The organism is Vibrio sp. PNB23_22_6, from assembly GCF_052877535.1.
The window spans coordinates 1-57,671 of the sequence record NZ_JBNFXP010000022.1; the positions used below are offsets into that span (position 1 = coordinate 1).

A 57,671-nucleotide genomic window follows, 5' to 3' on the forward strand; every position below is an offset into this window, starting at 1 on the left:
TGGAGCGACACACGAGGTTCGAACTCGTGACCTCAACCTTGGCAAGGTTGCGCTCTACCAACTGAGCTAGTGTCGCATCAACAACGTTTACGCTGTTCAGGGCTGCGAATTATAAGAGCATTTTTTTGTGATGCAAGTCCTTCGTTCAAAAAATCTTTATTTTTTTATCAAACGATGAAAAAGCAAGCAAAAGCTCCATGTATTACAACAAATTGGATCGCAGCCTTAACAGTTAGATCTTAAAAATCGTCTCACGATAGTATTTAAGTTCCGCAATCGACTCGCGAATATCATCCAAGGCCAAATGCGTGCCTTGTTTCGAAAAACCATTTAGCACTTCAGGTTGCCAACGACGAGTCAATTCTTTTAGCGTACTTACATCAAGGTAGCGATAGTGGAAGTACTCTTCTAACTCAGGCATATGCTTATACAAAAAACGGCGATCTTGGCCGATGCTGTTGCCACAAATTGGGGATACTCCTTTTGGTACCCACCTTTCAAGAAATTCGATCGTTTGTGCTACCGCATCGTGCTCCGAAATTTCACTATTTCGAACTCGCTCAACCAAACCACTTGCCGTGTGTGTATTCGTACACCACTCATCCATTTTTGCCAGTTCATCTTCTGGCTGATGTATTGCAAGTACTGGACCTTCAGCCAAAATATTCAGCTCACTATCAGTAACGATAGAAGCAATTTCGATGATTTTGTGCGTCTCAGGATCAAGCCCGGTCATCTCTAAATCAACCCAAATTAAGTTTTGATCGCTAAAGGACATGGTTACGCCGCCTATTTGTTTATCGATAAAAGAGGTACTATACCTGAAAATACTTGAAACACGATACTCACAAGCTTGAGCCGAGATCGGACTCAATCGTTCGAGTTAACACACATTAAGTACAAAATTGTGGCAAAAAAGAAAAAGTTAACCAAAGGTCAGGTGCGACGCGTACGCAGCAACCAACAGAAACGCTTAAAGAAGCAAGAAGACTCAATCCAATGGGATGAGAACATGTTAGGCGCGAGCAAGCAGGGCTTAGTGATCACTCGCTTCGGCCAGCACGCTGACGTTGAAGACCTTGATACAGGTGAAGTTCAACGCTGTAACCTCCGCCGTGGCATCGAGTCCCTAGTATCGGGAGACCGCGTACTGTGGCGCGAGGGTCTTGAATCTATGGCTGGTATTTCCGGTGTGGTAGAGGCCGTTGAGCCACGCACATCTGTACTGACTCGCCCTGACTACTACGACGGCTTGAAACCCGTTGCGGCGAACATAGATCAAATGGTCATCGTTTCCTCAGTTCTACCTGAGCTGTCATTAAACATCATTGACCGCTATTTAGTCGCATCAGAAACACTGAACATTGCACCGCTGTTGGTCCTAAACAAAATTGACCTACTCGAAGCTGAAGATCGTGCGATGTATGAAGAGTGGCTTGCTGAATACCAACGCATTGGCTACAAGGTTCTTTTTGTTAGTAAGCAAAGCGGTGAAGGTATTGCAGAACTAGAAGCGCTACTTCGTGGCCGAATCAACATTTTTGTGGGTCAGTCCGGTGTCGGTAAATCAAGCCTTGTAAACGCACTCATGCCAGGACTTGAGCAAGAGGTAGAAGAAGGTGAAATCTCTGAAAACTCAGGTTTAGGTCAGCACACGACCACTGCGGCACGTCTATACCATATACCAAGTGGTGGCGATTTGATTGACTCACCTGGAGTTCGTGAGTTTGGTCTTTGGCACTTAGAAGCGGAAGAAGTGACTAAAGCCTTTGTGGAGTTCCGTCCATATCTGGGAGGTTGTAAGTTCCGAGACTGTAAGCACAATGATGATCCAGGCTGTATATTGCGAGAAGCAGTAGAAAAAGGTGAAGTCAGTGAAGTACGCTTTGATAATTACCACCGCATTCTAGAAAGCATGAGTGAAAATAAAGCAAATCGTCAGTACTCTCGTAACAAGAAAGCCGATCTGTAACTGTGTTAGCGCTGCAACTGTGTAAGAATTCGTCACCGAATACTGACAAGCAGATAGAATTTAAGTAACATCACGCGCCCTAAAACGAGAATCTAACAGAAGTATCGGAATTAAAAATGGACAAGATTAAAGTTGGACTGCAGTACTGGATCCCACAGCATGGCCTCACTCGTCTAGTGGGCAAACTAGCTTCAGCCAAGGCTGGCGGTCTAACAACAGCAATCATTCGCTGGTTTATCAAACAATATAATGTGAACATGGATGAGGCGAAGCACTCCGACCCTAAGCACTTCAGAACCTTCAATGAGTTCTTTGTACGTGAACTAAAAGACGGTGTGCGTCCAATCTCGGAAGACGAAGCAGTGATCACTCACCCTGCAGATGCTTGCGTAAGCCAATTTGGCCCAATTGAAGACGGCCAGCTAATCCAAGCTAAAGGTCATCACTTCTCTGCGCAAGAATTGCTTGGCGGTGATAAGAAGCTCGCAGAAGAGTTTCAAGACGGCTCCTTCGCGACGCTATACCTATCTCCTCGTGATTACCACCGCGTGCACATGCCATGTGATGGCACATTACGTCAGATGATTTACGTCCCAGGAGACCTGTTCTCGGTTAACCCGCTAACGGCAGAAAACGTTCCAAACTTATTTGCACGTAACGAGCGCGTAGTATGTATCTTCGATACCGAATTTGGCCCAATGGCGCAAGTACTGGTTGGTGCTACTATCGTAGGCAGTATAGAGCAAGTATGGGCTGGTACTATCACGCCACCACGCGGTAACACTATCTACAGATGGGATTACCCGGCAGAAGGCGACAAAGCCGTTATCTTGAAGAAAGGTGAGGAAATGGGCCGCTTCAAGCTTGGCTCAACGGTTATCAACCTGTTCGTAAAAGATGCCATCATATTCGATGAGAGTATGGAAAACGGCAAGCCAACAGTGATGGGAACCCCTTACGCTCATAAGCAGTAAGCTTACTGCCAACATTGATTTAAAAGCCTCCACTCGCGGGGGCTTTTTTATTGACGAAAAGCAAAACTCTGTTCGAAATTTCGCCTTTCTTATCTAAACTCATACCCATCTCTAAGTCCCTAAAAACACAATCGTTTAATCTAACATCAGAAATGAATTGTGTAAGGGGCAATCGATGCCGAAGATGAGTGCGGGCACACTGGGCAAATTACTGGTGTGCTTATTAGTTCCACTGGGCGTCTTGATGATGCCGAACGATATGATTCCAATTGACGATCTCACCTTAATCCAACATCGTCTTCTGGCTATATTTCTTCTTGCTGCACTGCTGTGGGTACTTGAGCCCGTCCCCGTTTTCGCTACTTCGATTCTGATTATCGCACTTGAATTGATCATGATATCGGACAAAGGTTTACACCTATTTCGTAACCCACCAGCGGGGCACGATTTAGGTGAGTTGATTGCTTATACAGACATCTTCTCTGCTTTTTCCTCCCCTATCATCATTCTCTTCATGGGCGGCTTTGCTCTTGCGATTGCCGCTTCTAAATACGAACTCGACAACAATCTCGCCCGCGTTCTACTCAAACCGTTTGGTACTCAGCCAAAGTTCATCATGTTGGGTTTAATGCTGATCACCGCGGTGTTCTCCATGTTTATGTCGAATACGGCAACTACGGTCATGATGTTGGCGCTCCTTGGCCCTATTGTAGCGTCAGCACCAAAAGGTGACTTAGGCATTAAAGCCCTCGTATTGTGTATTCCAATTGCTGCTAATACGGGGGGGATCGCAACCCCAATAGGTACGCCGCCTAACGCAATTGCCCTGCAGTACTTAACGGAAGAAAACAGCATCGACTTCCTATCTTGGATGATGATGGGTTTACCGTTCGTAATGGTACAGTTGACTATCGCTTGGTTCTTGCTGCAAAAGTTCTTTCCTTCTAATGAGCCAGAAATGAAACTTCGTTTGAATGGTAAATTTGAAAAGAGTTGGCGCGCGATTGTGGTTTACATCACCTTCGCGATGACGATCCTGCTGTGGATGACAACCAAGGTACACGGCATGAACACGTATGTGGTGGCGATCATTCCGCTCGCGGTTTTTACTCTAACGGGCATCATGGGCAAAGAAGAACTCAAGCTCATTAACTGGGATGTGCTATGGCTGGTTGCCGGGGGTATCGCGATTGGTATTGCGCTGGATAAAACCGGTTTAGCGGAAGCCCTTGCTCATGCGATTGATTACGAGTCCCTTTCTCCATTTTCGGTCGTGGTTGCCCTATCGGTTGTGTGTTGGTTAATGGCGAACTTTATGTCCAATACCGCAACCGCGAACTTATTGATGCCTATCGCAGCAGCCATTGGTGCTTCGATGCCTAGTCTTGTCGCTATTGGAGGTTTGCAAGGGTTACTCGTTGTCGTCGCGTTCTCCGCATCACTAGGGATGATCTTACCAGTCTCTACCCCACCAAACTCTCTGGCTTACTCAACTGGATTAATCGAAAGTAAAGACATGGCCAAGGTCGGCTTAATTATCGGCTTAATTGGTTTGTTTATTGTTTACGGTGCCGTTCTCATACTATTCTAGATGGCGGATCACTGAGGTGTGGACAAGCACCTCAGTGGTTCTCCAACGAAATTCTTTACCATCTGATCTATAAACTAATTCTCTCCAGATTCTGCTCCCATATTCATTCAACAAATTTTTGAGCGTTATTGGCACTAATCACCTCAAGTATATCGAATGAGTGTCGATATATAACTTACAGCCTTTCATGTCAGTATTCGTACTTGAATCGTCTCATACCACTTGGAGTCACTGATAGTGACATTAAACTTCTTGTCTGTTTTATGAAGATAGGACAATGAGAAACACAATAAAATTAAAAATACAGATTGCGATTGCGATCATTATCGCCATTGTTAGTGGTGTTCAAGCTTGGGTGTCAATAAGTCAACTGCATGAAGAAACGTCCTCAACGCTCAACCGCGAAATTCAAAACATTTCTTACTCCACAGGTCATTACATCAGTGACTGGCTTGCGATTCGCAGCGACATGATGCTCGCCAGCGAAAACCGGATCGCAAACACTGACGATGCGGATAGAGAAATGCTATTAACTAAACGAGCAGGTAAATTCCTCTCGGTATATGCGGGGTTCTCTGATGGCACTATCATCTATGGCGACAAGAGCGAATCTTGGCCATCCAATTATGATCCTCGCACTCGCCCTTGGTACCAAGATGCGATGTCGCAATCTAACCTGATCATCACTGAGCCTTATCAAGATTTTGATGGCAGTGTTGTTGTGAGTTTTGCAAAAGCCTTTAACCAAGGGAAACAAGGTGTACTGGCTGCCGATCTAACCGTTACCGATATCATCAATGAAGTGTTGAATATTAAAATGGATAACGATGGATTTGCATTTCTCGTCGATGGAAACAACAACCTTGTTGCGTACAAAGATGAAAATTTGAGCCAAAAACCACTGACAGACCTCAACTCTGCATTGACTCACAGTACAATGATGGATCTGGCGGATGATGCGAAGCTAGATACCATTCCATGGCCAAATCAAGGCGATAAGTTGATCTACGTTGCAAAAGTACCTAATACCGACTGGTCTTTAGGTATCGTGCAAGACAAACAAATGGCATTTGCCTCGGTTTCCGAACAAATGAGTTTTACCGCGATGGTTTCTATCGTGATGTACTTGATTATCGCGACGATCAGCACTTACACCATCACGCGTTTACTCAGCCCTCTTCAAACGTTATCTGAAGCTATTTCCGAACTGTCTCAAGGTGAGGGGGATTTAACTCAACGCATTAAAATTGAACGTATGGATGAAATTGGTGAACTGGCAACGCACGTGAATCAATTTTTAGCGCAAATGCAAGCCATGCTAAAAGACATTGTAGAAAACAGCGAGCAGCTTTCAGAGCAAGCAAACCAAACAAACGAGTTATCCGCAACGGCGGTTGGGCGCGTTGAACATCAACAAAATGATGTCAACCAAATTGCGACAGCAATTCACGAAATGTCAGCTACAGCGGCAGAAGTTGCGAGCCACGCAGAACTGACGGCAAGTGCTTCACAACACTCTGCATCGGCATGTATTGAAGGACAGAATGTCATTCAGAAGAACCGTGAAGCGATCGTGGTACTGGCAGAGCAAGTGAGTGATGCTGCGAACGTCATTTCTGAACTCGAAGCCAATACGCAAAGCATCAACAAAATCTTGTCGACTATTCAAGGTATCGCAGAGCAAACAAACTTACTCGCACTCAACGCCGCGATTGAAGCCGCGCGAGCTGGTGAGCAAGGTCGTGGTTTTGCCGTAGTAGCAGATGAAGTCCGTGAACTTAGCCAACGCACGCATGGTTCAACAGAAGAAATTCGCACCATGATTGAAACGTTGCAAAACAACACTAAACTGGCGGTGCATAGCATGCAAAGCAGCACCAGTTTGGCAGATACCAGCGTTGATTATGCTCAGCAGGCGCACGATAGTCTAACGAGCATCACCAACACAATCACGGAAATCAATGACATGGCGATGCAAATTGCAAGTGCAGCGGAAGAGCAACGTGCAGTGAGCGAAGACATTAGCCGCAATACACAAGGTATCAAAGACGATGCTGACGCCATTGCCGAGCAATCACTCAAGAGCAGCGAAAGCGCACGTCAGATGTACGATACCGCTAACACCATGCGTGAGAACATCAGTCGCTTTAAAGTCTAAAGCCATATCCTGAAAGCAGCTCAACGGGCTGCTTTTTTATTGGGACTGATAGGCGCTTTTAGAACTTTGTAAATTCATGCATATTAGAGTATCTCCCAGCTCTACAAGGATGTCTCGCAATCATGGGTTATGAATGGCTGGCGCTGTGCGCTGCTTTCCTATGGGCTATCTCTAGCTTAATTTCTGTTATTCCTGCTCAGCATCTCGGTGCGTTTGCTTATAGCCGTTGGCGTATGGGCTGTACGGTGGTGATTCTCTCTAGCATGGCTTGGATAACGGGTGGCTGGCTAAGTGTCTCGGCAGAACACATTACGCCAATGATGACGTCCGGTTTGATTGGTATTTTTATTGGCGATACGGCGCTTTTCGCTTGTTTGAATCGCATGGGACCGCGCCAAGCCGGCTTACTGTTCTCTTGCCATGCAGTGTTCTCTGCCATCTTAGGTTACTTCCTGTTTAGCGAAAGCATGACAGCCATGGAGCTGATTGGTGCAGCCTTAGTCTTCAGCGGTGTAGTGATGGCGATTTTCTACGGTCGACGCGGGCAAGCCAGCAATGCGCTGGAAGCAATCAAAGGTAATGTTTGGATCGGCATCGGGCTGGGTTTAACCGCCGCCATGTGTCAGGCGCTAGGTGGCATCATCGCCAAACCTGTCATGCAAACCAGTGTCGACCCTGTAGCCGCCTCTACTATTCGTATGTTGAGTGCTTTCATCGCACACTGTGCACTCTGGTTAATTGGCGCAAAAATAGCGCGCGCAACGCAAACCATCACATGGAAAGTCTTTGCCATTACAGCATTAAACGGCTTTCTGGCCATGGCGATTGGTATGACGTTGATTCTGTACGCGCTGCGTGAGGGTAATGTGGGCATGGTGGCCCTGCTTTCTTCAACAACGCCTATCATGTTGCTGCCGCTGCTGTGGGTTTATACCAAGAAACGCCCAAATCGATTTGCTTGGTTAGGTGCCGTCTTGGCAGTTATTGGTACTGGCATCTTGGTTCAATAGCATCCCAACACAAACCATCAAAAAACAAAATCACAGAGACAAAAAAGCCCGAGTCAAACTCGGGCTTTTATCATTCTGAATGCTCAGTTAATTACTTAACTAGCACTTCACCAGACATTTCTGCCGGGATGTCTAGACCCGCGAGAGAAAGCATGGTTGGAGCAAGGTCAGACAGTTTACCGCCTTCTTTGAACTCAACCGCTTTGTCACCTACGTAGATTAGAGGTACTGGTAGGTTAGTGTGAGCAGTGTGGATGCCGCCAGTTTCAGGGTCGATCATCATTTCTGCGTTACCGTGGTCCGCCGTAATCAGTAGTTGACCGCCAACTTCTTTGATCGCTTCAACCACTTTACCAACGCTTTCGTCTAGTGCTTCGATAGCTTGCTCAGCCGCTTCGTAAACGCCAGTGTGACCAACCATATCTGCGTTCGGGTAGTTACAGATGATAGTATCGAACTTACCAGACTTGATAGCCGCAACCATCTTCTCTGTTAGCTCTGGAGAGCTCATTTCTGGCTGCATGTCGTAAGTTGCTACTTTTGGAGAAGCAACAAGTTGACGCTCTTCACCTTCGAATTCGTTCTCAATACCACCGTTGAAGAAGAACGTTACGTGCGCGTATTTCTCTGTTTCAGAGATACGTAGCTGAGTTTGACCTTGCTTAGATAGCCACTCACCGTACGTGTTTTCTAGAGACGTTGGTGGGAATGCAATAGCTAGAGGGATGTCAGCCGCGTATTGAGTCAGCATCACGAAGTTGATTGCTGGGAATACAGCGCGCTCGAAGCCGTCAAATGCAGGTACGAATGCACGTGTGATTTGACGTGCACGGTCAGCACGGTAGTTCATGAAGATAACTGCATCGCCATCTTGCATGATTGCGTCTTCTTGACCTTCGACTTTGATTGCCGTTGCTTTAACGAACTCGTCATTTTCACCGCGAGCGTAAGCCGCTTCTAGACCCGCAACTGCCGTATCGAAAGTGAACTCAGCTTTCGCTTGAGTTAGAAGATCGTAAGCCACTTGAACGCGATCCCAGTTGTTGTCACGATCCATTGCGTAGTAACGGCCCACTAGAGAAGCAACGCGACCTTTACCTAGTTTCGCAAATAGGTCTTGGAAACGTTGTAGTGAATTTTCTGCACTACGTGGTGGTGTGTCACGACCGTCTAGGAAGCAGTGTAGGTAGATTTTCTCAGCGCCACGAGCGGCAGCCATTTCAACTGCTGCGTAGATGTGATCTTCGTGAGAGTGAACACCACCTGGAGACATAAGACCCATGATGTGTACTGCTTTCTCAGTTTTTACAGCAGAGTCGATGGCTTCAACTAGCGCAGCTGTCTCAGCGAACTCACCGTCAGAGATAGACTTAGTGATACGAGTTAGATCTTGGTATACAACACGACCTGCACCGATGTTGGTGTGACCAACTTCTGAGTTACCCATTTGGCCATCAGGCAGACCAACGTCCATACCTGACGCAGAGATTAGAGTGTGTGGATTGTTCGCAATCAGTGCATCCATTACTGGTGTTTTAGCATTGGCAATTGCGTTACTTGCTGTGTCTTCACGGTAACCGTAACCGTCAAGGATAACTAGAGCCAGTGGCTTCTTAGCAGACATAGTGATGACCTCATCAAATTTAAGTAACTTTCGGTGTAGAGCTTCGCTGCTCTATCTAACCTTGAAACAAAACTAGCGTAATTTTACTACACTTCTTAACCAAAACTGTAGGTTAAGATCAAATAATGTTTGCGATTTATTGTTGCTATCTTACAAGTTAGCAAGTAACCCGACTTGGTCAGCAAACGTGTTCCACAAGCATAGTCACTTTCAAGACGTTTTGTGCGGCCACCGAAATACTTTGGTGAAAAACGTTTTCTTGTGACCCAATAGTGCGCTTTTTCGACCAGAAGTGAAGTCATTTACGCCGATTAAATCGATAGGAGGAAGTGATAATAAACTAGCATAAATAGTAAGCTAGAGCGAGTTCCACTAGAAGCGCGTAGATCTCAATTATTCGTTAGAAAATTTTAACCCTCTCGCCTAAGACGATTAACCCCGCTATACTCCTGCTTTATTTTTCCGCCAACAGTGTAAGAGCTCAAGACATGCAAGAGTACATTGAATTTTTCCAACAAAACATGATTCTATCTTTGGTTTGGGTAGGTCTTCTTGTCGCATTCATCATGAACATCGTGAAATCGGCGACGTCAGCATACAAAGAAATCAACGTGAACCAATTGACCCACCTTATCAACCGTGAAAACGGCGTTGTAGTGGATATCCGCTCTAAAGATGAGTTCAAACAAGGTCATATCACCGACGCACTTCACATTTTGCCGTCAGACATCAAAGCAGGTAACGTTGGTAGCCTTGAAAATCGTAAATCAGACCCAATCATTGTGGTATGCAAAACGGGGCAAACCGCTCAAGAAAGTGCAAACCTACTAGCGAAAGCAGGCTTCGAAAACGTAAACCTACTGAAAAATGGTTTGATTGCATGGAACGAAGCGAACCTACCTCTAGTACGTGGTAAGAAATAAGGTTGCGGTAAAACAATTTGCCAGCCTCGTTGATATAAACTGAGCAAATAGAAAGCAGTTGAAGCGCCAAGGTGTGACGCTTTGCACGTAATACGCACTTCATCTAGTCAATAAAGATTTGCTCAGTTAGTCTCAGGACAAACCAGTTTTCTGGGTTTAGATAGCTCTAGGCCCAACAAATATTTATTAAGGATTTTAAAAATGGCTGAAGCAGCACCACAAGACGCACAACAGAACTTTGCAATTCAACGCATCTTCCTAAAAGACGTTTCTTTCGAAGCGCCTAACTCTCCAGTAATCTTCCAAAAAGAGTGGAACCCAGACGTTAAACTAGACCTAGACACTCAAAGCCGTGAGCTTGGTGAAGGCGTTTACGAAGTAATTTTACGTCTAACGGTTACTGTTAAGAACGAAGAAGACACCGCATTCCTATGTGAAGTTCAACAAGGTGGTATCTTCACTGCTGAGAAAATGGAAGCGGGTCAACTGGCACACTGCCTAGGCGCATTCTGCCCTAACATCCTATTCCCATACGCTCGTGAGACCATCTCAAGCCTAGTGGTTAAAGGAACGTTCCCTCAACTGAACCTAGCGCCAGTAAACTTCGATGCGCTATTCATGAACTACCTACAACAGCAAGCTCAACAAGGTGAAGCTAAAGCTGAAGCGTAATTCACGCTTTGTAAGTGACGTGCACTCCAAATGAATGAGTTCACGTCCTATACCTGAAGAAAATGCACAAAGCGTCCAACTAGCGATGCAATGTGCATTTTTTATTTCTGAAAGATCCTAGTTCCTAGCCCCTAGAGATCGTAAAATCTGGCGATTATGAACTAGATTCTACTAGTAGAAAGATAATTAGGCGGTAGCATGACACAAGCAAATACCAACAATGCTTACGGTAAAGACATCGCAATGACGGTGATTGGTGCGGGATCATACGGTACTTCTTTAGCAATTTCCCTTGCTCGCAACGGCGCGAACATCATCCTTTGGGGCCATGAGCCAGAGCACATGGCACGCCTTGAAGCAGACCGTGCTAACTATGAATTCCTACCTGGAATCGATTTCCCAGAGAGCTTGATTATTGAATCGGATTTAGAAAAGGCCGTTCAAGCAAGCCGTGACTTGTTAGTTGTCGTTCCGAGCCATGTCTTTGGCATCGTTTTAAATAGCTGCAAACCTTTCTTGCGCGAAGACTCTCGTATCTGTTGGGCAACCAAAGGCCTTGAGCCTGAAACGGGTCGCCTGCTAAAAGAAGTGGCGTTCGACATTATCGGTGAAAGCTATTCGCTTGCTGTACTATCAGGCCCAACGTTTGCAAAAGAGCTGGCGATGGGCATGCCAACGGCTATCTCGGTAGCTTCTCCAGATGCGGATTTTGTTGCTGATCTGCAAGAAAAGATTCACTGCAGCAAAACCTTCCGCGTCTATGCCAATAATGACTTCATCGGCATGCAACTTGGTGGTGCGGTGAAAAACGTTATCGCGATTGGCGCTGGCATGTCAGATGGCATCGGCTTTGGTGCCAACGCACGTACGGCACTGATTACTCGAGGTCTGGCAGAAATGAGCCGCCTTGGTGCCGCACTTGGTGCACAACCTGAAACCTTTATGGGCATGGCTGGCTTGGGTGATCTTGTTCTAACCTGTACTGATAACCAATCTCGTAACCGCCGCTTCGGTTTAGCGTTAGGCCAAGGCAAAGACGTCGATAAAGCACAAGAAGAAATCGGTCAGGTGGTTGAAGGCTACCGCAACACTAAGGAAGTTTGGATGCTATCCCAGCGCATGGGCGTTGAGATGCCAATTGTTGACCAAATATATCAAGTTCTGTATCAAGGAAAGGATGCACGCCTGGCAGCGCAAGATTTACTTGCTCGTGACAAAAAAGCCGAAGGAAAGTAGCACGCTACACGCCTTTGCACCTCATCTGAGAAGAATAGAAGTTGTCGGGTCACGAAAGAACCACTCAGGATATTGAGAATGAAGCACTGCGAAAAACAAAAAGTCTGGGACAAAATTGTTTCAGAAGCCCGTGAGATGTCAGAGCAGGAGCCGATGCTGGCGAGCTTTTATCATGCGACCATCATCAAGCATGAAAGTTTGTGCGCTGCACTGAGCTACATTCTGGCCAACAAATTGAACACTGCATCCATGCCCGCAATGGCAGTGCGTGAAGTCGTTGAGGAAGCCTTTGCCGCTGATCCAACAATTACGGACAGTGCCGCTTGTGACATTTGTGCCACGGTTAATCGCGACCCAGCGGTGTCAATGTGCTCAATGCCGTTATTGTACCTAAAGGGCTACCATGCCTTGCAAGGCTACCGAGTGGCTAACTGGTTGTGGAAGCAAGGCCGTCACGCGCTTGCGACTTACCTACAAAACCAGATTTCTGTTGCATGTCAGGTCGATATTCACCCTGCAGCGCATATTGGTAGTGGTATCATGCTAGATCATGCGACCGGCATCGTGATTGGTGAAACGGCCGTTGTCGAAAACGACGTATCGATTCTGCAAGATGTCACACTTGGTGGTACCGGTAAAGAATGCGGAGACCGCCACCCGAAAATTCGTGAAGGCGTAATGATCGGCGCAGGAGCAAAGATTCTTGGCAACATCGAAGTAGGCGAAGGCGCAAAAATTGGCTCTTGCTCCGTGGTATTGCAAGCAGTGCCGCCGCACACAACCGTGGCTGGTGTGCCTGCAAAAGTCGTTGGTCGTCCGAAAACGGACAAACCTTCTCTCGATATGGATCAAGGCTTTAATGGCAAATCGCAAAGCTTTATCCACGGGGATGGTATTTAATCGTCATCTGATCCTTTGGCAATAATGTGGTAGGTAACCCTCAAGTGCGAAAACAAAATCACCCAGTGCTACGCTCGGCTATGTTATTAACTTGTGCTTTATCTGCCACATATCCCCTCACCTCTTCGGCTGCCAGTCAGCAAGAGCTCAAAGGCGTATCTAGCGAAATCAATCGCCAGAAAAAATCGCTGACTTCTCAAGAAAAACAACTTAACGATCTGCAAAAATCGCTGAAAAACCAAGAACTCGGTATCTCTAAATTAGAGCACGAGATCAAGCAGACCAAAACTGACTTGGCGCAAGCGGATCAATACATCAATAAGTTGGAAGAGAAGATTGCTCTGCAAGAAGCTCAGCGTCAGACGCAAGAAGAAGAGCTGAAGCAGTTGCTGCAAACCTACTATGTGACCGAGCGAGCCAAGGCCAATGGACACCTTCTTAATGAAGGCGTAGAGGAAGACCGCATCAGCCAATACTTCCAGCACCTTGCTAAATCGCGTGCAAAAGTGATCGAAGCGATCACCCAAACTACCCAAGAGTTGGCGCACAACAAGAATCAACTTGAGCTCGAAAAAGCACAAATTGAAACCTTGCTCAAACAGCAATCGGAAAAGCGTTCATCTTTGGCAAGTACACAGTCGCAACGTAAAGGGACGCTGAACAAGATTCAAAAGAGCATCAAAGATGACAAGCGTTACCTAGCCGAATTACAACGCAACGAAACCCGTCTAAAAGCTGAGATTGCCAAAGCCGCGAAACGTAATGCTGTACCTATGGACGGTATCGCGAAACAACGCGGCAAACTGCCATGGCCACTGAAAGGCCACGTGCTGCATAACTTCGGCACCAAACAAACCGGTCAAGTTAACTGGAAAGGTATGGTATTGTCCGCCAGCTACGGCCAACAAGTTAAAGCGGTTTACCCGGGCACCGTGGTATTTGCCGAATACTTACGTGGCTATGGCTTAGTAGTACTGATCGACCACGGTAAAGGCGACATGACACTTTACGGCTACAACCAAGCCTTGACCAAGAAAGAAGGCGATAAGGTAACCGCAGGTGAAGTTATTGCCCTAGCGGGGGATACCGGTGGTCAAGACCGCGCCTCACTCTACTTCGAGATTCGCCGTAACAGCGAAGCGCAAAACCCAAAGTCTTGGTTAAAGCGTTTATAGCTGCCGTTTATAATTGCAGCTCTAAGCAGCGCCATTACATAACATAACAAAAAAACAAAGGAGCCATTCGGCTCCTTTGTCGTATTCATATTCTGGAAAATGTTATGCGTAGTAGGCCTCGACCGCATCAATAAAGGCGCTCACATTGTCTTTGCTTAACGCATTGATGCCCGCGGCGGCTTCTCGACCGCCACCAGTTGGGAATTGCCCGCACACAGCCACTGCGCCTTGCTTGTTATTCAGCGGGGCACGAAGAGAAACCGTGTAAGTGCCATCGGCATTTTCAGTTAACACCGCATGCGCAGAGTCTGGATTTTGGTTTGCAAGCCAGTTGCCATAAACACCACTGATTCGGCGTGATGCCGCATTGTTTGGCAGTTCAAACAGCTTGAGCTTAGCACTTTCATGAGTTGCAGGAACGGCTAGTGTCGCATCCATGTCTTGCTGATAAGCCGATTGCAATTGGTAGTAAGGTGAGGCTTTATCTGCAATCGCATCGAATGGTGAAACGTATTGCTTTAACGCTTGGTACAAATCAGCGGGGTGGAAATGAAGGTCATCGACTTTAGCACCGTAGCCGTTGTAGTTAATCAATGTACCAAGTTCTTTTAACTGCGCTTTTTGCTCTTCACTGAGTCCCGCTTTATCTGCCAGCGCATCTGCTTTAGCAATCAAGTTATCGCCATAAGCAGCAGTGATCGCCCAAGTGTGGAAACGCCCTTCCAGCAACTGATCGACAATCAAAGCGGTACACATGTTGGCATCAAGGTCGATGTGCGCGTCTAAATTACCGTGTTGAGGAATCTCACCCGCTTTATGATGATCAGCGTAAAACACATGCACGCCTTGAGCCAAAGCTTGCTCTAAACCTACCATGTTCTTTTCCATTGAAATGTCCAACACCACCAACTCATCGCCTACTTTCACTTCAACCTTTTCCAACAGCTTGATATCGCGCTTTACGCCAGTGATCAACACCGCATCAAGAGGGTCGGCGAAACGCCATTGTAGGAGAGCAATAATACCGTCCGCATCACCATTAAAAATGTCGTAATTCATTGTGCGATAGATCCTTTATCGAAAAGTCACGCCCAAACTGATGACGCTGAATAGACATCATTGTTCGTAGTGTGCGCTGCAAGTCAACTCAAGGGGGACTCAGAAATGAGAACAGCGCTCAAAATATCGAGAGCAAGTCCGGGCTCTTTTTTACGTTCAACAAGGAGGGAAGACGCATTAACAATGGAGAGTACTTAGCGCTTCTTCAAGCAGCAGTAACTGCTCCATGCCTTGCTCTGTGGCTACTGGTTTCACAACATTTAGCATTTGTAGCATGCCTTGCTTCACCATTTGCTCGGTAATTTCAGTCTTTGGTGACATCGCCGATTGGTAAGCCAACCAACTGCAAGCAATCAAATGCAGCGAGCATACCAATGACTTTAGCTGTTGTTGATCGACATTCAGCAAGTTCAGTGATACAAACTCTTGCATAATCGCAATCAAATTCGCTTGCAGTTTTTCTTGAACATCAATGTATTGATCATGGAGCCTATCATCTCGCGATAGGATTTCTGGCAAATTCGCGTAGAAAAAGCGGTATTTCCACATCAAAGTGAAGATCGAGTCGAGGTAACTTTTCAGCATGGCCAGACTCTCCTGCGAGCCCTGAATTGGCGTGAATCTCTCTAACAACTCTGCAGAGTATAGCCCAAAGATCTCTCGTACAATTTCTTGCTTATTGCGGAAATGGTAATACAAATTGCCAGGGCTGATTTCAATATAATCAGCAATATGGTTAGTGGTGATGTTGCGCTCACCGTGTTGATTGAACAACTCCAGTGCCGCATAGACGATCTTGTCACGCGTTTTCATTGTTATCGTATTCCCTCTTGATTATCGAATCGAGTATAGCGACTTCACCAATCTAGGTCGATAGAGGCTCCCAATACGGTAACATAGCAGACCAGTGAGAATGCCGCTGGCGTTAGCAATTAAGTCATACCAAGAGGGTTGTCTGCCTACATACCCCTGTAGGATTTCAATCACACCGCTAAATAGTAATATGCCCATCGCAATGGCCCAACGCAGACGCCACTGTGATACACAAAAACAGCCTAAGAAAGCAAAACCACTGTAGGCCATGGCATGCTGCACCTTATCTAAGTAAGCAATATTGCCCCAATCTTGCAAATCGCCAGAGCTCAAGGACAAGTAAGCGATCAATGAGCCAAAACTCAATAGAATAATACGGGCTGCGGCCAGGTTCATGGTAGTTCCTATGCGATTGGGAATGGAAAAGCGGTGACTTGGTCAATATGGTCACACCCGAGAGCAAGCATAATCAGACGATCCACACCAAGCGCCACACCGGCACAATCGGGTAATCCCGCTTCTAATGCACCAATCAGGTGGTAATCGATCGGCTGTGGTTTTAACCCCATTTCAAGACGTTTGGCATTGTCTTGTTCAAAACGCGCCAGTTGCTCTTTTGGGTTATCCAATTCATGAAAGCCATTCGCCAACTCAATCCCTTTAAAGTAGACCTCAAAACGATCGGCAACACGATGATCTTGTAGATTGATTTTTGCCAGCGCCGCCTGTGATGCCGGGAAGTCATAAACAAAAGCCGGCACTTGTTGACCAATCTTAGCTTCGACACCAATACTAAACAGCAGTTGCAACAAAGTATCGCGATCTTCTTCAGGTTCTGCAATGTCACTCAGCCCCAGCTTAGCTGCAACCGCTTTTAGCTCTTGCATCGAGCCTTCTAATGGGCACACACCCAGTACATCAATAAAGGCTTGTTGGTAAGTCATGCGCTCTGCTGCGCCACACTTCAGTACCCGTTGCAGAAGATCGTTTATCTCGTCCATCAATTTATGGTGGTCAAAACCAATGCGGTACCACTCTAGCATGGTGAACTCAGGGTTATGGTAACGGCCATTCTCTTCGTTACGAAAAGCTTTGTTGATTTGGTAGATACAGCCACTGCCCGCTGCGAGCAAACGCTTCATATGGAACTCTGGACTGGTCATAAAGAACAGTTTACTACCATCCGCATAGCCGGGCCCAACAAACTCGGTCTGAAAGGTATGCAAATGAATGTCGGTCACGGTCGCATGGCTCATGGCTGGCGTGTCGACTTCCATCACCTCTCGCTCGGCAAAAAATTGACGAATAGCCATAATCAACGCCGCACGTTGACGGAGTTGCTCTATAGAAGCGGTAGGTTGCCAGGTCGTTTGCATTACAAGATTCTTAAATATTGGGGAATAGAGGAAAGTAGCAATTTTTGCATGTTTTTCCTAGTCCAGAGAAGAGGGATTACGCTTGTTCTCATCCCTGAAAAAACCAAATAACAGGCAATTTATTCTGAAGCCAGAGTTATTCGTATTACAGCGCAAAAAAACACCGTTAGTAATCCTATTATCAACGAGGGTTATGTTACGCAACAGTCAGGTAACATTGGTGAGATTGACCTTTATATACCATGGGATTCAGGTCGTGATAGCAGTCACATAACCTTAAATTTCTATGCTCTCATGTGCATTACCGGAGAAAAAAACCAAATACATCAATTTTTCTGCCAAAGGCCTCCCCTACACTAACCATAATACTTTTGAGGGATAGCCCAAATCAGGCCCCCTCTCACTCACAATAACAAGCGGATTTCCGCAATCACACACTGGAGGATAACTGTGCAAATTATCACCACAGATATCGCAGTCATCGGCGCAGGCGGCGCTGGTCTTCGTACTGCTATTGCAGCAGCTGAAGCAAACCCAGACTTAGAAGTAGCACTTATTTCTAAAGTTTACCCAATGCGCTCCCACACGGTTGCAGCAGAAGGTGGTTCAGCCGCAGTTATCAAGGATGAAGATAGCTTAGACAACCACTTCAACGATACGGTTGGTGGTGGTGACTGGCTATGTGAACAGGACGTTGTTGAATACTTTGTAGAGAACGCGACTCGCGAAATGATCCAGATGGAGCAATGGGGTTGCCCATGGAGTCGTAAAGAGAACGGTGAAGTCAACGTACGCCGCTTTGGTGGTATGAAGGTTGAACGTACTTGGTTCGCTGCAGATAAAACTGGCTTCCACATGCTTCACACACTATTCCAGACGTCGATGAAGTACGACAACATCAAACGTTTCGATGAATACTTTGTTGTCGACTTGCTTGTTGATGAAGGTGAAGCCCAAGGTCTGATTGCCATCCACATGTCTGAAGGTGAATTGGTTACCATCAAGGCGAAATCTGTCGTGCTAGCAACAGGTGGCGCCGGACGCGTTTACCACTGTAACACCAACGGTGGCATCGTAACGGGCGACGGCATGGCAATGGCTTACCGTCACGGCGTTCCTCTACGTGATATGGAATTCGTTCAGTACCACCCAACCGGTCTTCCAGGCACAGGTATTCTAATGACCGAAGGTTGTCGTGGTGAAGGCGGTATCATCGTCAACAAAAATGGCTACCGTTACCTGCAAGATTACGGTATGGGCCCAGAGACTCCAGTGGGCGAGCCGAAAAACAAATACATGGAACTGGGTCCACGTGACAAAGTTTCTCAAGCTTTCTGGCACGAGCAACAGAAAGGCAACACCATCAAACACCCTCTTGGTGACGTGGTGCATCTAGATCTTCGCCACCTCGGTGAAGAGTACCTACAAGAGCGTCTACCGTTCATCTGCGAGCTAGCGAAAGCTTACGTGAACGTTGATCCTGCAAAAGAGCCAATTCCAATTCGTCCAACGGTTCACTACACCATGGGTGGTATTGAAACGAACGGCGAATGTGAAACTCGCATCAAAGGTCTGTTCGCGGTTGGTGAATGTGCGTCTGTTGGTCTTCACGGAGCAAACCGTCTAGGTTCTAACTCACTGGCTGAATTCGTGGTATTTGGCCGCGTTGCTGGTGAACAAGCGGTGAAACGCGCAGCGGAATTCAAAGGCTGGAACGAAGAGTCAATCACGGTTCAAGTGAAAGCGGTTGAAGCTCGCATCGAAGCACTGATGAACCAAGATGGCGATGAAAACTGGGCGGATATCCGCACTGAAATGGGTCACACCATGGAAGCGGGCTGTGGTATCTACCGTCAAGAAGATTTGATGCAAGCAACCATCGAGAAAATCACCGAGCTGAAAGAGCGTTACAAGAAAATCAGCATCAAAGATAAAGGCAAAGTATTCAACACTGACCTTCTATACGCAATTGAAGTAGGCTACGGCCTAGAGGTTGCTGAAGCGATGGTCCACTCTGCAATCCTACGTAAAGAATCTCGCGGAGCACACCAGCGTCTAGATGACGGTTGCACAGAGCGTGACGATGAGAACTTCTTGAAGCACTCGCTTGCTTTCTTCCGAGCAGACGCAGCACCAACTATCGACTACAGCGGCGTGAAGATCACTAAGTCTCAACCAAAAGCACGTCTATACGGTGAAGCGGCAGAGAAAGCGGCAGCAGCTGAAAAAGCCGCTGAAGCAGAAGCGAAGAACGCAGAGGAGCAAGCATAATGTCAGCAAACCGCATTCAAAAAGTGAACGTTCTGCGTTACGACCCAGAAAAAGACGCAGAACCATACACTCAAACCTACGAAGTGCCATTTGATGAAACCCTGTCTGTGCTTGATGCGCTTGGCTACATCAAAGACCACTTAGATAAAAACCTGTCTTACCGTTGGTCTTGTCGTATGGCGATCTGTGGTTCTTGCGGCATCATGGTAAACAACGTACCTAAGCTTGCTTGTAAGAGCTTCCTACGTGACTACCCAAATGGCGTGACTATCGAGCCACTTGCGAACTTCCCAATCGAGAAAGATTTGATTGTCGACATGACGCCATTCATCGAGCGCCTAGAAGCCATAAAACCATACATCATTGGTAACGACCGCAAACCAGAAGACGGCACGAACTTGCAAACGCCTGAGCAAATGGCGAAGTATAAGCAGTTTGCTGGCTGTATCAACTGTGGTCTGTGCTACGCGGCATGTCCTCAGTTCGGCTTGAACCCAGAGTTCATCGGCCCTGCAGCACTGACTCTGGCACACCGTTACAACCTAGACAGCCGTGACAACGGTAAAGATGAGCGTATGAAGCTGATCAACGGTGAAAACGGCGCTTGGGGTTGTACGTTTGTAGGTTACTGTTCTGAAGTTTGTCCGAAGAACGTGGATCCTGCAGCGGCAGTAAACCAAGGCAAAGTGGAGTCTTCTATGGACTTCGTGATTGCGATGTTGAAACCTGATGGTTCACCGAAAAAAGTGGAGGCATAAGGATGAGCAACCGTAAACCTTACGTTCGTGAAGTAAAACGCACTTGGTGGAAAGATCATCCTTTCTACCGCTTCTACATGCTACGTGAAGCGACAGTGCTTCCTTTGATCCTATTCACTATTTTCCTGACTTTCGGTCTAGGTTCACTAGTGAAAGGCCCTGAAGCTTGGCAAGCTTGGTTGGCGTTCATGGCAAACCCTATCGTAATCGCGATCAACATCGTTGCACTATTAGGTAGCCTATTCCACGCACAAACGTTCTTCAGCATGATGCCACAGGTAATGCCTATTCGTTTGAAAGGCAAACCAGTGGATAAGAAAATCATCGTTCTGACTCAGTGGGCAGCAGTGGCGTTCATCTCACTGATCGTTCTCATCGTGGTGTAAGGAGCTTGAGTAATGAAACCGAATTATAGTGTTAATACAGCGCCGAAACGTTCTGATGAGCCAATCTGGTGGGGTCTATTTGGTGCCGGTGGTACTTGGTTTGCGATGATCACACCAATCACGGTACTGGTACTGGGTATCCTAGTTCCACTAGGCATCATTGATGCAGAAGCTATGAGCTTTGATCGCGTGTCTGAGTTCGCAACCAGCATCATTGGCGCACTGTTCATCATCGGTACGCTAGCACTGCCAATGTGGCATGCAATGCACCGTCTACACCACGGCATGCACGACCTTAAATTCCACACCGGTGTGGTAGGTAAAATCGCATGTTACGCGTTTGCTGGTCTTATCTCTGCACTCGCCGTTATCTTTGTCTTTATGATTTAAAAGATGGCATAAAAATAAAGAAGCTGGCTCTAAGCCAGCTTTTTTTATTGCTTTGGATCACTCGTGATCTTTTGGCTTATTGACACGCAAGTAACAAAAAAGGCCGCCAAAGCGACCTTTTTCAGGGAAACGTGAATTACTTCACACGACCTACGTATTCAGCAGTACGAGTGTCAACTTTGATCACTTCACCGATTGCGATGAATAGTGGAACACGTACAACAGCGCCAGTTGATAGCGTAGCTGGTTTACCACCAGTACCTTGAGTATCACCTTTCAGACCTGGATCGGTATCCGTCACTTCTAGCTCAACGAAGTTTGGTGGAGTCACAGTAATTGGGTTACCGTTCCAAAGTGTGATCATACAAGTGTTGTTTTCTACCAACCACTTAGCGTTATCGCCAACCGCTTTCGCGTCTGCAGCGATCTGCTCGAAAGTTTCGTTGTTCATAAAGTGGTAGAATTCGCCGTCTGAATATAGATAATCTAGGTCGATATCCATTACGTCTGCCACTTCACAAGTGTCACCAGACTTGAATGTTTTCTCTAGCACTTTACCAGAAAGAAGTTTACGAATTTTAACGCGGTTGAATGCTTGGCCTTTACCTGGTTTAACATATTCGTTTTCCAGAATTACACAAGGCTCGTTATCAAGCATTAACTTAAGGCCGCCTTTAAATTCATTGGTGCTAACTGTAGCCATTTTTTCCTCTTACATTCTTAGAGCTAAATTCAATGCCGCACATAATAACCCGAAAAGTCGAATCTGTTGAGCAAAACTGGCTCAAACAGTTAGCGAATGGGATCTCAGATCCTGCAAAATTGCTGGAAATATTGGAAATAGATCCTTCTCCGTGGCAAGACGGGTTTGCTGCGCGCAAGCTGTTTGTACAGCGTGTACCGCAAAGTTTTGTCGAAAGGATGGAAAAAGGCAATCCTTACGATCCACTTTTACGTCAAGTATTGCCTTTGAGCGAAGAGTTTGAAGTGCATGCAGGCTATTCCGACGATCCTCTCGAAGAGCAAGATAATGAGATCCCAGGGTTACTGCACAAGTATCGCAACCGCGCGTTGATGATCGTAAAAGGTGGCTGTGCGGTGAACTGCCGTTACTGTTTCCGTCGTCACTTCCCTTATCAAGAGAATAAGAGCGGCAAACAAGTGTGGGCTCAATGTCTGAAATACATGACGAAGCAACCCGAGTTGAACGAAGTGATCTTCTCTGGTGGCGACCCGTTAATGGCCAAAGACGATGAGATCCACTGGCTATTGGAGCACATCGCACAAATCCCACACATCAAACGCCTGCGTATTCACAGTCGTTTGCCTGTGGTGATTCCTGCTCGTATCACTGATGAGCTATGCCAGCTACTTCGCGCTTCTCGCCTACAAATCGTGTTGGTGACGCACATTAACCACGCTAACGAGATCAACGCTGAATTTGCCGCTCAAATGGCGAAGCTGAAGCAAGCCGGAGTGACCTTGCTAAACCAAGCCGTATTACTTAAAGACGTCAACAACAGCGTTGAAGCACAAGTGGCACTAAACGAAGCGCTGTTTGATGCTGGCATTCTACCTTACTACTTGCATGTCTTAGATAAAGTCCAAGGTGCGGCGCACTACTTTGTATCAGACGAAGAAGCCAAAGCAATCATGCGCGGTGTCATTACGCGAGTTTCTGGTTATCTGGTGCCTAAGCTAGCCCGAGAAATCGGCGGCCGCCCAAGTAAAACGCCACTGGATCTGCACTTAGAGTAGCGTGTTACTCGTATAGGATTTTGTCGTAACAAATAAAAGCTTTTGTTCGATCAGGCGGTCTTATCTATGCATACTCCGCAAATTTGGAGGTTAAGATGCAAGCAACTTTTGAACACTATGTCGATCTTGGTCCATTCAGTTGGGCGGCATTACTTTGCTGTGCTATCAATGGCTTGATGATCGGTATAGAGCGCCAAACTCGTGGTAAGCCCGTAGGTATTCGTACCGCAATTCTCGTGATCTCAGGCACTTACTTGTTTATGTCGATGGCGGTTTCTTTGTCGCCAAACACGCTCGACCAAGCTCGCGTACTTGGCCAGATCATCACAGGCGTTGGCTTCTTAGGAGCAGGGGTGATGATGGCTCAAGACGGAAAGATCCACGGAGTGACCTCAGCCGCGGTCATTTGGATGCTGGCTGGATTAGGCTTGATGATAGGACTTGGCTATCTGACACAATCCATCATTATTACCTTATTAGCACTAACGGTACTGCTTGGTGTAGACAAAGCAGAAAACCGCATCAAAGCCTTGCGTCGCGGGGTACACCAAAAGATGCAACAGCGAAAAACGTCCACTCGCATCGTAAAATAAAAAAGGCCCCGATATGGTATCGGGGCCTTTTTTTATCTGTGTTCACTGAACTTACTTAGCAAAGTTCACGATTGGGAAACACTTGAAGAAACCGTTGTCCGCACAATTTAGAAGACCAATCTGAACGCCGTCGATTTGGTTTGTCATGTTAAAGAAACCAAGTTGGAAGTTCGATTTTTTAGAGATACTCGCCAGACCGATATCCGCCATTGTGTAACCTTCAGAGTAGTTCACCGCACTCCAGTTAAGACCTTCAACGTTATTCGTTACGTTTACCGCACCTAGGTTAAGACCGGTTGTTTGGCCTTGGTTCCAGTTGAATAAACCTAGCGATACACCTTTCATTTCTTGGTTTACTTTAGACGCACCAAAGAAAAGACCAAAGTTAACACCTGTTGTGCGGTCTGTTTCAGACATACCAAGTAGGGAGAAGTCGACACCTTTCACTTCGTTCACTTGACCGTGAAGAACTGATAAACGAACACCGCCAACAGAAGAGTTAGATGGTACGTTAGTGTCATCAATCGTAGAGAACATAACTGGCGTACTGTCAGCAAGGGCAACAGGTGAGGCAATAACGGCTGCAACAGCCAATGACGTCATAAGCTTTTTCATTTTTATCTCCAGAGGAAGTATTTCATTTACAACACAGTGTAGTGTTCAGATCTTGCGCTATTTTAGCTAATTTTTTGGTAACAGGAAGTCATATTTAAAAGCCTTACCACCCTTAAAATTAATTTACGATGTTGATTTTAAACACATTTACTGACATTAAGCACACAATCCTGCACAATAGTGCCGTTTTACCGCAAGTTTTGTTTAGACAACAAGCTCTCGTTTTTTCATGTAGCCCTCAGATTTGGAATGAAGACCCATTAAGTAAAATGCGCGACGCCCTCTAAAGCCGAACGATTCCGCGTGACAGAAACGAAAAAACCGAGGCATAAACCTCGGCTTATCGAACTTTATCGGTAGTCTAGCTCACCGCTCTATGACTTTAGAACAAGGAGAGCACGCGCAGTTTACGCTAGTAAATGTGCATGCTCGACACGGTAATTAAGCCTTAGAGCAAAGAGATAGGCTGGCTATTACATCATGCCGCCCATACCACCCATACCGCCCATACCACCCATATCAGGCATACCGCCATCTTTTTGTGGTAGGTCAGTCACCATCGCTTCTGTTGTGATCATTAGACCGGCAACTGATGCCGCGAATTGTAGAGCTGAACGAGTTACTTTAGTTGGATCTAGGATACCCATCTCAAGCATATCGCCGTATTCGCCTGTTGCTGCGTTGTAACCATAAGAACCCTCACCCGCTTTCACGTTATTCGCAACGACTGACTCTTCGTCACCTGCGTTCTTCGTGATTTGACGAAGTGGCGCTTCCATTGCTCGTAGTGCAACGCGGATACCAACGTTTTGCTCTTCGTTGTCGCCTTGTAGGTCAACAATCTTAGATGCCGCACGGATTAGTGCAACACCACCACCAGCAACCACACCTTCTTCAACCGCTGCGCGAGTCGCGTGTAGTGCATCTTCTACGCGGTCTTTCTTCTCTTTCATTTCAACTTCAGTTGCTGCACCAACTTTGATGACTGCAACACCGCCTGCTAACTTAGCAACACGCTCTTGTAGTTTCTCTTTGTCGTAGTCTGAAGTTGCATCTTCAATTTGCTGACGGATTTGAGCAACACGACCTTGGATCATTGCTTCTTCACCCGCGCCATCGATGATGGTGGTGTTTTCTTTCGTGATTGCAACGCGTTTCGCTTGGCCTAGGTCTTCTAGTGCTACTTTTTCTAGCTCTAGACCCACTTCTTCAGAAATCACGATACCACCAGTTAGGATGGCGATGTCTTGCAGCATTGCTTTACGACGGTCACCGAAACCAGGTGCTTTAACCGCTGCTACTTTCACGATGCCACGCATGTTGTTCACAACTAGCGTTGCTAATGCTTCGCCTTCTACATCTTCAGCGATGATAAGCAGTGGACGAGACGCTTTAGCAACCGCTTCTAGAGCAGGAAGAAGTTCACGAATGTTCGAGATTTTCTTGTCTACTAGAAGGATGAATGGGTTTTCTAGATCAACAGAGCCCGCTTCTTGGTTGTTGATGAAGTAAGGAGATAAGTAACCGCGGTCAAACTGCATACCTTCAACCACGTCTAGTTCATCTTGTAGCGCTTGACCTTCTTCAACCGTGATAACACCGTCGCGGCCTACTTTTTCCATCGCTTCTGCAATGATGTTACCAACGCTTACGTCAGAGTTCGCAGAGATAGTACCAACCTGTGCAATAGCTTTGGTGTCGTTACACTCAACAGACAGCTCTTTTAGTTGCTCAACCGCTGCGATAACCGCCTTGTCGATACCACGCTTAAGGTCCATTGGGTTCATACCCGCCGCAACTGCTTTTAGACCTTCGTTTACGATTGCTTGCGCTAGTACTGTTGCTGTTGTTGTACCGTCACCCGCTGCGTCGTTTGCTTTAGATGCCACTTCTTTAACCATTTGTGCGCCCATGTTCTGGAATTTGTCTTCCAGTTCAATTTCACGCGCTACTGATACACCATCTTTAGTGATGGTTGGTGCACCAAAAGATTTGTCTAGAACTACATTACGGCCTTTAGGACCCAGTGTTACTTTTACTGCGTCCGCTAGAACGTTTACGCCTTCTAGCATTTTAACTCTTGCATCATTACCAAATTTAACGTCTTTAGCAGCCATCTTTGATTTCCTTTCTAAATTCTTTAAGTTCGAGTTCGTTTTTAAATCAGAGCAAAAAATTACTCAACGATTGCTATTACTCAACGATCGCCATAATGTCGTTTTCAGACATCACAAGCACTTCTTTACCGTCGATTTTTTCAGTCTTAGTGCCGTAACCTTCAGCGAAGATAACAGTATCACCAACTTTGACGTCCAGTGGTAGCACTGTGCCGTTTTCTAGAATACGGCCCTTGCCTACAGCTAGAACTACACCGCGAGTCGATTTTTCCGCAGCAGAACCAGTTAAAACAATGCCACCAGCTGACTTAGATTCAACTTCTTTACGTTCAACAATAACTCGGTCATGTAATGGACGAATGTTCATCGGTCGTCTCTCCTGAAAATTTCCATGTGTATTTGATAATTGCCCGCGAAGAGGGCACGTGATAAGTATATTAGGGACAACACTATGAATCCCAAGGGGTGAAAGAGAGTTTTTTGTGACTTAGTTAAAAGATCGAACAGTTAAGCAACGGTTTGCGTTCGAAATGCCCACTCGCCCGCTTTCCTGCTTTCTTGTATCCTTGCAGCTCCCTCACCAGATTAGATGTCAAAAATGCTGGAAAAGAATAAGCCGGACAATCAGGCCGACGATAAACATGGTTTGTTGACCGCGCCCATTCCCGACACCTTACGCAAGATGACGGTTCCCATGACCATAGGCATGATCGCCATTTTGATGTTTAACCTGGTCGACACTTTCTTTATCTCTCTGCTGGGTACGCAAGCACTGGCAGCCATCAGCTATACCTTTCCTGTCACTTTTGCGGTGAACTGCATCACCATGGGCATCGGAATGGGGCTTTCAACTAACATTGGCCACTTACTCGGGCAGGGGCACGCGCCACAAGCGGCACGTTTCACGAGTCACGGTTTGTTGTTAGCCGTATTGCTGGTAACGGTAGCTTCAACTCTGGGCTTCTTCACCATTGACCCCTTGTTTCGTCTATTGGGCGCGAAAGAGGACTCCATCCCATTCATCGAGCAGTACATGCAGGTTTGGTATCTGACCATACCCTTGTTGGTGATTCCAATGGCAGGTAACAGTGCCATCCGTGCGTCAGGAGATACCAAAACGCCCGCAAAAATCATGATGCTTGCAGGGTTAATTAATGGCGTACTCGATCCGTTGTTTATTTTCGGCTATGGCCCATTTCCTAAATTAGGCATTCAAGGTGCTGCGATTGCCAGTGCGCTAAGCTGGTTTGGGGCTTTATTGGGCTCCTTTTATGTGTTGGTGAAACGAGAAAAATTACTGGCTCCCATTGAGTGGTCGTTCATCAAACAAGATTGGCAGCAAACCTTAAAGATAGGGACTCCGGCTGCACTGTCTAATACGATGACCCCATTGTCTGGTGCCATTCTAATGATGATGCTCTCTAGTCATGGTACGGCTGCCGTAGCCGCTTATGGCGCCGCTCAACGTATTGAATCCATTCTGTTATTGGTGCTGATGTCTCTCACCTCTGCCCTAACGCCGTTCATGGCGCAGAACTTCGGCGCAAAAAATCCCGCACGTGCTTTTGCTGGCTGGTTTCTCAGCATGCGCTTTGCAGTGGTATTCCAAGGCATTATCTTCTTAGCGATGGTTCCACTGAGTATCCCTCTTGCGGCACTGTTCTCTCAGGAAGCCGCTGTAGAAAATCAATTGTGGCATTACCTCCTAGTCGTACCGTTCAGTTACGGATTCCAAGGTATTGTAATGATGTTGGTGAGCGGTTTTAACGCGATGCACAAGCCTCTACGCGCTTTCCAATGGAGTTTTATGCGTTTGTTCGTGTTTACCTTACCAGCAGCCTGGATCGGCAGTCAGGTGTACAGCATTGAAGGATTGTTTATCGGTATTGCGCTAGGTAATACGCTAGGTGGGGTCTTGGGGTATTTGTTTGCTCTGCGCGAACGACGCATCACTTTGGCAGAGCATCAAGCCACTGCTAAGTAACAAAATTCAGAGAATAAAAAACCGCGGAGCACCGCGGTTTTTTTGATTTTGACTTATTCAAGCTAGCTTAGAATAGCTCTTCAGCCACTTGGTAAAGGTCGTTGCGTACTGGACGCTTCATGTTCTCGATCGCATCGATGATGTCGTGGTGAACTAGCTGCTCTTTCACGATACCAACACAACGGCCGCCGTGACCTTCCATTAGTAGGTGAACAGCATAGTTACCCATGCGAGATGCAAGAACACGGTCGAATGCGGTTGGACGACCACCACGCTGGATGTGACCAAGAACGGTTGCACGAGTTTCACGACCCGTTGCCGCTTCAATCTCTTTCGCCAATTCGTTTGCATCCATCATCAGCTCAGTAAGCGCAATGATGGCGTGTTTTTTGCCTTTTGCGATACCGTCTTGGATGTTACCGATCAGCTTCTCTTTATCTAGGCCCGTTTCTGGAGTAATGATGTACTCGCAGCCACCTGCGATAGCAGACATCAGAGTCAAGTCACCACAGTGACGACCCATGATTTCTACGATAGAAATACGCTGGTGGGAAGATGACGTGTCGCGCAAGCGGTCGATTGCATCGATAACGGTGTTTAATGCCGTTAGGTAACCGATCGTGTAATCCGTACCTGCGATGTCATTATCGATGGTGCCTGGCAGACCGATACATGGGTAACCCATTTCTGTCAGTTTCTTCGCCCCCATGTAAGAACCGTCACCGCCGATCACAACCAGTGCATCGATACCGTGTTTTTTTAGGTTCTCAATCGCTTTTTCGCGTACTGCCACTTCCTTGAACTCAGGGAAACGTGCTGAACCTAGGAACGTACCACCTTTGTTGATCACATCAGAAACACTAGAACGATCTAGTGGCTCGATGCGACCTTCGTAAAGACCTAGGTAGCCATCGTACACACCGAAAACTTCCAATCCCTCTGATAGTGCGGTACGTACTACGCCGCGAACTGCAGCGTTCATACCAGGTGCGTCACCGCCACTTGTTAAAACACCGATCTTCTTAATCATGCTCACCCTCGAACTTTGGCAATCAATTATTTAATTTTCTTTTTTGGCTTCTTGTTACCAAGCAAGCCGCATAATCCAGAACTGTGCGTTATGTTACATTTCCTCAATAGGAATACCAATGAAAACACACATTTTTATGTAACTTTTCTACTTATGTAAGAGTATTACAGTTTATCTTGTTGACTTTGTTGATTCACATCAGGATCAAGATTCTTAATAAGTATTGATGGAAAGATAGTCAATAAGCGCCTATTTGTCGTTAGTTCTACCGATTTTTGGATTACTACCAATCTTGTGCTTTTTGCTCTTTCTCTGGTCCAAACACTACCGATATCGGGTCTTGATGGATCAAAACATCGGCCTCTGGGAATCGCGTCAATAACTTATCTTCCACCTTATCTGCAATAAGGTGCGCTTCAATCAGGCGTAAATTATCATCCAATTCCAAATGCAGCTGGATAAAACGCGTTGGTCCGGACATGCGTGTACGCAGTTGGTGCACACCTAACACCCCCTCTACTTCAAAACATTCCGCGCGAATTTGTTCAAGCTCTTCTTCCGGTAACTGTCGGTCAAGTAAGGTTTGAATCGCCTCAGTGACCATCTTAAATGCGCTGTAAAGAATAAAGATACCGATTCCCACCGCAAACGCCGCATCGGCTTGCGTCACACCAAAGTAGCTCAGACCCAATGCCACCATAATGGCCGCATTCATATATAGGTCAGTTTGGTAATGCAGAGAATCAGCCGCAATTGCCTGACTGCCAGTGACGCGCACGACGTGCTTTTGGAACATTACTAACCCCAAGGTCACAACAATGGCGAATAGTGATACGTAAACCCCCAATTCAGGGGCATGCAAATCCTGAGGACGGAAGAAACGCTCGATACCATTTAAGATGAGGAAAACCGCTGAACCAGAGATAAACATCGCTTGTGCTAACGCCGCTAACGACTCCGCTTTACCATGCCCAAAGGTGTGCTCTCGATCGGCAGGTTGTAAGGCGAAGCGAACCACGATGAGGTTCACTACCGAAGCTGCAATGTCCAGCATCGAGTCAATTAACGATGCCAACAGACTGACAGAACCGGTCACCCACCAGGTGATGACTTTCATAATGAGAAGAAGTGTCGCCACAATGGTTGCAGCCCATGCCGCAGTTGTGACGAGTCGTGCATATTGGTATTTCATAATCAAGGAGTTAACTCAAGCCGTGTGTTGATTATACCTCGTTACGGTATTAATGAGTATGACATTACAGGATCAAAAAGGGGCAGTACGGTGACTGCCCCTTAGGATTCATTCAGCTCACAATTAGCTGCTATGGTGTTTTTGCATGCGCTTTTGCATTTTTTCACCACACTCTTGTTGACGCTCTTTTTGAAGTTCAACAAATTTCACTTTTTGCTCAGGTGTCAGCACGCTCAGCATCTGGTGCTTTTTCTCCATCATCTTCACGCGGCGCTCAGTTTGCTTCTCAACCATCTCTTTTGCTAGGTCGTTTGCAGCTGCCTCGTCAAAGTTATCAGCCAACAGCAATGCTTGCATTTTCGCGTGATGGGCTTGACGCTCTGCTTTACGAGCTTGGTGATGCTCTGCATAGTTGGCTTTCATGTCCGCTTTGTTTGCTTTACGCATTTCTTTTAGCTTATCTTTTTGTGCATCCGTTAGGTTTAGTTGACGCATAACACCGCGCTCCATACCTTGACTACACTCACCGCGTGGACCTTTGTGATGATCTTTGCCACCGAATGCAAATGCGCTCGCTGCACCTAGAGTAAGTGGTAGGATAATTGCAGCTAGTACAACTTTTTTTGCAGATTTCATAATTTGATTCCTTACACAGGTTAATATTTCTTTTGAGCTGCTCTCACAGCGCTTAAGTGTAGAATACGACCTGTCAGGTAAAGCAACGTATAAGGAGCGTAAATAAGCGTAAAGGCCTGTTTTATTATTTTTTCCTCTCTCGTCATAAAAGGAAAATACCTGGTCGCCACAGTGACCTATTCAAACCAGATGTGAGTAGCAGACACTCATCAGTACATTAAGAATATAAAAGAGGCTTTGACGCATTATTCAGTCATTTTCGAATCATTGCGTTGGTGTCTTTTATTACTGCACTCTTTTTGGCGGTCATCTTGAAGCTGCACAAATTTCGCTTTTTGTTCCGTCGTTAATACGCTCAGCATCTCATGTTTATTCTTCATCATTTGAACACGTCGTTCAGCTTGTATCGCGGCCACCTCTTGAGCAAACCCGTTTGCTTTTGCGTGGTTAAACTCACTCTCTAATACGATCGCTTGCATTCTCTGATGTCGCTCCTTTTGCTCCACCTTTCGATTAACATTAGTCTGCTTCTTCTCCTGCTTATGCGCTTCTCGTATCGATTTTAGCTTCGCTTTTTGTTCATCCGTTAAATCGAGTTGATGCACCATTCCGCGATCCAAATTCATCGAAATACCACATTTGTCATGGAATTTTTCATCATACTCTTGCTCATGGCTATCGGCTATGGCACTAGTCGATGCAAATACTAAGGGAAGTATCAGCATCTCAATAGTACGGCTTTTAAGACGTTTCATAAGTACATTCCTTATTTTATTCACTGATGAACTCTCCACATGCTCAATAATCTTGAGTACATGCAGTAAAGAGACATAAACAGAGTAAATAATCGTAAAGAGTCATTTTCAGGCGCTTCGCAGACTCTCATAACAATGTAATATTAGAACAACTATGAATGATTAGTAGGTACTTAAATGGCAAACATTCTTTTGATTGATGACGATACCGAGCTAACTAGCTTGCTAAAAGAAGTGCTAAGCTTTGAAGGTTTTGACGTCACTGAAGCCAATGATGGCGAAGCAGGTTTAATGGCCATGAGTAGCGAGATCGATCTTATCTTACTCGACGTCATGATGCCGAAACTCAATGGAATGGAAACCCTAAAACGCTTACGTGAAAGCTGGGAAACGCCGGTATTGATGTTAACGGCGAAAGGCGAAGAAATTGATCGTGTGATCGGCCTAGAGCTTGGCGCGGACGATTACCTACCTAAGCCTTTTAGTGATCGTGAATTGCTGGCGCGTATCCGTGCGATTTTACGCCGTACCAGCAGCACACAAAAAAGCGCTAAAAATAGTGACTGCATTGAGTACCAAGAAATCAAACTCTACCCAGGCAAACAAGAAGCGTACTGCGACAACGCACTAATGGACTTAACCACCACAGAATTCGCTCTACTAACCCACTTTGTGCAAAACCCAGGGCAAATACTGACCAAAGAGACACTGAGTCTCGATGTGCTTGGTAAGCGCTTGGCAGCTTTCGACCGCGCTATTGATATGCACGTATCTAACCTACGTAAGAAATTGCCAGATAAAAGCAATGGTAAACCAAGGATTAAAACCCTACGTGGGCGTGGTTACATGTTGATTGAGGAGGATTAATGCGCTCGTCACGCTTCAAACTGCCGAAGATAAATAGCTTGTATGGACGCATCTTTGCCATCTTTTGGTTCACGATGTTTTTGGTTTTAATGGCCGTACTGTCATTACCCCATTTGGATCCACGTAAAGCTCGCGATATCCCACAAGATCACTATCTGCGCATGATTGAAATCCGCGATCGCATTGAAAAGAAGTACCAAAAAGAAAAGAATCTCGGAAAAATCCTATTTAGCGTCGAAGGCCATCGCCCTAGCAAGCATGATCCTCGCCCACAAGTGTTCTTTTCTGATTACGATGGAAACGTGCTGACCTCAGCAGAGAGTAGCGATTTTCGCATGCGTGCGATGCAAAACTTTGTCACCAGCATTGACGATCAAAAACAGCCAAAGCAAAAACTTTATGGGCACTATATGATTGCAGGGCCAATGCCGATTCAACTCGCAGGCTCCGACCTCTTGATGTACGTTGGGTTTAAGTGGAATCAGCCACCGCCAATCATGTTGCGTCTGTTTGATCATCCATTGCAGCTACTATTGGCGGTGATGGCGGCGAGTACACCACTATTGTTGTGGCTAGCATGGGCATTAAGCCAGCCCGCACGTCGATTGGAAACGGCCGCCCAGCGTGTGGCAAAAGGGGAGTTTGTTATCGACCCAAACCTTGAAAAAGGCACCACCGAATTTCGTCAAGCAGGAGCGAGCTTTAATCAAATGGTTGAAGCGGTAAATCAGATGATTTCCGGTCAGCAACGTTTGTTGTCTGATATTTCCCATGAATTACGCTCACCACTGACTCGCCTACGAATGGCAAGTGCACTGGCTACAAGAAAGCAAGGTGAAAGCCCTGAGTTAATCCGAATTGACACCGAAGCACAGCGCCTTGAACAGATGATCGCAGAGCTGCTCGAGCTCTCTCGCATGCAAGTGAACAGTCATATGAACCGTGAGACTCAGCCGATTGCCAGCTTATGGGAAGAGATCATCAAGGATGCTCAATTTGAAGCCGAGCAAATGGACAAGACGCTCAGCTATTCAGATTTACCTGACCGCACCATTTCTGGTAATCCAAAGCTGCTTATGAGCGCCGTTGAGAACATCATCCGTAATGCGGTTTATTATGGAAAAGACCAAGTAAACGTCGATATTCAAGACCACGTTGATACACTAAAAATTACCGTCGATGATAATGGTGATGGAGTGCCTGAAGATGAATTGGATGCAATATTCCGCCCGTTTTATCGCGTCTCTACTGCTCGTGATCGCCACTCAGGAGGAACGGGACTAGGCTTAACCATCACCGAGAGTGCGATTCGTCAGCACAGTGGCTCGATCGTGGCCAGTCGCAGTCCGTTAGGCGGTCTGCGAGTCACGATCGAGCTCCCGTTATTCAACTAACAATTTGAGCGACTGAATACGTTCGTCGCTCATCTCTCTAATGCATACCAATAGCAGTTAGGTATATACTGCCCTTCTCTTTTAACCAATCGAATTCATTACCATGTTTGATATCGCTCTATACGAACCAGAAATCGCGCCGAACACCGGCAACATCATTCGCCTGTGTGCTAACTGTGGTGCGAATCTTCACCTGATTGAGCCACTTGGTTTCGATCTGGAAGAGAAGAAAGTTCGCCGCGCAGGGTTGGATTACCACGATTTGGCGCGAGTAACCCGCCATAAGAGCTATCAAGCATTCTTGGCATACCTAGACAAAGAGAAACAAGGTAACTACCGCCTATTCGCTTGTACTACAAAAACGACCGGTCATCACGTAGATCCACAATACCAAACTGGTGACGTACTCATGTTTGGTCCAGAGACTCGCGGCTTGCCTGCTGAAGTGATTGATAGTCTGCCGATGGAACAACGAATCCGCATTCCGATGATGCCAGATGCACGTAGCCTAAACTTATCGAACGCGGTGGCGATCATTGCGTTTGAAGCATGGCGTCAAATGGGCTTTGAAGGCGCACTATAAAGCAACACAAACTGAAGATACAAAAAAGGGCGCATCATGCGCCCTTTTACTTTTCTACGAGCTGTACCGTTATCAATTTAGCTTATTGCGGTCATCGTCGTCTTTGCGTTCGTACTCACCTTCAAAGGTATTGCCGTTATCCGACTTGGAATCAAACGGGTCACGACGAAATGGGTCTTGCTCAAATGGATCTTGATTTGAGTAATTCGCGTGGAAGCCACCACCATTCATGGTCTTCACCACCATCTTACTCATTAAGTACTTAGCCAGCGCCACGCGCGGCGCAGGTAATAGCACAATCATACCTAACGCGTCAGTCATAAAACCTGGGGTTAATAGCAGTACACCTGCCACTGCCAGCATTACACCTTCAAAAATTTGCTGTGCAGGTAGCTCACCTTTCTCTAGACGCCCTTGTACCGACATCATCGTCTGAATGCCTTGGCTGCGTACTAATGACGCGCCGACAAACGCCGTGATGAGCACCAATGCAATCGTAGGCCAGAGACCTAAAAAGCCTCCCACCTGAATAAATAAGCCAATCTCAATGATCGGGACGAAAATAAACGCCAATAATAAGATAGGAAACACATGCCCTCCTTTGTTGAATTCAGTGTAATGGCAAAGCCGTACTAAGCTCAAACAAATCGTTGTAAAAAAGCGTGTTCATGTTCAAGGGAATGAATTGAAAGATACGCCCTATCGAATTAGGCGCTGATGCACAGCAACAAAGAGACAGAATGGATGCGCACATGTTAATATAAGCCATTGAAAATTAAAAACTTAACACTATTGGAGTCCAAGCTTATCGAGATAAAACCTCTACCTACAAATGGTTATTAACATCCCATTCATACTTTGCAAATTATTGACGTGTCAAAAACGAAAAAGGTGATCTAGTTACTATTTTTATGCGCTAGGTACAGTATCATGTTCAACATAAGTCAGGACGGATTTTCCAGCCAAAAACTCTGATGAATGGACTCTATACTGCAGAAATGGCTAATAAATAACTTCATTGTCAGAATTATCATCTAAGGATCCTGTTATGGCTACCCTATCTGATGCTCCAAAAACAGCAAACCAAGCCACTCGTATCGAAGAAGATCTATTAGGTCAACGTCACGTCCCTGCTGATGCTTACTACGGCATCCACACGCTTCGCGCGATCGAAAACTTTAATATCTCTAGCAGCACCATCTCTGACGTGCCTGAATTTGTTCGCGGCATGGTGATGACCAAGAAAGCGGCGGCATTAGCAAACAAAGAGCTAGGGGCGATTCCAAAAGACGTAGCAAACTACATCCTTGAAGCGTGTGATTTGATCCTTGAAACAGGTAAGTGCATGGATCAGTTCCCATCAGACGTATTCCAAGGTGGTGCGGGCACGTCAGTGAACATGAACACGAACGAAGTTATCGCCAACGTTGCGCTTGAACTGATGGGCAAGGAAAAAGGCCAGTACCAGTTCATCAACCCGAACGATCACGTAAACAAGAGCCAATCAACTAACTGTGCGTACCCAACGGGTTTCCGTATCGCGGTGTACAACAGTGTTCACCAGTTGATGGAAGCGATCGAATACCTAAAAGGCGCGTTCGAACTTAAAGCTCAAGAATTCAAAAATATCTTGAAGATGGGCCGTACTCAGCTTCAAGATGCGGTTCCTATGACGGTGGGTCAAGAGTTCCACGCATGGGCAGTCACACTAAACGAAGAGATTCGTGCACTAGATTACACGTCTAAGCTACTACTAGAAATCAACCTAGGTGCAACGGCGATCGGTACCGGTCTAAACGCACCAACAGGTTACCAAGCACTAGCGGTGAAACACCTAGCTGAAGTAACGGGCCTAGAAGTGGTTGCAGCAGAAGACTTAATCGAAGCAACGTCTGACTGCGGTGCTTACGTAATGACGCACGGTGCACTAAAACGTCTAGCCGTAAAACTATCGAAGATCTGCAACGACCTTCGTCTACTTTCTTCTGGTCCACGTTCAGGTTTAAACGAGCTGAACCTACCAGAAATGCAAGCTGGTTCTTCAATCATGCCAGCGAAAGTAAACCCAGTGATCCCAGAAGTAGTAAACCAAGTTTGCTTCAAAGTTCTCGGTAACGACAACACGGTTTCTTTCGCAGCAGAAGGCGGCCAGCTACAGCTAAACGTCATGGAGCCAGTGATCGCACAAAGTGTGTTTGAGTCTATCTCTCTGCTACATAACGCGTGTGTGAACCTACGTGACAAATGTATCGATGGCATCACGGTGAACAAAGAAGTTTGTGAGAACTACGTCTACAATTCTATCGGAATCGTGACTTACCTAAACCCATACATCGGCCACCACGAAGGCGATATGGTAGGTAAGATCTGTGCAGAAACAGGTAAGAGCGTACGTGATGTGGTTCTAGAACGCGGTTTATTAACGGCGGAAGAGCTAGATGACATCTTATCGGTTGAAAACTTCATGCATCCGACTTATAAAGCGAAACGCTACGAGTAATATTATTGAATAATGGGTCCCATACGGGACCCTTTTTTAGGCTTCTAAACGGTTAGCCACACTTTTTCTAAGCTTTATTACTGTGAGCCACGGCGATTCTGATTTTCTAAACACTTACATCAGCTCAAGTGTTCACAAAATCAGGATCAATAAAAAACTAAAAAGAGGTATCAATATGGTAATGGTCGAACTCTTCGTGGTTCTGCTCTTCATTTATTTGGGGGCAAGGATCGGTGGTATCGGCATTGGTTTTGCTGGTGGTGCCGGGGTCATTGCGTTGTCTATAATCCTAGGTGTTCCGACAAGCCAGTCTTACATCCCTGTCGATGTAATTCTGATCATCATGTCTGTCATTACCGCCATTGCGGCAATGCAGGTCGCTGGTGGTTTAGATTGGATGGTACAGGTTGCGGAAGACTTTTTGCGTAAACATCCAGAACGCATCACTTTTTACGCACCTATCGTGACATTCCTAATGACACTTATGGCCGGTACAGGTCATACGGCATTCTCTACTCTGCCTGTCATTGCAGAAGTAGCAAAAGGCCAAGGCGTTCGTCCTTCTCGTCCACTATCTATCGCGGTAGTCGCGTCGCAAATCGCGATCACAGCGTCGCCAATTTCAGCGGCCGTTGTTGCGTTTGCAGCAATGCTGCATCCGTTTGGCGTAGACTACCTAACACTACTGGCTATCTGTATCCCAACAACGTTTATCGCTTGTATGATCGGTGCATTCGTCGCGAACTTCATGGGCTGTGAACTTAAAGATGATCCTGAGTACCAACATCGTCTAGAAAGCGGGCTAATCAAGCTGAGTACTGAAGCTAAGCGTGAAATCCTACCGACGGCGAAAAAGGCGACATTCATCTTCCTTGGCGCAATCGCACTAGTCGTGTGCTATGCGGCAGTAATCTCTGGCTCTATTGGCCTAATCGAGAACCCTGCTCTAGGTCGTAACGAAGCAATCATGACCGTGATGCTTGCGGCAGCGGCTGCGATCGTATTGAGCTGTAAGATTGATGCCGACAAAATTCCATCGGCAGCAACATTCCGCTCTGGTATGACTGCATGTGTGTGTGTTCTTGGTGTGGCATGGCTAGGTTCGACGTTCGTTAACGCGCACGTTGATGACATCAAAGAAGTCGCCGGTGCTCTACTGGCTGACTACCCATGGATGCTAGCACTTGTTCTATTCTTCGCATCGATGCTACTTTACTCTCAAGGTGCAACGACGGTTGCACTAATGCCAGCAGCACTAGCCATCGGTGTCGCGCCATTAACCGCAGTTGCGTCTTTTGCAGCCGTAAGTGCGCTATTCGTACTACCGACTTACCCAACGCTACTTGCCGCGGTTGAGATGGACGACACGGGCTCGACTCGCATCGGTAAGTACGTATTCAACCACCCATTCTTCGTGCCAGGTGTTGCAACCATCGCGTCAGCGGTAGCGCTTGGCTTCGCATTTGGTGGCCTACTGCTCTAATAGAAACAGAGTCTTACTCAGGGAGCTTCGGCTCCCTTTTTTCATTTCCTTGAATTTACACTTATCGCTTAATAAATCTTCATTTCCGTGAAACTTAATGACTAGTCAGCAGGTCTGATTGAGTTACACTAACGGCAATTATCTAAGATGAATTAAACTTTTTATGCGCGTATTACTTTCCGTTTTACTCATAGGGCTTATTACTTTTTCCACACCATCACTGGCCTTATTTGGTAACGATCAGTTTGGGAGTAGCCAAAACAGCACCTTTGGCAACAGCAACGACAGCTTTGTCTCCGTTGATCAGGCTTTTCCTTTTAACTTCTATCAGCAAAACGACAAACTATTGTTAGATTGGCAAGTTCGCGAGGGTTATTACCTGTATCAAGAGCGTTTGTCCATTGCGGGCGAGAACGTTTCTCTTGGTAAACTAAAAATAGAAAACGGCACACCACATAAAGATGAGTTCTTCGGTGATGTTCACATTTATACTGACCCACTGTTTGTCAATGTGCCCCTACAAAACTGGCAAGAAGGTGCACGTGTGGTGGTTCAATACCAAGGTTGTGCGAAAGCTGGCTTTTGTTACCCACCAGAAACGCGCGTGATTCCTATCAGTGCGTTTACTTCAACGGGATCAGGCTCGGATCCAAATGCATCGACGACTGAACAAGCACCTACAGCAACACCACCAGCAATTGAGCAGCCAACTTCTGTCACAATATCAACGACACCAGTAACCGAACAAGATAACCTAGCCGCACATCTCGCGGACAACTGGTGGACACCGATGCTGTTTTTAGCGTTAGGGGTAGGTTTGGCATTCACACCTTGCGTACTGCCTATGTACCCGATCCTCACCAGTATCGTGTTAGGTAGCGGCAAGCTAAGCCAACGTCGCGCGCTTGGTCTATCGTTTGTTTACGTGCAAGGCATGGCGCTGACTTACACCCTACTTGGCCTTGTGGTAGCATCTGCGGGCATGCAGTTCCAAGCGGCGATGCAGCACCCTTATGTGTTGATTGGTTTGAGTGTGTTATTCGTGGTGCTCGCTCTGTCCATGTTTGGGGTATATAACCTGCAACTACCAAGCGGCGTGCAGACTTGGTTAAACAACCTAAGCAACAAGCAACAAGGTGGTAGCAGCGCAGGCGTGTTCGCGATGGGTGCGATTTCAGGCCTGGTATGTTCACCTTGTACCACGGCGCCACTGTCTGGCGCGCTCCTTTACGTGGCACAAAGCAGCGACTTACTCACCGGTGGTATTGCACTTTACGCACTGGCGATGGGGATGGGCATTCCACTGATTTTAGTGGCCGTATTCGGCAACAAGCTGCTCCCCAAAACAGGCGGTTGGATGAATCGCGTTAAGACACTATTTGGATTCATTCTACTAGCGGCGCCTATCTCCTTGCTTGAACGTATCTTGCCAGAGATATGGGCAACCGCATTATGGTCAGCATTGGGCATTGCGGCTTTTGGCTGGCTTTACCACATCAAGAACAGCTTGGAATTTGGCGGCTGGAAGCAAAGTGCCGTGGGCATCATCGCCGTACTAGGTTTGTTTGCTTCCGCACAACCCGCATTGAGCTACTGGTTTGGAGGCTCCGCCACACAAACACACCAAGCGACAGTGAGCTTTACTCGTGTCGCAACCGTAGCAGAATTGGAAGAACAACTTGCTCTGGCGAAACAAGCAGGCAAACCTGTGATGCTCGACTTCTACGCCGACTGGTGTGTGGCATGCAAGGAATTTGAGAAATACACGTTCCACGACCCAAGTGTCGAACCCAAGTTGAAAAGCTTTGTTCTGTTGCAAGCTGATGTCACCAAAAACCAGATTCAGGATATTGAGCTACTTAAACGTATGAATGTGCTTGGTTTGCCGACCATTGAATTCTGGGATGCCAGCGGAAAACACATTTCAAACGCACGCCTGACTGGTTTTATGGCTGCACAGCCCTTCTTAGAACACATCAACCAAATCGGTTCGTGACACATCAAACGCCAGCCACTTTTTCACTGGCGTTTTTTATTACCCAAATAAAATTGGGAAACTGGCGTTTATATGCGAATTTTCTAATAAAAGTCGATTTAGTTCAGACTTTTAATGGATAAATATTGTCCACCCTCTTAAAGGTGGACAATAATTCTTTTAACTAAACTAGCAAAAGTGTTTAACGTCATGGATTCGACCTACACCATTATCATCGCTGATGATCACCCACTGTTCCGCAATGCCTTGTTCCAATCCGTGCACATGGCAGTGAGTGGTGCCAATCTTCTCGAGGCAGACTCGTTGAGTGCGTTACTCGCATTGTTGGAAAAAGAAGAAGAACCTGATTTGGTATTGCTAGATCTAAAGATGCCGGGAGCAAATGGTATGTCTGGCCTGATCCACTTACGTGCAGAATACCCAGATCTTCCTATCGTTGTCGTGTCTGCCAGCGAAGAACCCGCAATAGTAACCCAAGTGAAAAGCCATGGCGCTTTTGGTTTTATTCCCAAGTCGAGTGACATGCGTGAACTGGTAAGTGCGCTCAACCAAGTTCTAAATGGCGACCCATTTTTCCCCGAAGGACTCATCACTAACAACGCCGCATGTAATGATTTAGCCGAGAAAATTGCCGCCCTGACACCTCAACAATACAAGGTGCTTGGCATGCTGTCAGATGGCTTGCTTAACAAGCAAATTGCCTATGAACTCAGTGTCTCAGAGGCCACGATCAAAGCACATATGACGGCGATTTTCCGCAAACTGGGCGTCAAGAACCGTACTCAAGCGGTCATCCTGCTGCAGCAAATGGAACCTGAGCAGTAAAAATAGACCCAATTCACATGAATATGACGCACAAAGAACAGCAGACCATAAAATGGAAAATATAAAGGCTGCACCAAGCCATTTTTTCATCCCTCAGTTAATCACCTAACTCTGGGAGGCCATACTTTGCTAAGTATTCTCATTACGCAATTTGTTGTTCTCTGGGCCGTCATCGATCCTATTGGCTCTGTGCCTGTCTACCTATCCCAAACTCAGCATCTAACGGTGAAGTAGCGCCGATTGGTCGCTCTTAAAGCCATCGCCATTTCAACTGGTGTGTTGCTATTCTTGCTCATTGCTGGTCAGTTATTGCTAGAAGCCATGCAAATTCCGCTTCCCGCATTCCAAGCGGCGGAGGATTAGTGTTACTCCTGTTTGCTCTCACTATGATTTTTGGTGAGTCTAAGCCGGATCAAGAAACCAAACTGTCTCAAGACGTCATTCACTCCGATCTCGCGGATCTTGCGGTTTACCCACTCGCGATCCCATCGATCGCTTCTCCTGGCGCAATGATGGCGATCGTCATGCTGACCGACAACAATCGCAACGCTATTATCGATCAAGCCATGACGGCAGGTGTCATGATTGTGGTGGTGCTATTAGTGACTCTGCTTCTGCTATTAGGTGCGAATACCATTCAAAAAGTCATTGCCAATGTCGGCGCCGCCATCATCAGCCGTGTTATGGGACTGATCCTCTTAGCGGCTGCGCTAAACAATTTATGGCTAGGGGTTAAAGATTTTTATACCTGATGAGCCAAACTCTTAGACCTTTGGCTAATTTAACAGCGCATTAACAGCACACTTTTATCCGCCTATACGCTCAAACGCCCTAAATATGGGCGTTTTTTCTTTTTATCGTCGCGACTAAAGTTGAAAAGAGTTCTTGCCAACACCTTGCTAATGTACATGTTGAAACATTTTATTAACAACAATACCAATCGTAAGGAGACGGCAATGGCATTTGAAAGCGAAGAACGAGCCAAAGCCTATTGGGACAAGAACGTAAAAATCATGATAAGCCTAATGGTTATCTGGTTCGTCGTGTCTTTTGGCTGCGGCATTTTATTTGTCGACGTACTTAATCAATTTCAATTAGGTGGATACAAGCTAGGTTTCTGGTTTGCTCAACAAGGCTCCATCTACACCTTCCTAGGTATTATTTTCTACTACGCGTGGAGAATGCGCCAACTTGACCGTGAATTCGGCGTAGATGATGAGTAAGGAGTAACTCAGATGGATTTGAAAACTATTACCTACCTAGTGGTTGGTGCGACCTTCATCCTTTACATCGGGATTGCCATTTGGGCGCGCGCTGGCTCAACGAAAGAATTCTATGTTGCAGGTGGCGGTGTAAACCCTGTCGCTAACGGCATGGCAACCGCAGCCGACTGGATGTCAGCGGCATCGTTTATCTCTATGGCGGGTTTGATAGCCTTTATGGGGTATGGCGGCAGCGTCTTCTTGATGGGCTGGACTGGCGGTTACGTTTTGCTGGCGATGCTACTTGCGCCTTACCTACGTAAATTTGGCAAATTTACCGTACCAGAGTTTATCGGTGAGCGCTTTTACTCAAACGCAGCACGTATTGTGGCAGTAATATGTCTGATCATCGCATCAGTGACTTACGTTATCGGTCAGATGAAAGGCGTTGGTGTCGCATTCGGTCGTTTCCTCGAAGTCGACTACGCGACAGGACTTGGTATCGGTATGTGTATCGTATTCATCTACGCGGTAATGGGCGGGATGAAAGGCATCACCTACACGCAGATTGCTCAGTATTGCGTACTCATTTTAGCTTACACTATCCCTGCAATCTTTATCTCTCTGCAGTTAACTGGCCACCCTCTACCACAAATCGGTTTAGGTAGTACCATCTCCGGCACCGATGTCTATCTACTCGATAGGCTTGACCAAGTGGTGACCGAACTCGGCTTTAGTGAATACACCACATCCGTTCGCGGTGACACGCTAAACATGTTTGTGTACACCATGTCTCTAATGATTGGTACTGCAGGTCTACCACACGTAATTATCCGCTTCTTTACGGTACCTAAGGTTCGAGATGCGCGTACGTCAGCAGGTTGGGCGCTCTTTTTCATCGCAATTCTGTACACTACAGCACCAGCTGTTTCAGCGATGGCACGCCTAAACCTAATGGACACGGTTAACCCTGCACCAGGTCAGCACCTTGCTTATGACGAGCGTCCAGACTGGTTCAAGAACTGGGAAAAAACTGGTCTGCTAGGCTTTGATGATAAGAATGGTGACGGTCTGATTGAGTACACCTCGAACCCGGCTACCAACGAGCTGAAAGTTGACCGTGACATCATGGTATTGGCGAACCCTGAGATTGCGAAGCTACCTAACTGGGTTATCGCACTGGTTGCCGCGGGCGGTCTGGCAGCAGCACTGTCTACTGCAGCGGGTCTATTGTTGGCTATCTCGTCCGCCATCTCTCATGACTTAATCAAAGGCGTGATTAACCCAAGAATTTCCGAGAAGAAAGAACTGCTTGCAAGTCGAATCTCTATGGCCGTGGCCATTGCGTTCGCAGGCTATCTCGGCCTCAATCCACCGGGCTTTGCTGCGGGTACTGTTGCGCTAGCATTTGGTCTGGCTGGTTCCTCTATCTTCCCAGCATTGATGATGGGAATCTTTAGCAAAGGCATCAACAAAGAAGGCGCGATCGCAGGTATGGTTGCGGGTATCAGTATCACGCTATTCTACGTATTCCAGCACAAAGGTATTCTGTTTATCCCTGAGTGGAAATACCTACAAAGCTGGGGCAGCAACTGGTTCTTCGGTATTGAGCCTAATGCATTTGGCGCCATCGGGGCTATGTTTAACTTCATCGTGGCATTCGCTGTGTCGAGAGTGACGGCAGAAACACCGCAAGAAGTGAAAGACCTGGTCGAGCACGTACGTGTACCAGTCGGTGCTGGTAGTGCGGTTGATCACTAAAGCTTAACTCAAATCCCAAAAGCCCCTTTTGGGGCTTTTTTATTCGCAAAATTAGGTTAACGTAACCAAGTATACCCAAGCAACTTTAGAACATTTTATTCAGCTCCTAGAGGTTGCTTAGGTATAACGTTGTAGCAAGGAAGCCAAAATGTTTAAGAACAAGCACTTTATTCTCGCCCTGTTGATTGCGCCAATTCTTTCCCTGATCGCCTATTTCGGTACTGATATGGCGTTGAGTGAAAAGCCTCATGCCGCTGAAGAAGGTCAGAGCTACAAGCTGGTGGGTAAATCCAATTGTCGCTATACCAGTGGATTGTGCGAAATGGTGAATGGTGATTTCAAGGTTAAGTTTCGCTCTGAAAAGTTCACTCAAGACGGCTTAGAACTGTCGCTTAATGCTGCCTACCCGCTTGAAGGGGTAAAAGTTTCTCTGGTCGATAGCCAAGAGCAGAATGCTCAACCTATTGATATGACACGTGCTGATAATGCAGGCCAGAATTGGTACATCACTTTACCAACACCAGCCTCTGAAGAAAGTTGGCTCAGGGTTGCAATTCAGGCTAACGGCTCACTCTATTACGGAGAGACTCAGACCGCATTCGTGAAGTACGAAACCCTATTTACGGAATAACTCTGACTAACTTCACACCAATAAAAGACCTCCGAACGGAGGTCTTTTATTAGGTAATTCTGTTTAAGACTGAGCGCAACTTCAGAGGCTTAACAGGTTTGGCCATAAAGCTAAAACCATTGGCTTTGATGCCATCAAGCATATCGTCCGTGCAGTCTGCGCTGATGATCACCCCTTCAAAGCCATTACCGAGTCGCAAACGACACTGCTGTAATACTTCCAAGCCTGTACGTCCATTATCAAGACGGTAATCAGAGAAAATGACATCAGGTACCCAATCATCTTCCAAAGCTTTAAGACTCTCGACGATATCAGTCGCAATACGAATGTCACAGCCCCAGCGCGAGAGCAAATTTTCCATACCAACCAAGATATCGGGCTCATTGTCGACACACAGAACCCGGATATGGATCAAGTCAGACTGTGCACTCTTCACCGCTTTAACCGGTTGAATGTGCGCCTTCTCCGCCTTGTCTAAAGTAATGGAGAATACACTGCCTTTTCCAAACCAAGACCGCATTGAGATCTCATGTCCAAGCACTTGCGCGATACCTTTTGAGATAGCCAATCCCAACCCTAGACCTTGATCAGAGCGTACCTGAGTGCCTCGGTTGAACTCCTCAAAAATCTCTTGCTGCTTCTCTTCTTCAATACCCATTCCGTTGTCCCACACCTCAATACGCACTCGCCCTTGGACACGACGTACACCGAGTGCTACCTTGCCATTTGGGCTATAACGAAACGCATTGGTGAGAAAATTCTGTACCACCCGACGCAGCAATTTCGGGTCTGATTTCACCATCATGGAAGATGGGATCATGGTGAACTCAATGCCTTGCTGTTTAGCAAGGGCACTGAACTCGGCATTTAGGTTTGCTAAGACATCATTGACCGCGAAACCATACACATTCACATCCAATTTGCCCGATTCTAAGCGCGAAATATCGAGCAAATCACCAATTAAGTCCTCTGCTGCTTCCAACGCACTCTCGATATAAGTAGACAGTTGTTGGGTTTCACTGTCTTTGGCAACTTCCGACAATGAAGAAGCAAACAGACGCGCCGCATTCAATGGCTGCATCAAGTCGTGGCTTACCGCGGCTAAAAAGCGCGACTTAGATTGTGATTCATGCTCCGAGCGTTGTGTTGCAGCCACCAGTTGTTTGTTCAACTGCTCTAACTCACGGGTACGTACGCGAACGCGTTCTTCAAGGGTTTCATTGGCGTCTTTGAGTGCCTGCTCAGCATCGCGAAACACGGTGATGTCAGTAAAACTCATCACAAAACCGCCCCCCGGCATCGGGTTACCTTGCACTTCAATGACTCGACCATCAGGGCGGACACGAGAAGAAGTATGTCGCGTTCCTTGCTCAAGGTGATATACACGGCGCCGAACATGCCCTTCAGGGTCTCCGGGGCCACACAAACCCTGCTCAGCATTGTGGCGAATCACATCGGCAATAGGACGCCCAACCTGAATCAATCCAGGAGGGAACTCAAACAACTCTAAATAACGTTGATTCCACGCCACTAGCCGTAATTGCTTATCAACCACCGCAATGCCCTGGCCAATATGTTCAATCGCACCTTGCAGTAATCCACGACTGAAATCGTACAACTCAGACGCTTCATCAACGATAGTCGCCACTTCTTCTAGCTGCATATTCCTGCCTTGTAAGGCAGAAGTAAGTACTAACTTAGCAGAAGAGGCTCCGAACACGCCCGCAAGCACGCGCTCAGTATGACGAATCAGGGAAGATGGAGCTTGCTGGTTTGGTAGCAATTCTTCTCGCTGCTGATCCCAATAAGCTTTAAACGCTAATTTCACTCGCTTTCGGCCAACAAAGCGGGAAGCCAGCATCTCCAATTCACTGACCGTCACTCGGCTTTGATATAAACTGATGTTTTCACTTTCCGGCAACGGGGTACCCACAAACGATGCCGATTGTAAGCGTTCACTTATGCTTGGCCGCGTCGCCAGTGAAACGGCAACAAAACACACCGCATTCGCAACCACGCTAAGAATCATGCCCCAGTCCGACACAGCAATATCAAAATCAGCCAACAGCTCTGGCGGTGTGATAAGCCAAATCAACAAGTTATTACTGGCGTCCCCAGCCAACATGTCGGTTTGGCTCATCAACGTGATCAACCAAATGGTGAAGCCCACTAAAAGTCCGACATAGACGCCTTTTTTGTTTCCCTGACGCCAATACATACCACCAATCAGTGACGGAGCAAATTGAGTGATAGCCGCAAAAGAGAGGAAGCCGATTGCGGAAAGTGAGTGGATACTATCTAACGCCTGGTAAAACCCCCATGCACCAATCAACAGGAGCAAAATTAGCGCACGACGAATTCGCAATAACAGCTCAGAAAAGTGATGATGGCTGCGCTGCGCTAGCCGCATGCGACGCAAGATCAGCGGCATCACGAGATCATTCGATACCATGATCGCTAATGCAATAGTCGAGACAATCACCATCCCACTTGCAGCAGAGGTTCCCCCTAAGAAAGCCAGTAAGGCAATATCGCTTGCCCCTACCGCCATGGGAACACTAATCACATAGGTATCTGCAGGACTGCCGCTTAATAACCCTTGCCCCACCCATGCTATTGGCAGCACAAAAGCGCCCATCAAAACGAGATATAAAGGAAACAGCCAACGAGCGACGTGGAGGTCTTGAGCGCGCTCATTTTCCACCACCATGGTATGAAATTGGCGAGGTAGGCAGACAATAGCCAGCATGGTTAATACGGTATGAATCAGCAGCGTCGGAATATTGGGAGATTGATACGTCTGAGCAGCGATGTCTGTCAGACTCACACTCTCCGTGTCCAATGCGAGCCAAACAATAAACACGCCCACCGTAAGAAATGCCACCAGCTTAATTACCGACTCAAACGCAATCGCCATCATCATGCCGCGATGATGCTCAGTATTATCAATATGGCGAGTACCAAATAACATGGTAAAGATTGCTAATGCCCCAACGACAAACCAAGAGACACTGAAATTCTGATGATCTAAGTTAGCGGCGAAGCCAGGGGCTATGATTTCTAGCCCCATCGTGATGCCACGCAACTGCAAAGCGATATAAGGCAAAATACCCGCCACAGCAATCAAGGTGACCGCGACAGCTACCCCTTGGGACTTGCCGTAACGAGCCGCGATAAAATCAGCAATAGAAGTAATGTGCTCACGCTTAGCAATCAAGATCAACCGCGCCAGCACACGCCAACCAATGGTAAAAACCAAAATCGGTGCGATGTAGATCGGTAAAAAAGACCAAGGGTTCGTGCTCGCCTGCCCGACAGTGCCATAAAAGGTCCATGATGTGCAGTAGACCGCAATCGACAAACTGTAGATCCAAGGTCGCCAACGCGCTAACCACCTCTTCTGTTTGTCACCGTACCAAGCGATTAAAAATAGGACTCCTAAATACGCCAAAGAAACGGGAATCACTAGCCATCCTTGCATCCGATATCCTTTCTTACTGTCATAAAAAAACCTCTCCACTAAAGAGAGGTTTTATTTAACACTGCTTTCTCAACAGAGACAAAGGTTAGTTTTTAATCTCTGTCACAGAAGCTTAATTCTGTGTATCTTGCACTTTCGCTGATAAGTCAATCACATGCAACTCAGCCTCTTGAGGCTCAAGCTTGATGAACAGCGCCCAAAAGCCCATTGCAGCCATGGCCCAGAACACATTCGCGCCCCAGTGTTCATACCCCCAACCACTAATAACCGTCATCGTTGCAATCACGCCGCCTAACGGGATGGCATTGTACAGTGCTTGCAACGCGACCATCTTATTTTCGGCCGAGTTCTGGATATATTGAATAGCAGCAATATGTGCCGTAGCAAACGTCACACCATGGAGCAACTGCACCACAACAAGCGCAACCAATGATGTTGTCGTTGCCGTCATCCCCCAGCGTAGCATGACACCGCCCGCCGCCAGCAAAAACAGAGTGCGTAAAGACCAGCCGGTAAACAGTCGCTTGCTCAATGCAAACACGGCAACCTCTGCTGCGACACCTAGGCTCCACAAATAACCAATCACGTCTTCTGAATGTCCGGCAGCTTTCCAGTGAATGGCACTAAAGCCGTAGTACGCTGCATGACTACCCTGAATTAACGCCACTAACAGCAAAAATTTCATTACCGGTTTATCGGTGAGCAGTGCGGTCAACTTAGGACGTTCTCCATGTTGGTCGCCAAGCGTCACTGGCATTGGATTCGTATTACGCATCACCAGCAGTAGAGAAACAAACACGCCTGCCATTGCGGTATACAGAATCATGTCGGTGCCATATTCCGCGACTAAATAGCCAACAACCGTTGATCCCGCAATAAACGCAATCGAGCCCCACAAACGTGTGCGACCATAGTCGAGCATTTTCAAACGTGCGTAGTAGTTCGCCATCGCATCCGACAGCGGAACGATCGGACCACAGCAGAGGTTAAACAACACCGTGACTAGCGCCATTAACCAAAAACTCCCCCCGCTGAAAAAGTGGAAACCAACAAAAATAAGCGCCGCAAAACTGAGCCAGCGTAACGCAGGCATTATGCGCTCAACTTTGTGTACGCGCGGTGTGATCACTATGTTTGCCACGCAGCGAGTCGCCAAACCAAGACCAACCAGCAGGCCGATATCCGTCGCAGAGACACCTTGCTCTTTAAACCACAACGACCAAAATGGTAAGTAGACACCATAAGCAAAAAAGAACCCGAGAAAATACTGAGAAATCCAGCCATAAGGAGAAGGTTTCAACATCACGACATCCTAGAAAAACGAAACAAGCCAAACGAAAACGTTTGGGACGACGAATTATGGATCGCAATGGGTAAGAGAAAAAGGGAAGAATCAGCAACTCGTCGTTTCCCCTATGACACAGAATCAGAGATAACGCCTTTAAAATAGATTTATATTTGTGCTGATTTAGACCAAAGTCGTCTGGCTTCCAAGGAGAAATTTGTCAGACTTAGAAGGTATTCCTAACTAACGTTGGAACTTCTATGCCTGACAAATTCAATATTCAATCTCCACCGTTCAACCGTCTGACTGAGGCCCAGCAAACACGACTGCGTTCATCGTTGGATGTCGCATATTACCGAACTCGAGATGTAATTTTGGCTTGTGGGCAAACTAATAACCATCTGCACATCATAATTAAAGGAGCGGTAGAAGAGCGTTCAAAAGACCAAAGCGAAGTATTTGCTCACTACGCCAATGATGACATGTTTGACGTCCGTTCATTATTCGAAGAAAGCGTTCGCCATCAATATGTCGCTCTGGAGGACACCCTTTCTTACTTGTTGCCCAAAGACGTATTTCTCGAACTCTACAACGAGAATGGCCAATTCGCTGCTTACTTCGATAACAACCTTTCCAAGCGACAGGCCCTAATTGAAGCCGCGCAGCAACAACAGAATTTAGCGGAGTTCATTCTGACTAAAGTCGATAGCAGCATTTACCATCCACCGATGTTGCTAGCACCCGATACTCCTATCTGCGAGGTCACCAGAACTCTCAAAGAGAATGGGCTTGATGCCGCCTTGGTGGGGCTAAACGTTGACGACCCACGACTGACGCGCCACCCCTCTGAACATCCATACGCCATTATCACCCGCACCAACATGCTCCACGCAGTCATGCTAGAGGGACACCCTCTCGATACACCGGTCAGTGACATCGCTTCGTTTCCGGTCTATCACGTTGACGATGGCGATTTTCTGTTTAATGCCATGATCACCATGACGCGTAATCGCATGAAACGCTTAATGGTATGTGATGGCAATAAAGCAGTGGGGATGCTGGATATGACTCAGATCCTCAGCGCCTTCTCCACCCATTCACACGTACTCACTTTAAGCATCGCCAGATCCAGCAGTGTGGAAGAACTTGCTTTGGCTTCCAATCGACAACGTCAGCTAGTGGATAGCTTGCTAAAAAACGGTATCCGCACCCGCTTTATCATGGAGTTAATCTCAGCCGTCAATGAACAGATCATTGAGAAAGCCTTTGAGCTTATCGTGCCACCCGCTTTGCATGATCACTGTTGTTTGATTGTCTTGGGCTCAGAAGGGCGTGGAGAGCAAATTCTAAAAACCGACCAAGATAATGCCCTCATTCTTGAAGATGGCTTGGAATGGCCACAGTGCGAACTGGTCATGCAATCTCTCACCCACACCTTGCAACAACTTGGTTATCCACTCTGTCCGGGCAAAGTGATGGTGAACAATCCTAAGTGGGTCAAAACGCAGCAAGAATGGATCAATACCCTCGATGGTTGGATTACCAAAGCACAACCAGAACAAATCATGGACTTAGCGATATTCAGTGACGCTCATGCCGTTGCAGGTAATCGAGAATTACTCACTCCCGTTGCAGTACACCTCAGAGACAGCATGGAAGATCACATGTTGATTCTGTCTGATTTCACTCGCCCAGCTTTGCAATTTTCTGTTCCTCTTACTCTATTTGGTAACGTAAAAAGTGCTAAGGACGGGTTGGATATTAAGCGTGGTGGCATCTTCCCGATCGTGCATGGCATTCGCACCTTGTCATTGGAATATGCGATTGAAGAGAAGAACACCTTTGAGCGAATTAAAGCATTGCGGAACCAACGTATTTTGGAGCCTGAAACGGCCGATAACCTGAATGAAGCACTCAAACTGTTTTTTAAACTCCGACTTAGCCAACAATTGACTAAGCAAGAGACGCTCAACAATATCGACATCCAGCAGTTGGACCGAACTGAGCGTGATCTACTACGCCACAGCCTGCATGTAGTGAAAAAGTTTAAGCAATTTTTGGGCTTCCACTATCAAATCCGTGACTAAAGTCTTCGAACCCAGTCACATGAGAGGTAACAGAGATGAATTGGCTGCAACGTAAATATTGGTATTATCGATTAAAAGGCTCACCTTATCGATCGCTGTTTTGTCCTCCAAGTAAAGGCGAATTCGTCTCTCTCGACTGTGAAACCACCAGCCTAGACCCCAAGCGTGCCGAACTGGTCACCATCGCCGCAACAAAAATTATCGACAACCGTATTATCACCAGTAGACCGTTTGAAGTACGATTAAGAGCACCACAATCGCTCGATTCTGGTTCGGTGAAAATCCATCAAATCCGTCATCAGGACTTAGCCGATGGCATCAGTGAGAATGAAGCCCTATTAAAGCTACTGACGTTCATTGGTAATCGGCCGTTAGTGGGCTATCACATTCGCTATGATAAGAAAATTCTCGATCTTGCATGCCTGCGACACCTTGGTTTTCCTCTCCCTAACCCCCTAATTGAAGTGAGCCAAATCTACCATGACAAACTCGAACGACATTTGCCCAATGCCTATTTCGACTTAAGTCTTGATGCCATCTGTAAACATCTGGATCTGCCGATTCAAGACAAACACGACGCGCTGCAAGACGCCATTGCCGCGGCATTAGTTTTTGTCAGGCTAACCAAAGGCGACTTGCCCAGCCTAACCGTTCCCTATACGCAATAGCGCCATAATCAGCTTTCGATCCGCATCCCAAATTCGCATTTATGTCCGGAATTTTATGACACATATTTCACTCTCATCCTAAAGTCTAATTGTGGAAATAAGCGCTGTGATTGACAGTTATATGTACAACCTCGTTCTAGCCACGACTCATCGTTAAGAACGAAAAACAGCCTTATAAATATCTAAGGCCGAGAAATATAGGCACAAGGAGAGCAGCCATGAGCGAAGCCCACGTTTATCCGGTAAAAGAAAATATTAAGAACCATACGCATGCGGATAATGATACTTACCTAGCCATGTATCAGCAGTCGGTCACCGATCCTGAGGGCTTCTGGAACGAACACGGCAAAGTAGTGGATTGGATTAAACCGTTCACCCAAGTAAAGAATACTTCTTTCGATACGGGCCACGTGGACATTCGTTGGTTTGAAGACGGCACACTGAACGTATCTGCAAACTGTATTGATCGTCACCTTGCCCAGCATGGCGATGAAGTCGCGATCATCTGGGAAGGCGACGATCCTGCCGACGACAAAACCCTCACATTCAATGAACTGCATAAAGAAGTGTGTAAGTTCTCTAACGCACTAAAAGAGCAAGGCGTACACAAAGGCGATGTGGTTTGCCTTTACATGCCTATGGTGCCAGAAGCCGCTATTGCGATGTTGGCATGTACGCGAATTGGTGCGGTTCATACCGTAGTATTTGGTGGTTTCTCACCAGAAGCATTATCCGGTCGTATCATCGACTCAGACGCAAAAATCGTTATCACCGCAGATGAAGGCGTTCGTGGTGGTCGCGCAGTCCCACTCAAAAAGAACGTCGATGAAGCACTAACCAACCCAGAAGTGAAGACCATCGACAAGGTTGTCGTGCTAAAACGCACTGGCGGCGATATTGATTGGCATGAGCACCGTGACGTTTGGTGGCACGAAGCAACAGCCGTCGTTTCTGACGACTGTCCACCAGAAGAGATGAAAGCGGAAGATCCACTGTTCATCCTTTACACTTCAGGCTCAACAGGTAAGCCCAAAGGCGTACTGCACACGACAGGCGGCTACCTGGTGTACGCAACCATGACCTTCAAATACGTATTCGATTACCAAAAAGGCGAAACGTTCTGGTGTACTGCGGATGTGGGTTGGATTACTGGTCACACTTACCTAATTTATGGTCCACTGGCGAACGGTGCGAAAACCATTCTGTTCGAAGGTGTGCCAAACTACCCAAGCACGGCTCGCATGAGTGAAGTGGTTGATAAGCACCAAGTGAATATTCTCTATACCGCACCAACGGCTATTCGTGCCCTAATGGCAAAAGGTAACGAAGCGGTCGCTGGCACATCACGTTCAAGCTTGCGTGTGATGGGCTCAGTAGGTGAACCAATCAACCCTGAAGCATGGGAGTGGTATTACAAGACCATTGGTAACGAGAGTTCGCCTATCGTTGATACTTGGTGGCAAACAGAGACAGGCGGTATCTTGATCGCACCGCTACCGGGCGCAACAGATCTAAAACCAGGCTCAGCAACTCGTCCATTCTTTGGCGTACAGCCTGCGCTAGTGGATAACATGGGTAACATCATCGAAGAGACTGCGGCAGAAGGTAACTTAGTGATCCTCGATTCATGGCCAGGTCAGATGCGTACAGTTTACGGCGACCATGAGCGCTTTGAACAAACGTACTTCTCTACCTTCAAAGGCATGTACTTCACTAGTGATGGTGCGCGTCGTGACGAAGACGGTTACTACTGGATCACAGGTCGTGTTGATGACGTACTGAACGTATCGGGTCACCGTATGGGTACGGCTGAGATTGAATCGGCACTGGTTGCACATGACAAGATTGCAGAAGCGGCGATTGTCGGTATTCCTCACGATATCAAAGGTCAAGCTATCTATGCCTATGTGACACTGAATGATGGCGAGTTCCCTTCTGCAGAACTACACAAAGAAGTGAAAAACTGGGTACGCAAAGAGATTGGTCCAATCGCGACGCCAGATGTACTGCACTGGACAGACTCTCTACCGAAAACCCGCTCTGGTAAGATCATGCGTCGTATTCTGCGTAAGATTGCAACGGGTGATACCAGCAATCTTGGCGATACTTCTACGCTGGCCGACCCAAGCGTAGTAGACAAACTCATTGCAGAGAAAGCAGAACTGGCATAACACCTAACCACTGTTTTAAACGCTAGATCTAAAAGCCGCTATTACCTATGGCGGCTTTTTTGTGCGTGGGCGCAAAATAAACCACAAAAACCACGTGGCAATGATGTTGTTTTTGTTAACTCGGCAACAGAAACGGCGGGGGCTATTAGGAGATTAGACCAGTAAATTGCTGCTAATTGCTGTGAATTAGCTATAATCTTGGTCGATTTTTTAAAATTTGCTCGGTTTTAACAAAAAAATCGTGCTGAATTATCGTATATTTGGGAATATAAACGTTCTGCTCACGATAAAGGAAGATAGCTACATAATGCCAGCAAAGTCACGGATTCTCATTCTAAACGGACCAAATCTTAACCTATTAGGTCTGCGTGAACCGACACACTATGGTAACAACACCCTAGCGCAGATTGTTGACGCTTTAACTGAACAGGCTCACAACTCTGGGGTGGAACTTGAGCACCTGCAATCTAATCGTGAGTACGAACTGATAGAAGCCATTCATGCTGCATACGGCAAAGTGGACTTCATCATTATCAATCCAGCGGCCTTCACTCATACCAGTGTCGCGCTGCGAGATGCACTACTTGGCGTAGCCATCCCATTTATCGAAGTGCATCTATCGAACGTTCACGCACGTGAGCCGTTCCGTCACCATTCTTACCTATCTGATAAAGCAGAAGGGGTAATTTGCGGTTTAGGTGCACTAGGTTATGAATTTGCTCTGTCTGCAGCAATTGCAAAATTGCAGGCAAAGTAGACCAAACACTCTGCAGCCCTAAGGGTTGTCTTAATCACAAGATAAAAGAGAAAGAAAAGATGGATATTCGTAAAATCAAAAAACTAATTGAATTAGTTGAAGAGTCTGGCATTGCAGAGCTAGAGATTTCTGAAGGTGAAGAGTCGGTACGAATCAGTCGTCACGGCACAGTCGCAGCTCCAGCACCAGTTCATTACGCAGCAGCTCCTGTAGCAATGCAGGCTCCAGCAGCTGCGCCTGTAGCAGAAGCTCCAGCAATGGCAGCAGAAGCACCGGCGGCAGTTCCTGCAGGTCACCAAGTTCTTTCTCCAATGGTTGGTACTTTCTACCGCTCTCCAAGCCCAGATTCAAAATCATTCATTGAGATTGGTCAGAGCGTGAAGGCTGGCGATACACTATGTATCGTTGAAGCAATGAAGATGATGAACCAAATCGAAGCGGACAAATCAGGTGTTGTTACTGCAATCCTAGTTGAAGACGGCCAGCCAGTTGAATTCGACCAACCACTCGTTGTAATCGAATAAGCGGGGCTCGCCTTATGCTAGATAAAGTAGTCATCGCGAACCGAGGTGAAATAGCACTTCGTATTCTTCGCGCTTGTAAAGAATTGGGTATTAAGACGGTAGCAGTACACTCAACGGCTGATCGCGATCTTAAGCACGTACTACTTGCGGACGAAACAGTATGTATCGGTCCTGCTCGTGGTATCGACAGCTACCTGAATATCCCTCGCATCATTTCTGCAGCAGAAGTAACAGGTGCGATTGCGATTCACCCAGGTTACGGTTTCCTATCTGAGAACGCAGACTTTGCTGAGCAAGTAGAGCGTAGCGGTTTCATCTTCGTTGGCCCTAAAGCAGATACCATCCGCATGATGGGTGACAAAGTGTCAGCTATCAACGCAATGAAAAAAGCAGGCGTTCCTTGTGTACCAGGCTCTGACGGTCCACTAGATAACGATGAAGACAAAAACAAAGCTCACGCTAAGCGTATCGGCTACCCAGTCATCATCAAAGCATCTGGTGGCGGCGGTGGGCGTGGTATGCGTGTTGTACGTTCTGAAACTGAGCTTGTTCAAGCTATCGCTATGACGCGTGCAGAAGCAAAAGCCGCATTCAACAACGACATGGTTTACATGGAGAAATTCCTAGAGAACCCACGTCACGTTGAAGTACAGGTTATTGCTGACGGTCAAGGCGGCGCTATCCACCTGGGTGAACGTGACTGTTCTATGCAGCGTCGTCATCAGAAGGTAGTAGAAGAAGCACCTGCTCCAGGTATCACCGAAGAAATGCGTAAATACATCGGTGAACGTTGTACGCGCGCATGCCTAGAAATCGGTTACCGCGGCGCAGGTACGTTCGAATTTCTATACGAGAACGGTGAGTTCTACTTCATCGAAATGAATACTCGTATTCAAGTTGAGCACCCAGTAACTGAAATGGTAACGGGCGTAGACCTAATCAAAGAGCAGCTACGCGTAGCAGCGGGTCAGCCTCTGTCATTCACTCAGGATGACATCAAGATCCGCGGCCATGCAATTGAGTGTCGTATCAATGCAGAAGACCCAGAGCGCTTCCTACCTTCTCCAGGTAAGATTGAACGCTTCCACCCGCCAGGCGGCATGGGTGTGCGTTGGGAATCTCACATTTATACTGGCTATACCGTGCCACCTCATTACGACTCAATGATTGGTAAATTGATCACTTACGGTGAAAACCGCGATGTAGCAATTGCACGTATGAAGAACGCTCTAGGTGAGATGATCATTGAAGGCATCAAGACTAACATTTCTCTGCAGCAGTCCATCATGAATGATGAGAACTTCCAGCACGGTGGTGCGAACATTCACTACCTAGAGAAGAAGCTAGGCCTACAATAAGCCTTTGCTAACCTCATAATAAATGCCCACATCTGTGGGCATTTTTGTTTTGTATAAAGACTATACTCAAACAAACCGTAGAGTTCTGGTAAACTTTGCGCCACTTCATTCACTTTAAGAGCAAAAACAA

Annotated in this window: 50 protein-coding genes, 1 tRNA gene and 1 pseudogene; 34 read left to right on the top strand and 18 right to left on the bottom strand. The window is 46.7% G+C overall.

Annotated features, from left to right (window positions below):
- Both ACVA54_RS15605 and orn read right to left on the bottom strand, forming a co-directional pair.
- Nucleotides 1–76 (bottom strand) — tRNA-Gly (locus ACVA54_RS15605).
- 156 nt (nt 77–232) lie between these two features.
- Nucleotides 233–778 carry an oligoribonuclease gene (gene orn / locus ACVA54_RS15610; RefSeq protein WP_099080050.1) on the bottom strand — a complete coding sequence of 182 codons (546 nt, stop codon included), beginning with the start codon at nt 776–778 and terminating at the stop codon, nt 233–235.
- 129 nt (nt 779–907) lie between these two features.
- Here orn and rsgA point away from each other — a divergent pair, with 129 nt between their 5' ends.
- From rsgA to ACVA54_RS15635, 5 genes are all read left to right on the top strand, one after another.
- On the top strand, nt 908–1,972 hold the full coding sequence (gene rsgA / locus ACVA54_RS15615) for a small ribosomal subunit biogenesis GTPase RsgA (RefSeq protein WP_099080051.1): 1,065 nt from the start codon (nt 908–910) through the stop codon (nt 1,970–1,972).
- 116 nt (nt 1,973–2,088) lie between these two features.
- The gene (gene asd / locus ACVA54_RS15620) at nt 2,089–2,946 is read left to right on the top strand and encodes an archaetidylserine decarboxylase (RefSeq protein ID WP_099080052.1); all 858 of its coding nucleotides are present in this window, start codon (nt 2,089–2,091) and stop codon (nt 2,944–2,946) included.
- Between the two features lie 175 nt (nt 2,947–3,121).
- Nucleotides 3,122–4,537: an SLC13 family permease gene (locus tag ACVA54_RS15625; RefSeq protein ID WP_099080053.1), complete on the top strand. Its 1,416-nt coding sequence runs from the start codon at nt 3,122–3,124 to the stop codon at nt 4,535–4,537.
- Nucleotides 4,538–4,814: 277 nt separating this feature from the next.
- Nucleotides 4,815–6,695, top strand: a complete 1,881-nt coding sequence (locus tag ACVA54_RS15630; protein WP_446649735.1) for a methyl-accepting chemotaxis protein — start codon at nt 4,815–4,817, stop codon at nt 6,693–6,695.
- 122 nt (nt 6,696–6,817) lie between these two features.
- Nucleotides 6,818–7,705 carry a DMT family transporter gene (locus ACVA54_RS15635; RefSeq protein ID WP_119464542.1) on the top strand — a complete coding sequence of 296 codons (888 nt, stop codon included), beginning with the start codon at nt 6,818–6,820 and terminating at the stop codon, nt 7,703–7,705.
- 91 nt (nt 7,706–7,796) lie between these two features.
- Here ACVA54_RS15635 and gpmM read toward each other — a convergent pair whose 3' ends face one another.
- Entirely contained in the window at nt 7,797–9,329 is a 1,533-nt protein-coding gene (gene gpmM / locus ACVA54_RS15640; RefSeq protein ID WP_119464543.1) for a 2,3-bisphosphoglycerate-independent phosphoglycerate mutase, read from the bottom strand.
- 488 nt (nt 9,330–9,817) lie between these two features.
- Here gpmM and ACVA54_RS15645 point away from each other — a divergent pair, with 488 nt between their 5' ends.
- The 5 genes from ACVA54_RS15645 to ACVA54_RS15665 all read left to right on the top strand — a co-directional run bounded on the left by ACVA54_RS15645 (nt 9,818) and on the right by ACVA54_RS15665 (nt 14,235).
- Nucleotides 9,818–10,252, top strand: a complete 435-nt coding sequence (locus tag ACVA54_RS15645) for a rhodanese-like domain-containing protein (RefSeq protein WP_099080056.1) — start codon at nt 9,818–9,820, stop codon at nt 10,250–10,252.
- A 201-nt stretch (nt 10,253–10,453) separates the two neighbouring features.
- Nucleotides 10,454–10,924, top strand: coding sequence for a protein-export chaperone SecB (gene secB / locus ACVA54_RS15650; RefSeq protein ID WP_099080057.1), 471 nt, complete (start codon nt 10,454–10,456; stop codon nt 10,922–10,924).
- Nucleotides 10,925–11,122: 198 nt separating this feature from the next.
- Nucleotides 11,123–12,160: an NAD(P)H-dependent glycerol-3-phosphate dehydrogenase gene (gene gpsA / locus ACVA54_RS15655; protein ID WP_099080058.1), complete on the top strand. Its 1,038-nt coding sequence runs from the start codon at nt 11,123–11,125 to the stop codon at nt 12,158–12,160.
- Nucleotides 12,161–12,238: 78 nt separating this feature from the next.
- The gene (gene cysE, locus ACVA54_RS15660) at nt 12,239–13,060 is read left to right on the top strand and encodes a serine O-acetyltransferase (protein ID WP_446581452.1); all 822 of its coding nucleotides are present in this window, start codon (nt 12,239–12,241) and stop codon (nt 13,058–13,060) included.
- Nucleotides 13,061–13,086: 26 nt separating this feature from the next.
- Nucleotides 13,087–14,235, top strand: coding sequence for a murein hydrolase activator EnvC family protein (locus tag ACVA54_RS15665; RefSeq protein ID WP_446581450.1), 1,149 nt, complete (start codon nt 13,087–13,089; stop codon nt 14,233–14,235).
- 102 nt (nt 14,236–14,337) lie between these two features.
- Here ACVA54_RS15665 and ACVA54_RS15670 read toward each other — a convergent pair whose 3' ends face one another.
- The 4 genes from ACVA54_RS15670 to epmA form a co-directional block, all read right to left on the bottom strand.
- Nucleotides 14,338–15,294 (bottom strand): acetyltransferase, encoded by a 957-nt coding sequence (locus tag ACVA54_RS15670; protein WP_099080060.1) that lies wholly within the window; start codon nt 15,292–15,294, stop codon nt 14,338–14,340.
- Between the two features lie 177 nt (nt 15,295–15,471).
- Nucleotides 15,472–16,107, bottom strand: coding sequence for a TetR/AcrR family transcriptional regulator (locus tag ACVA54_RS15675; RefSeq protein WP_099080061.1), 636 nt, complete (start codon nt 16,105–16,107; stop codon nt 15,472–15,474).
- 21 nt (nt 16,108–16,128) lie between these two features.
- Nucleotides 16,129–16,503, bottom strand: coding sequence for a VanZ family protein (locus ACVA54_RS15680; protein WP_099080062.1), 375 nt, complete (start codon nt 16,501–16,503; stop codon nt 16,129–16,131).
- An 8-nt stretch (nt 16,504–16,511) separates the two neighbouring features.
- Complete coding sequence (epmA, locus tag ACVA54_RS15685) at nt 16,512–17,483, bottom strand: elongation factor P--(R)-beta-lysine ligase (RefSeq protein WP_099080063.1); 972 nt, start codon at nt 17,481–17,483, stop codon at nt 16,512–16,514.
- 450 nt (nt 17,484–17,933) lie between these two features.
- Between epmA and frdA the strand changes: the two genes are divergently transcribed.
- The 4 genes from frdA to frdD are packed head-to-tail and all read left to right on the top strand — an operon-like array spanning nt 17,934 to nt 21,288.
- Entirely contained in the window at nt 17,934–19,754 is a 1,821-nt protein-coding gene (gene frdA, locus ACVA54_RS15690; protein WP_099080064.1) for a fumarate reductase (quinol) flavoprotein subunit, read from the top strand.
- On the top strand, nt 19,754–20,512 hold the full coding sequence (locus ACVA54_RS15695) for a succinate dehydrogenase/fumarate reductase iron-sulfur subunit (protein ID WP_099080065.1): 759 nt from the start codon (nt 19,754–19,756) through the stop codon (nt 20,510–20,512). The genes frdA and ACVA54_RS15695 overlap by 1 nt, the downstream gene beginning before the upstream one ends.
- Nucleotides 20,513–20,514: 2 nt before the next feature.
- A complete protein-coding gene (gene frdC / locus ACVA54_RS15700; RefSeq protein WP_099080066.1) occupies nt 20,515–20,898 on the top strand; it encodes a fumarate reductase subunit FrdC in 384 nt (127 codons plus the stop codon).
- A 12-nt stretch (nt 20,899–20,910) separates the two neighbouring features.
- Nucleotides 20,911–21,288, top strand: coding sequence for a fumarate reductase subunit FrdD (frdD, locus tag ACVA54_RS15705; RefSeq protein ID WP_099080067.1), 378 nt, complete (start codon nt 20,911–20,913; stop codon nt 21,286–21,288).
- Nucleotides 21,289–21,424: 136 nt separating this feature from the next.
- On the opposite strand, the gene efp is transcribed toward frdD, so the two are convergent.
- Nucleotides 21,425–21,991, bottom strand: a complete 567-nt coding sequence (efp, locus tag ACVA54_RS15710; RefSeq protein ID WP_005425036.1) for an elongation factor P — start codon at nt 21,989–21,991, stop codon at nt 21,425–21,427.
- A gap of 32 nt (nt 21,992–22,023) precedes the next feature.
- Between efp and epmB the strand changes: the two genes are divergently transcribed.
- On the top strand, nt 22,024–23,046 hold the full coding sequence (gene epmB / locus ACVA54_RS15715) for an EF-P beta-lysylation protein EpmB (protein WP_446649736.1): 1,023 nt from the start codon (nt 22,024–22,026) through the stop codon (nt 23,044–23,046).
- Nucleotides 23,047–23,141: 95 nt separating this feature from the next.
- Nucleotides 23,142–23,639: an MgtC/SapB family protein gene (locus tag ACVA54_RS15720; RefSeq protein WP_099080069.1), complete on the top strand. Its 498-nt coding sequence runs from the start codon at nt 23,142–23,144 to the stop codon at nt 23,637–23,639.
- Nucleotides 23,640–23,690: 51 nt separating this feature from the next.
- On the opposite strand, the gene ACVA54_RS15725 is transcribed toward ACVA54_RS15720, so the two are convergent.
- The 3 genes from ACVA54_RS15725 to ACVA54_RS15735 form a co-directional block, all read right to left on the bottom strand.
- Nucleotides 23,691–24,254 carry a VC2662 family protein gene (locus ACVA54_RS15725; protein WP_172438147.1) on the bottom strand — a complete coding sequence of 188 codons (564 nt, stop codon included), beginning with the start codon at nt 24,252–24,254 and terminating at the stop codon, nt 23,691–23,693.
- Between the two features lie 473 nt (nt 24,255–24,727).
- Nucleotides 24,728–26,371, bottom strand: a complete 1,644-nt coding sequence (gene groL, locus ACVA54_RS15730) for a chaperonin GroEL (protein ID WP_099080071.1) — start codon at nt 26,369–26,371, stop codon at nt 24,728–24,730.
- A 76-nt stretch (nt 26,372–26,447) separates the two neighbouring features.
- Nucleotides 26,448–26,738, bottom strand: coding sequence for a co-chaperone GroES (locus ACVA54_RS15735; RefSeq protein WP_005381516.1), 291 nt, complete (start codon nt 26,736–26,738; stop codon nt 26,448–26,450).
- 231 nt (nt 26,739–26,969) lie between these two features.
- On the opposite strand from ACVA54_RS15735, the gene ACVA54_RS15740 reads away from it, so the two are divergent.
- Complete coding sequence (locus ACVA54_RS15740; protein WP_446649737.1) at nt 26,970–28,355, top strand: MATE family efflux transporter; 1,386 nt, start codon at nt 26,970–26,972, stop codon at nt 28,353–28,355.
- A gap of 67 nt (nt 28,356–28,422) precedes the next feature.
- On the opposite strand, the gene pfkA is transcribed toward ACVA54_RS15740, so the two are convergent.
- The 4 genes from pfkA to ACVA54_RS15760 form a co-directional block, all read right to left on the bottom strand.
- On the bottom strand, nt 28,423–29,385 hold the full coding sequence (gene pfkA / locus ACVA54_RS15745; protein WP_446615241.1) for a 6-phosphofructokinase: 963 nt from the start codon (nt 29,383–29,385) through the stop codon (nt 28,423–28,425).
- A gap of 283 nt (nt 29,386–29,668) precedes the next feature.
- Nucleotides 29,669–30,577, bottom strand: a complete 909-nt coding sequence (gene fieF / locus ACVA54_RS15750; RefSeq protein ID WP_446644503.1) for a CDF family cation-efflux transporter FieF — start codon at nt 30,575–30,577, stop codon at nt 29,669–29,671.
- 123 nt (nt 30,578–30,700) lie between these two features.
- Entirely contained in the window at nt 30,701–31,213 is a 513-nt protein-coding gene (locus ACVA54_RS15755; protein ID WP_446649738.1) for a CpxP family protein, read from the bottom strand.
- 245 nt (nt 31,214–31,458) lie between these two features.
- Nucleotides 31,459–31,968 (bottom strand): Spy/CpxP family protein refolding chaperone, encoded by a 510-nt coding sequence (locus ACVA54_RS15760; protein ID WP_446649739.1) that lies wholly within the window; start codon nt 31,966–31,968, stop codon nt 31,459–31,461.
- Nucleotides 31,969–32,145: 177 nt separating this feature from the next.
- Here ACVA54_RS15760 and ACVA54_RS15765 point away from each other — a divergent pair, with 177 nt between their 5' ends.
- The 3 genes from ACVA54_RS15765 (at nt 32,146) to trmL (ending at nt 34,812) form a co-directional block, all read left to right on the top strand.
- A complete protein-coding gene (locus ACVA54_RS15765; protein WP_099080077.1) occupies nt 32,146–32,835 on the top strand; it encodes a response regulator in 690 nt (229 codons plus the stop codon).
- The gene (gene cpxA / locus ACVA54_RS15770) at nt 32,835–34,229 is read left to right on the top strand and encodes an envelope stress sensor histidine kinase CpxA (RefSeq protein ID WP_099080078.1); all 1,395 of its coding nucleotides are present in this window, start codon (nt 32,835–32,837) and stop codon (nt 34,227–34,229) included. Before ACVA54_RS15765 ends, cpxA begins: the two co-directional genes overlap by 1 nt.
- Before the next feature lie 103 nt (nt 34,230–34,332).
- Nucleotides 34,333–34,812: a tRNA (uridine(34)/cytosine(34)/5-carboxymethylaminomethyluridine(34)-2'-O)-methyltransferase TrmL gene (gene trmL, locus ACVA54_RS15775; protein ID WP_099080079.1), complete on the top strand. Its 480-nt coding sequence runs from the start codon at nt 34,333–34,335 to the stop codon at nt 34,810–34,812.
- A 72-nt stretch (nt 34,813–34,884) separates the two neighbouring features.
- On the opposite strand, the gene ACVA54_RS15780 is transcribed toward trmL, so the two are convergent.
- Nucleotides 34,885–35,403, bottom strand: a complete 519-nt coding sequence (locus ACVA54_RS15780; protein WP_099080080.1) for an FxsA family protein — start codon at nt 35,401–35,403, stop codon at nt 34,885–34,887.
- 457 nt (nt 35,404–35,860) lie between these two features.
- Here ACVA54_RS15780 and aspA point away from each other — a divergent pair, with 457 nt between their 5' ends.
- The 8 genes and pseudogenes from aspA (at nt 35,861) to ACVA54_RS15820 (ending at nt 45,210) form a co-directional block, all read left to right on the top strand.
- A complete protein-coding gene (aspA, locus tag ACVA54_RS15785) occupies nt 35,861–37,312 on the top strand; it encodes an aspartate ammonia-lyase (RefSeq protein ID WP_099080081.1) in 1,452 nt (483 codons plus the stop codon).
- A gap of 175 nt (nt 37,313–37,487) precedes the next feature.
- Nucleotides 37,488–38,795, top strand: coding sequence for an anaerobic C4-dicarboxylate transporter (locus ACVA54_RS15790; RefSeq protein WP_099080082.1), 1,308 nt, complete (start codon nt 37,488–37,490; stop codon nt 38,793–38,795).
- A 163-nt stretch (nt 38,796–38,958) separates the two neighbouring features.
- A complete protein-coding gene (locus ACVA54_RS15795; protein ID WP_446649740.1) occupies nt 38,959–40,791 on the top strand; it encodes a protein-disulfide reductase DsbD in 1,833 nt (610 codons plus the stop codon).
- A 189-nt stretch (nt 40,792–40,980) separates the two neighbouring features.
- Entirely contained in the window at nt 40,981–41,616 is a 636-nt protein-coding gene (locus ACVA54_RS15800) for a response regulator transcription factor (protein WP_119464548.1), read from the top strand.
- Between the two features lie 126 nt (nt 41,617–41,742).
- Nucleotides 41,743–42,368: pseudogene (locus ACVA54_RS15805) on the top strand (MarC family protein).
- A 204-nt stretch (nt 42,369–42,572) separates the two neighbouring features.
- Complete coding sequence (locus ACVA54_RS15810) at nt 42,573–42,839, top strand: DUF4212 domain-containing protein (protein ID WP_099080085.1); 267 nt, start codon at nt 42,573–42,575, stop codon at nt 42,837–42,839.
- Nucleotides 42,840–42,851: 12 nt separating this feature from the next.
- Nucleotides 42,852–44,579: a sodium:solute symporter family protein gene (locus tag ACVA54_RS15815; protein ID WP_099080086.1), complete on the top strand. Its 1,728-nt coding sequence runs from the start codon at nt 42,852–42,854 to the stop codon at nt 44,577–44,579.
- Between the two features lie 148 nt (nt 44,580–44,727).
- Nucleotides 44,728–45,210 (top strand): hypothetical protein, encoded by a 483-nt coding sequence (locus ACVA54_RS15820; protein WP_119464549.1) that lies wholly within the window; start codon nt 44,728–44,730, stop codon nt 45,208–45,210.
- Between the two features lie 49 nt (nt 45,211–45,259).
- Here ACVA54_RS15820 and ACVA54_RS15825 read toward each other — a convergent pair whose 3' ends face one another.
- Nucleotides 45,260–48,691 carry a hybrid sensor histidine kinase/response regulator gene (locus tag ACVA54_RS15825; protein WP_446649741.1) on the bottom strand — a complete coding sequence of 1,144 codons (3,432 nt, stop codon included), beginning with the start codon at nt 48,689–48,691 and terminating at the stop codon, nt 45,260–45,262.
- A gap of 112 nt (nt 48,692–48,803) precedes the next feature.
- Nucleotides 48,804–49,994 carry a 3-phenylpropionate MFS transporter gene (locus ACVA54_RS15830; protein WP_099080089.1) on the bottom strand — a complete coding sequence of 397 codons (1,191 nt, stop codon included), beginning with the start codon at nt 49,992–49,994 and terminating at the stop codon, nt 48,804–48,806.
- Nucleotides 49,995–50,236: 242 nt separating this feature from the next.
- On the opposite strand from ACVA54_RS15830, the gene ACVA54_RS15835 reads away from it, so the two are divergent.
- The 6 genes from ACVA54_RS15835 to accC all read left to right on the top strand — a co-directional run bounded on the left by ACVA54_RS15835 (nt 50,237) and on the right by accC (nt 57,541).
- Nucleotides 50,237–52,063, top strand: a complete 1,827-nt coding sequence (locus tag ACVA54_RS15835) for a DUF294 nucleotidyltransferase-like domain-containing protein (protein WP_099080090.1) — start codon at nt 50,237–50,239, stop codon at nt 52,061–52,063.
- Nucleotides 52,064–52,098: 35 nt separating this feature from the next.
- Nucleotides 52,099–52,731, top strand: a complete 633-nt coding sequence (locus ACVA54_RS15840; RefSeq protein WP_099080091.1) for a 3'-5' exonuclease — start codon at nt 52,099–52,101, stop codon at nt 52,729–52,731.
- 218 nt (nt 52,732–52,949) lie between these two features.
- Entirely contained in the window at nt 52,950–54,902 is a 1,953-nt protein-coding gene (acs, locus tag ACVA54_RS15845) for an acetate--CoA ligase (RefSeq protein ID WP_099080092.1), read from the top strand.
- Nucleotides 54,903–55,209: 307 nt separating this feature from the next.
- On the top strand, nt 55,210–55,659 hold the full coding sequence (gene aroQ / locus ACVA54_RS15850) for a type II 3-dehydroquinate dehydratase (protein WP_099080093.1): 450 nt from the start codon (nt 55,210–55,212) through the stop codon (nt 55,657–55,659).
- A 59-nt stretch (nt 55,660–55,718) separates the two neighbouring features.
- Nucleotides 55,719–56,183, top strand: coding sequence for an acetyl-CoA carboxylase biotin carboxyl carrier protein (gene accB / locus ACVA54_RS15855; protein WP_099080094.1), 465 nt, complete (start codon nt 55,719–55,721; stop codon nt 56,181–56,183).
- Between the two features lie 14 nt (nt 56,184–56,197).
- On the top strand, nt 56,198–57,541 hold the full coding sequence (gene accC / locus ACVA54_RS15860; RefSeq protein ID WP_099080095.1) for an acetyl-CoA carboxylase biotin carboxylase subunit: 1,344 nt from the start codon (nt 56,198–56,200) through the stop codon (nt 57,539–57,541).
- Nucleotides 57,542–57,671: the final 130 nt, after the last annotated feature.

Bases quoted from the DNA above. Each gene is read 5' to 3' on its own strand.
- ACVA54_RS15725 (WP_172438147.1), bottom strand. From the start codon at position 24,254: ATGAAAAAGCTTATGACGTCATTGGCTGTTGCAGCCGTTATTGCCTCA.
- aroQ (WP_099080093.1), top strand. From the start codon at position 55,210: ATGCCAGCAAAGTCACGGATTCTCATTCTAAACGGACCAAATCTTAAC.
- ACVA54_RS15795 (WP_446649740.1), top strand. From the start codon at position 38,959: ATGCGCGTATTACTTTCCGTTTTACTCATAGGGCTTATTACTTTTTCC.
- pfkA (WP_446615241.1), bottom strand. From the start codon at position 29,385: ATGATTAAGAAGATCGGTGTTTTAACAAGTGGCGGTGACGCACCTGGT.
- ACVA54_RS15820 (WP_119464549.1), top strand. From the start codon at position 44,728: ATGTTTAAGAACAAGCACTTTATTCTCGCCCTGTTGATTGCGCCAATT.
- ACVA54_RS15830 (WP_099080089.1), bottom strand. From the start codon at position 49,994: ATGTTGAAACCTTCTCCTTATGGCTGGATTTCTCAGTATTTTCTCGGG.
- cysE (WP_446581452.1), top strand. From the start codon at position 12,239: ATGAAGCACTGCGAAAAACAAAAAGTCTGGGACAAAATTGTTTCAGAA.
- ACVA54_RS15670 (WP_099080060.1), bottom strand. From the start codon at position 15,294: ATGAATTACGACATTTTTAATGGTGATGCGGACGGTATTATTGCTCTC.
- ACVA54_RS15790 (WP_099080082.1), top strand. From the start codon at position 37,488: ATGGTAATGGTCGAACTCTTCGTGGTTCTGCTCTTCATTTATTTGGGG.
- fieF (WP_446644503.1), bottom strand. From the start codon at position 30,577: ATGAAATACCAATATGCACGACTCGTCACAACTGCGGCATGGGCTGCA.
- ACVA54_RS15645 (WP_099080056.1), top strand. From the start codon at position 9,818: ATGCAAGAGTACATTGAATTTTTCCAACAAAACATGATTCTATCTTTG.
- epmB (WP_446649736.1), top strand. From the start codon at position 22,024: ATGCCGCACATAATAACCCGAAAAGTCGAATCTGTTGAGCAAAACTGG.
- efp (WP_005425036.1), bottom strand. From the start codon at position 21,991: ATGGCTACAGTTAGCACCAATGAATTTAAAGGCGGCCTTAAGTTAATG.
- aspA (WP_099080081.1), top strand. From the start codon at position 35,861: ATGGCTACCCTATCTGATGCTCCAAAAACAGCAAACCAAGCCACTCGT.
- ACVA54_RS15840 (WP_099080091.1), top strand. From the start codon at position 52,099: ATGAATTGGCTGCAACGTAAATATTGGTATTATCGATTAAAAGGCTCA.
- trmL (WP_099080079.1), top strand. From the start codon at position 34,333: ATGTTTGATATCGCTCTATACGAACCAGAAATCGCGCCGAACACCGGC.
- frdD (WP_099080067.1), top strand. From the start codon at position 20,911: ATGAAACCGAATTATAGTGTTAATACAGCGCCGAAACGTTCTGATGAG.
- accB (WP_099080094.1), top strand. From the start codon at position 55,719: ATGGATATTCGTAAAATCAAAAAACTAATTGAATTAGTTGAAGAGTCT.
- acs (WP_099080092.1), top strand. From the start codon at position 52,950: ATGAGCGAAGCCCACGTTTATCCGGTAAAAGAAAATATTAAGAACCAT.
- ACVA54_RS15635 (WP_119464542.1), top strand. From the start codon at position 6,818: ATGGGTTATGAATGGCTGGCGCTGTGCGCTGCTTTCCTATGGGCTATC.
- frdC (WP_099080066.1), top strand. From the start codon at position 20,515: ATGAGCAACCGTAAACCTTACGTTCGTGAAGTAAAACGCACTTGGTGG.
- ACVA54_RS15630 (WP_446649735.1), top strand. From the start codon at position 4,815: ATGAGAAACACAATAAAATTAAAAATACAGATTGCGATTGCGATCATT.
- orn (WP_099080050.1), bottom strand. From the start codon at position 778: ATGTCCTTTAGCGATCAAAACTTAATTTGGGTTGATTTAGAGATGACC.
- groL (WP_099080071.1), bottom strand. From the start codon at position 26,371: ATGGCTGCTAAAGACGTTAAATTTGGTAATGATGCAAGAGTTAAAATG.
- accC (WP_099080095.1), top strand. From the start codon at position 56,198: ATGCTAGATAAAGTAGTCATCGCGAACCGAGGTGAAATAGCACTTCGT.
- epmA (WP_099080063.1), bottom strand. From the start codon at position 17,483: ATGCAAACGACCTGGCAACCTACCGCTTCTATAGAGCAACTCCGTCAA.
- ACVA54_RS15765 (WP_099080077.1), top strand. From the start codon at position 32,146: ATGGCAAACATTCTTTTGATTGATGACGATACCGAGCTAACTAGCTTG.
- gpmM (WP_119464543.1), bottom strand. From the start codon at position 9,329: ATGTCTGCTAAGAAGCCACTGGCTCTAGTTATCCTTGACGGTTACGGT.
- ACVA54_RS15680 (WP_099080062.1), bottom strand. From the start codon at position 16,503: ATGAACCTGGCCGCAGCCCGTATTATTCTATTGAGTTTTGGCTCATTG.
- ACVA54_RS15825 (WP_446649741.1), bottom strand. From the start codon at position 48,691: ATGCAAGGATGGCTAGTGATTCCCGTTTCTTTGGCGTATTTAGGAGTC.
- ACVA54_RS15735 (WP_005381516.1), bottom strand. From the start codon at position 26,738: ATGAACATTCGTCCATTACATGACCGAGTTATTGTTGAACGTAAAGAA.
- ACVA54_RS15755 (WP_446649738.1), bottom strand. From the start codon at position 31,213: ATGAAATCTGCAAAAAAAGTTGTACTAGCTGCAATTATCCTACCACTT.
- cpxA (WP_099080078.1), top strand. From the start codon at position 32,835: ATGCGCTCGTCACGCTTCAAACTGCCGAAGATAAATAGCTTGTATGGA.
- ACVA54_RS15835 (WP_099080090.1), top strand. From the start codon at position 50,237: ATGCCTGACAAATTCAATATTCAATCTCCACCGTTCAACCGTCTGACT.
- ACVA54_RS15675 (WP_099080061.1), bottom strand. From the start codon at position 16,107: ATGAAAACGCGTGACAAGATCGTCTATGCGGCACTGGAGTTGTTCAAT.
- ACVA54_RS15815 (WP_099080086.1), top strand. From the start codon at position 42,852: ATGGATTTGAAAACTATTACCTACCTAGTGGTTGGTGCGACCTTCATC.
- ACVA54_RS15720 (WP_099080069.1), top strand. From the start codon at position 23,142: ATGCAAGCAACTTTTGAACACTATGTCGATCTTGGTCCATTCAGTTGG.
- gpsA (WP_099080058.1), top strand. From the start codon at position 11,123: ATGACACAAGCAAATACCAACAATGCTTACGGTAAAGACATCGCAATG.
- asd (WP_099080052.1), top strand. From the start codon at position 2,089: ATGGACAAGATTAAAGTTGGACTGCAGTACTGGATCCCACAGCATGGC.
- ACVA54_RS15800 (WP_119464548.1), top strand. From the start codon at position 40,981: ATGGATTCGACCTACACCATTATCATCGCTGATGATCACCCACTGTTC.
- ACVA54_RS15695 (WP_099080065.1), top strand. From the start codon at position 19,754: ATGTCAGCAAACCGCATTCAAAAAGTGAACGTTCTGCGTTACGACCCA.
- ACVA54_RS15625 (WP_099080053.1), top strand. From the start codon at position 3,122: ATGCCGAAGATGAGTGCGGGCACACTGGGCAAATTACTGGTGTGCTTA.
- secB (WP_099080057.1), top strand. From the start codon at position 10,454: ATGGCTGAAGCAGCACCACAAGACGCACAACAGAACTTTGCAATTCAA.
- ACVA54_RS15740 (WP_446649737.1), top strand. From the start codon at position 26,970: ATGCTGGAAAAGAATAAGCCGGACAATCAGGCCGACGATAAACATGGT.
- ACVA54_RS15810 (WP_099080085.1), top strand. From the start codon at position 42,573: ATGGCATTTGAAAGCGAAGAACGAGCCAAAGCCTATTGGGACAAGAAC.
- ACVA54_RS15760 (WP_446649739.1), bottom strand. From the start codon at position 31,968: ATGAAACGTCTTAAAAGCCGTACTATTGAGATGCTGATACTTCCCTTA.